Source organism: Pengzhenrongella phosphoraccumulans (genome assembly GCF_045689905.1).
Taxonomy (GTDB): domain Bacteria; phylum Actinomycetota; class Actinomycetes; order Actinomycetales; family Cellulomonadaceae; genus Pengzhenrongella; species Pengzhenrongella phosphoraccumulans.
Genome location: NZ_CP144210.1, coordinates 1137257 through 1194329, shown reverse-complemented (window position 1 = coordinate 1194329; position 57073 = coordinate 1137257). Strand labels below are relative to the sequence as shown.

The window sequence follows — 57073 nt, the reverse complement described above, 5'->3', positions numbered from 1 at the left end:
CGGCGTCGGCGGCGGTTCCGGTGACGTATCCCGGGCCGAGCTATGCGGCGGTGGCGGGGGTGGCGCCGTCGGCGGACAAGCCGCAGAGCAAGCTCTGGTACGCGCAGGGTGCGTGGTGGGCGGTGATGCGCACGCCGGCGGGGCCGATCACGGTGCACAAGCTCGCGGCTAATCACACGTGGTCGGACACCGGGGTCGTGGTCGATGATCGGGCGGCCAGCACGGCGGACGTGCTTCTTGATGGCGGGAAGATCTATCTCACGAGCCGGGTCGCCACGGGGGCGATGGAGGTCGTGCGGATGTCGTTCGTGCCGGCCTCGGGGTTGTGGCAGATCGATGCTGGGTTCCCGGTGTCGCCGACCACGGCGGGCTCGGAGTCGGCGTCGATCGCGCGGGACTCGTTGGGGCACCTGTGGGTGACGTGGACGTCGTTGTCGAAGGTGTGGGTCTCGAACAGCACGACGTCGGACCTGGTGTGGTCGACGCCGGTGCAGGTGCCGGTGCCGGACACGTCGGTGGCCGCCGATGACATCTCGGCGATCGTGGCCTTCGCGGGCAAGATCGGCATCATGTGGTCGGATCAGGCGAGCGTGGCGATGCGTTTCGCGGTGCACCCCGATGACCAGAGCGCGGATACGGGTTGGACGATGGAGACGCCGTTGTCGGGGTCGAGCCTGGCCGACGATCACATCAACCTCAAGTCGTTGGTGGACGACAACGGTCGGATCTTCGCTGCGGTCAAGACCTCGCGAGACGGCGCGGGCGGGCCGGCGAGCGATCCGTTGATCATGGTGCTGAGCCGGGCTGCGGACGGCACCTGGTCCTCGGCGGTGGCGGGCACGGTGGGGGACCGCATGACGCGCCCGCAGCTGGTGATCGACGCGACCAACCGCGAGCTGTACGTGTTGATGACGTCGCCCACGGCGGGTGGGGTCATCTACTACAAGCACGCGCCGTTGACGAACATCGCGTTCGGTCCGGGTCTGGGGCAGCCGTTCGTGTCGTGGCCCGGGGCGTTGCTGAACAACGTCTCGACGGCCAAGGACCCGGTCACCGCCGCGACCGGTCTGGTGGCGTTGGCCACCGATGAGGCGCGCGCGCACTACTACTTCGCCCAGCTGGACCTGGCCGCCACGCCGCCGCCGGATGCGGTGGCGCCGTCGGTGCCGGTGGGGGTGTCGGCGGTGGCGTCGGGGTCGACGTCGGTGGACGTGTCGTGGTCGGCCTCGACGGACAACGTGGGGGTGACGGGCTACCGGGTGCTGCGTGATGGTGGCCTGGTCGCCACGGTGGCCGGGACCTCGTTCGCGGACTCCGGGTTGAGCGGTGGGGTGACGTACGCGTACTCGGTGCTCGCCTTCGATGCGGCGGGGAACGCGTCGGCGCCTTCGGTGGCAGTGAGTGTGAGCACGCCGGTCCCGCCGGATGCGGTGGCGCCGTCGGTGCCGGTGGGGGTGTCGGCGGTGGCGTCGGGGTCGACGTCGGTGGACGTGTCGTGGTCGGCCTCGACGGACAACGTGGGGGTGACGGGGTATCGGGTGCTGCGTGAGGGTGTCGAGGTCGCCACGGTGACCGGCACGTCCTTCGCGGACTCGGGGTTGAGCGCGGGGGTCACGTACGCGTACTCGGTGGTCGCGGTGGACGCGGCCGGGAACGCGTCGGCGCCCTCGGTGGCGGTGAGTGTGACCACGACGCCGGTGACGGTCAGCGTGCCGGCGTTCCATGGTGCGGCGACGACGTCGACGGTGAGCGGGACGTCGGCGGCGGCGACGCTGCCGGTAGGGGCGGTGGCTGGTGATGTGCTGGTCGCGGTCGTCTCGATGCGGGGCCAGGTCGTGATCACGGCGCCCGCGGGGTGGACGTTGGTGCGCAGCGACGACAACCTGTCCACCACGATGCGCCAGGCGGTGTACACCACGACGGTGGGCGCTGGTGGGCCGGCGAGCTGGTCGTTCAAGGTGGCGCGGTCGATCTCGACGGTGGTGCAGGTGCTGGCCTATGGCGGGATCGACCCGGTCAACCCGGTGCTCGCCCACGCCGGGGTGGTTCGCGCGAGCGGGTCGACGTTGACGGCGCCCGCGGTCGTCGCGCCGGCGGGGTCGATGGTGGTGGGGGTGTTCGCCACGGCGCGGATCGCGACGTTCACGCAAGGGGCTGGTTTGGTCGAGCGGACGTTCGCGACCAACTCGGGGTCCTCGCAGATGACCACGCACACCCTGGAGACCCAGACGAGCACGGGGCCGTTCACCTCGATCGCGTCCGGGTCCGCAGCCAGCATCGTCGCCACCCTCGCCCTCAAGACCCAGGGCCCCGTGAGCCCGCCGCCGGATGCGGTGGCGCCGTCGGTGCCGGTGGGGGTGTCGGCGGTGGCGTCGGGGTCGACGTCGGTGGACGTGTCGTGGTCGGCCTCGACGGACAACGTGGGGGTGACGGGGTATCGGGTGCTGCGTGATGGTGGCGTGGTCGCCACGGTGGCCGGGACCTCGTTCGCGGACTCCGGGTTGAGCGGTGGGGTGACGTACGCGTACTCGGTGCTCGCCTTCGATGCGGCGGGGAACGCGTCGGCGCCTTCGGTGGCAGTGAGTGTGAGCACGCCGGTCCCGCCGGATGCGGTGGCGCCGTCGGTGCCGGTGGGGGTGTCGGCGGTGGCGTCGGGGTCGACGTCGGTGGACGTGTCGTGGTCGGCCTCGACGGACAACGTGGGGGTGACGGGGTATCGGGTGCTGCGTGAGGGTGTCGAGGTCGCCACGGTGACCGGCACGTCCTTCGCGGACTCGGGGTTGAGCGCGGGGGTCACGTACGCGTACTCGGTGGTCGCGGTGGACGCGGCCGGGAACGCGTCGGCGCCCTCGGTGGCGGTGAGTGTGACCACGACGCCGGTGACGGTCAGCGTGCCGGCGTTCCATGGTGCGGCGACGACGTCGACGGTGAGCGGGACGTCGGCGGCGGCGACGCTGCCGGTAGGGGCGGTGGCTGGTGATTTGCTGGTCGCGGTCGTCTCGATGCGGGGCCAGGTCGTGATCACGGCGCCCGCGGGGTGGACGTTGGTGCGCAGCGACGACAACCTGTCCACCACGATGCGCCAGGCGGTGTACACCACGACGGTGGGCGCTGGTGGGCCGGCGAGCTGGTCGTTCAAGGTGGCGCGGTCGATCTCGACGGTGGTGCAGGTGCTGGCCTATGGCGGGATCGACCCGGTCAACCCGGTGCTCGCCCACGCCGGGGTGGTTCGCGCGAGCGGGTCGACGTTGACGGCGCCCGCGGTCGTCGCGCCGGCGGGGTCGATGGTGGTGGGGGTGTTCGCCACGGCGCGGATCGCGACGTTCACGCAAGGGGCTGGTTTGGTCGAGCGGACGTTCGCGACCAACTCGGGGTCCTCGCAGATGACCACGCACACCCTGGAGACCCAGACGAGCACGGGGCCGTTCACCTCGATCGCGTCCGGGTCCGCAGCCAGCATCGTCGCCACCCTCGCCCTCAAGACCCAGGGGAGCTGATTCCTCGCCTCTCGCGAATGCTGGGCCATCCTGAAATTGTGTGGCTGACCTGCGCGGGACCGGGGATTGGCGTGCATTTTCGGCGCAAAGCACTGAGATCAGTTCGTAGTCACATTCCCCGTGACCTCACCAACCTCGCATCAGGCCTTTTTGCGACTTTCTGCCCTTGAGGTGACAGTCGACCCGACGCTGCTACGGGGTGGCTCGCTGGCCCGTCCGAGCGGGCGACCTGGGCATCGTCGAGCCGGCGAGCCACGTCCTGGCCCGGGTCCGCGCGGACGCGAAACGAACTGTCACAAACTGTTGCCGGTGTGACAACTCGGACATAAGTGGCCCTGACCTGCCCATCCCTGGCACAGCACCGACACAATTCGTCCGCATGAGTCCTGCAAAGTTGGAAGTGATCCCGTTACTCGGGCGTCACCCAATGGAGCCTCTCATGCACTTCGCCGTCAGCAACAAAGCAAAGCATTCTTCGCTGCCATTCGTGGCATTGTTGGTTTCCGTTACCTTCGGTGGGGGCCTGATGGGTATCGCGGCTGCGGGGAGTGCGGCAGCAGCCACACCACTCGCCGCTCTCTCTAACGCGGGCGTCGCCTATCCCGACGCGACCACGACCGGAGTACCGGCAGGAAAGGTGCTCACGAAGTCCGGTTCGATCACCATCACCAAGGCCGGCACCGTCATTGACGGGCTGCTGATCACCGGCACGGTCACCGTCTCGGCGGACAACGTGACGATCAAGAACTCCCGGATCATGAACACCGGGGCCATCCCGGTCCGGAACAACGGCGCGAACCTGGTGATCCAGGACACCGAGATCAACGGTCAGGGCAAGGGCAACCCCGCCGTGGCCTACAACAAGTACACGCTGCTGCGAGTCAACATCTGGAACGTCGCTGAGGGCCCGCGGATCTCCGGCGGAAGCGTCACGATCCAGGACTCCTACATCCACAACCTGGTGCAGGTCGGCTCGAACCACACCGACGTCATCCAGTCCACCGGTGGGTCGAACATCGTGCTCCGCCACAACACGCTCCTGGCCTACAACCCGACCTCGGGGATCAAGGGCAACGCGTCGTTCCAGTTCGGCGAGGAGAACGGCACGATCCGGAACTGCGTGGTCGAGAACAACTACATGAACGGTGGCAACTACACCGTCAACGGTGGCGGCGGCGGCACGACCGGTGCGGCCTGCGCGTTCTCCAACAACAAGTTCGGCCACGACTTCCGCTACGGGGTCAAGGCGCACATCGGCACGAACAGCTCGTGGGCCGGCACCAACGGCTACCTGTAGGTCGCGATCGCGTGCCAGTAGCGGGTAGCAGCGGACCACGGTTCGCCCACTCGGCGCTCCTGCGCTGAGCGACCCAGGACTCGCCGCCCACCAGAGCGTCTTGCGACGCTCCGGTGGGCGGCTTCCTGCGTCCTGGGGTACTCGCAAGGTGGGACGAGCGCCGAGGGTCGCCGCTCAGAGGCCGGGCAGAAGTATGAAATATCGCCATTTGCTGGAAGTTCCGCCCGGAAGCCTAGAGGGTGGGGTCCATGCGGATGCCCCAGACCCCCCACGTGCTGGTCATCGTCCAGAACCTGCCGGTGCCGCTGGACCGGCGTGTGTGGCTCGAGGCGCAGGCGCTGACCGCCGCGGGCTACGTCGTCACCGTGATCTGTCCGAAGGGCCCGGGCGACCCCGCGCGCGAGACGATCGACGGGATCGCGATCTACAAGTACCGGCCGGCGCCGCAGGCCGAGGGACTGCTCGGATTCGTCATCGAGTTCGTCTACTCGTGGATCCGCACGGCGTGGCTCTCGATCGTCGTGCGACGCGAGCGGGGGTTCGACGTCATCCAGGCGTGCAACCCGCCGGACACCTACTGGCTCCTCGCGGCGCTGTGGCGCCTGCGCGGCGTGCTCTTCATCTTCGACCAGCACGACCTGAATCCCGAGCTGTTCCGGTCGCGGTTCGGCGAGCCGAGCTCGCGCGGCCAGGTCGCGCAGTACCGGGGGCTCGTCTGGCTCGAACGGATGACCTACCGCTTCGCGCACCGCGTGATCTCGACCAACGAGTCCTACCGGCGGATCGCGATTCAGCGCGGGCGCCGCTCGCCGTCGGACGTGACCGTGGTGCGCAGCGGGCCCGACACCACCCGCATGCGGCCGGTGCACCCCCGAGGCGAGCCCGACCGCGGGCGGCACCTGCTCGTCTACCTCGGCATCATGGGTCCCCAGGACGGGGTCGACGCCGTGCTCGAGGTCATGGCCGAGCTGGTGCACCACCGCGGGCACACCGACGTGCGCGCCGCGCTGCTCGGGTTCGGCGACTGCCTCGAGGACCTCAAGGAGCAGGCGCACCGCCTGGGCCTGGACGAGTACGTCGAGTTCACGGGACGGGTCGGCCCGGACGTGATCGCGGACTACCTCAGCGCCGCGAGCGTCGGGCTGTGCCCGGACCGCAAGACGCCGCTCAACGACGTCTCCACGATGAACAAGACCATGGAGTACATGGCCTACGCCGTCCCGCCGGTCTCGTTCGACCTCACCGAGACGCGCGTGTCGGCCGCCGAGACCGGCCTGTACGTCCCGTCGGGAGACGTGCCCGGATTCGCCGACGCGGTCGAACGCCTGCTGAAGGACGCGGACCTGCGGACCGAGCTCTCGCTGGCGGCGCGGGTGCGGCTGGTCGAGAGCCTCGACTGGCGTCCGCAGGCCGACCGGTACGTGGGGGTCTTCGACGACCTGACCCGGCGACCCGCGCGCGAGACCCCGGAGGGCTGGCCGGCGCGGGAGCGACGGGCGCCGCTGGAGCCGGGCCCCGGCCGCGACCCGCAGGGACGGCAGTACGTCGACCTCCGGCTCCCCGGCGAGCTCGAGCGCTTCGTCCGGGCGCGAGGCCCGCACCCCATCGCCTGAGACCACGGGGTCGACACCCCCGCCGTACCATGGGACCTCCCCCGTACCGCGATGGCTACGGGGCGTTCTGTCTGCCGCTGTGCTGTGACTCGCGCTGGCGTCGTTGTCGCTCGAATCGTTGTCGCCCGAAGGAACCGTGATTCACCCGCATGAACCTCACCGGCCTGTTGTCCGCGATCCTTGCCGACCCCGCGGCCGCGGAGGCGGTCGACCTCGTCCGCTCGCGCGGCGCCGTCGACGTCGTCGGCCCGCCCGGGGTCCGTCCGCCGCTGCTCGCGGCGATGACCGGGGCGCGCGAGACCGGGCCGACGTCGTCGGGCAACCCGGTCGCGCTGCCGACGCCCGACGCCCGGGCCCGGTCGCTCGTCGTGGTGACCGCGACGGGTCGCGACGCCGACGACCTCGCCGCCGCGCTGCGCGGCTATCTCCCGGCCGACGACGTCGCCGTGCTGCCGGCCTGGGAGACGCTGCCCCACGAGCGGGTCTCGCCGCGCAGCGACACGGTCGCGCGCCGGCTCGCCGTCTTCCGACGCCTCGCCCACCCGTCGCCCGAGGCCGGTCAGACCGGACCGATCCGGGTGCTGGTGATGCCGGTACGCGCGCTGCTGCAGCCCGTGGTCGCCGGCCTCGGCGAGCTGGTCCCGGTCGAGCTGCACGTCGGGGAGCGCGCCGACCTGGCCGAGGTCGCCGACCGCCTCGTGGCCGCCGCATACGCGCGCGTCGACATGGTCGAGCGCCGCGGCGAGTTCGCGGTGCGCGGCGGCATCCTCGACGTGTTCCCCCCGATCGAGGACCACCCCCTGCGAGTCGAGTTCTGGGGCGACCAGGTCGAGGAGATCCGCTGGTTCGCGGTCGCCGACCAGCGCAGCCTCGAGGTCGCCGAGCGCGGGGTCTGGGCTCCGCCGTGCCGCGAGATTCTGCTCACGCCGCAGGTGCGCGCGCGGGCCGCGGCGCTCGTCGAGGAGTTCCCGGGTGCGGTCGAGATGCTGGGCCGGCTCGCCGAGGGCATCGTCGTGGAGGGCATGGAGTCCCTCGCACCGGTGCTCGCGGGCGGGATGGTGGCCGTGCTCGACCTGGTGCCCGCCGACGCGCTGCTCGTCGTCGCCGACCCCGAGCGGGTCCGGCGCCGCGCGCACGACCTCGTGGCCACGACGGAGGAGTTCCTCGCGGCGGCCTGGACGTCCGCCGCGGCCGGTGGCAGCACCCCGATCGACCTGCGGGCGGCCTCGTTCGCCACGTTCGCCGAGGTCCGCGACGTCGCCGCGCGCCGCGGCCTGGGCTGGTGGACGCTCAGCGCGTTCGGGCTCGACCCGGCCGCGGTCCCCGACCAGCCGGGTCCCGACCAGCCGGAACGCACGGACGACGGCGACGCGGCGTCCGTGACGCTGACCATCGCGGCCCGGGACGTCACCAGCTACCGCGGGGACGTCGAGCGGGCCATCGCCGACGTGCGCGCGCTGCAGCGGGACGGGTGGCGGCTCGTGCTGACCACCGAGGGCCACGGCCCGGCGCGGCGCATGGTCGAGCAGCTCGCCGCGGCGGACGTGCCGGCCCGCCTGGTCGGCGAGATCAGCGAGGAGCCCGACGGCGGCGTCGTGCTCGTGACGCCGGCGCCCGTGGGGCCGGGGTTCGTCGCCACCGAGCGGCACCTCGCCGTGTTCTCGGAGTCCGACCTCACCGGCCGGGCGGGGTCGTCCACGCGCGACATGCGGCGGATGCCGTCGCGCCGGCGCAACGTCGTCGACCCCCTCCAGCTGCGGCCGGGGGACAACGTGGTGCACGAGCAGCACGGCGTCGGGCGCTTCGTCGAGCTGGTCCAGCGGACCATCGGCCGCGGCGCGGGCGCGGCGACCCGTGAGTACCTCGTGATCGAGTACGCGCCCTCCAAGCGCGGGCACCCCGGCGACCGCCTGTACGTGCCCACCGACCAGCTCGACCAGGTCACCAAGTACACCGGCGGCGAGTCCCCGACCCTGAACAAGATGGGCGGCGGCGACTGGGCCAAGACCAAGGGCCGCGCGCGCAAGGCGATCAAGGAGATCGCGGCGCAGCTCATCCAGCTGTACTCGGCGCGCATGGCCACGGCCGGGCACGCCTTCAGCCCGGACACCCCGTGGCAGCGCGAGCTCGAGGACGCGTTCGCGTACGTCGAGACCCCCGACCAGCTCGCCACGATCGAGGAGGTCAAGGCGGACATGGAGAAGACGGTCCCCATGGACCGCCTCATCTCCGGCGACGTCGGCTACGGCAAGACCGAGATCGCGATCCGCGCCGCCTTCAAGGCCGTCCAGGACGGCAAGCAGGTCGCGGTGCTCGTGCCGACCACGCTGCTGGTCCAGCAGCACCTCGACACGTTCTCGGAGCGCTACGCGCCCTACCCGGTGCGGGTCAAGGCGTTGTCGCGGTTCCAGTCGCCGGCCGAGTCGCGCGAGGTGCTCGAGGGCCTGGCCGACGGCACGGTCGACGTCGTCATCGGCACCCACCGGTTGATCACCGGCGAGGTGCACTTCAAGGACCTCGGCCTCGTGATCGTGGACGAGGAGCAGCGGTTCGGCGTCGAGCACAAGGAGACGCTCAAGCAGCTGCGCACCAACGTCGACGTGCTCTCCATGAGCGCCACGCCCATCCCGCGCACGCTCGAGATGGCCATCACCGGGATCCGGGAGATGTCGACGCTCGCGACGCCGCCGGAGGAGCGCCACCCCGTGCTGACCTTCGTCGGGGCCTACGACGAGAAGCAGATCACCGCCGCGATCCGCCGCGAGCTGCTGCGCGAGGGGCAGGTGTTCTACGTGCACAACAAGGTCGCGTCGATCGACGCCGCCGCCGCCCGGCTGGCCGAGCTCGTGCCGGAGGCGCGGATCGCCGTCGGGCACGGGAAGATGCCCGAGCACACCCTGGAGCGCGTGATCGGGGACTTCTGGGAGAAGAAGTTCGACGTGCTCGTGTGCACCACGATCATCGAGACCGGGCTGGACATCTCGAACGCGAACACCCTCATCCTCGAGCGCGCGGACGTGCTCGGCCTGTCGCAGCTGCACCAGCTGCGCGGCCGGGTCGGGCGCGGGCGCGAGCGGGCCTACGCCTACCTGCTGTACCCGCCGGAGCGGCCGTTGACCGAGACGGCGCACGACCGGCTCGCGACCATGGCCGCCCACACCGACCTCGGCGCGGGCATCCAGATCGCGATGAAGGACCTCGAGATCCGTGGCGCGGGCAACCTGCTCGGGGGCGAGCAGTCCGGGCACATCGAGGGCGTCGGTTTCGACCTGTACATCCGGATGGTCGGCGAGGCGGTGGCGACGTTCCGCGGCGAGGTCGAGGAAGAGGCGCCCGAGGTCACGATCGAGCTGCCCGTCGACGCCCACATCCCGCACAGCTACATCGCGCACGAGCGGCTGCGGCTCGAGGCGTACCGCAAGCTCGCCGCGGGGGAGACCGAGGCGGCGCTCGCCGAGGTGCGTGCCGAGCTGGTCGACCGGTACGGGCCGATCCCGGAACAGGTCGAGAACCTGTTCGCCGTCGCGGACTTCCGCAACGTGGCGCGCGCGGCCGGGCTCGCCGACGTCACCGCCCAGGGCAAGGTCGTGCGGTTCGCGCCGGTCGACCTGCCCGAGTCCGCGCAGCTGCGGCTCAAGCGGCTGTACCCGGGCACGATCCTCAAGCCCGCGCTGCGCACGATCCTCGTGCCGTTCCCGACGACGGCGCGCCTCGGCGGGCGCCCGCTGCACGGTGGCGAGGTGCTCGCCTGGGCCCGTCAGCTGGTCGACGCGGTGATCCGTGGCGACGTCGGCGCGGCGGCGAAGGTCGGGACGAGAAACTGACCTACCGTCGGTGGCAGCCCGCATCCCACAGGTCAGTCCCGGTGCGGCTGTGACGCCGATCGGGGGCCGCGAGATGACGATGAACCTCAAGGCCGTGAACACCCGGCCGGTGAACGCCAGGACCCTGAACACCAGGACGCTGCACCTGCGGCCGGTGTCGGCGACGCCGCCGGCCCCGGCGCGCATCCCGTACCTTCCCGGGCTCGACGGGATCCGGGCGCTCGCGGTGCTGGCCGTCGTCCTGTACCACCTCGGTGCCGCCTCGGTGCCCGGTGGGTTTCTCGGCGTCGATGTCTTCTTCGTGCTCTCGGGCTTCCTCATCACGTCGTCCCTGGTCGCCGAGCACGCGCGCGCGGGTGGTGTCGACCTCGGCCGGTTCCTGTTGCGTCGCGCGCGCCGGCTGCTGCCCGCCCTGTGGCTCATGCTGCTCGCGGTGTGCACGACGGCGGCCCTCGCCTTCCGGGACGAGCTCAGCGAGCTGCGCACCGACGTCCCCGCGGCGCTGCTCTACGTGTCGAACTGGGCGAGCCTCGCCGGTCAGCAGTCCTACTTCGAGGCGGTGGGGAGACCCCCGCTGCTGCAGCACCTGTGGTCGCTCGCGATCGAGGGGCAGTTCTACGTCCTGTGGCCGATCGTCGTGGTCCTCCTGCTCCGGCTCGGCGGGCCCACCCGGGTGAGCCGGGTCGCGCGGGTCGCCCTCGTCGGGGCGGCGCTGTCCACCGCGCTGATGGCCGTGCTCGCGGTCGACGGCGGCCTCCCGATCCCCAACGACCCGAGCCCGGCGTACCTCGGGACGGCGTCGCACGCGATGGGGCTGCTGCTCGGCGCGGCGCTCGGCGCCGTGTGGGTGCCCTGGGCGAGGCCGACGACGACGACGCCGGGGTCGCCCCGGCAGGCGGGGTCGCCCGCACCGTCGCCCGCATCGTGGCAGCTCGAGCTCGTCGGGATCGCCGGGCTGGTCGGACTGGTGGTGGCGTTCTGGCAGGTCGACGCGCTGTCGGTGGCGTTGTACCGGGGCGGGTTCGCCGTCGTGAGCGTGCTCGCGGCAATGGCGGTCGCCGCGCTGGCGCACCCCGGTTCGCGGGTCGGCCAGCTGCTCGGGACCCAGCCGTGGCGGTACGTCGGCCAGCGGTCGTACGGGATCTACCTGTGGCACTGGCCGGTGTTCATGCTGCTGCGGCCCGGATTCGAGCTCGCGTTCGACGGCGTCGCGGCGGTGGGGCTGCGGGTCGGGCTGACGCTCGCGCTCGCCGAGGCCTCGTACCGGTGGTTCGAGGTGCCGGTCCGGTCTGGTGCCGTCGGACGATGGTTCGCGCGCTGTCGGGCCGAGGGCATCGGCGCACCCGGTCGGCGGCCCGTCCGGCTCCTCGCCGGACCCGTCGCGCTCGGCGTCCTCGTGCTCGCGCTGACGACCGTGCTCGTGGCACCCCCGGTCGTGGCGCGGGAGCCCGGTCGTCCGGTCTCCGTGATCGTCCGGCCGACCGTGCCGGACCTCGCCCGCAATCCGTTCGGGGCACAGCTCCTCCCGGCCCCCGCCGCGTCGGTCGCTCCGCCTGCCGACCCGGCGGCGGCCGCGCCGGCGCCCCCGGCCGCGCCGGCGCCCCCGGCCGCGCCGGCGCCCCCGGCCGAGCCGGCCCCGGCGCCCGCCGCGCCCGCGATCCCGCCGCCGACGACCGTCGTCGGCGACTCGGTCATGGCGGCGATCGCGCCCGCGCTCACCGCGCGGTTCCCGGCGCTGGAGGTCGACGCCGTCACGAGCCGGCAGCCCGCGGGCGTGCTGGACGCCCTCGCGGCGATCGCCGCCGCGGGCCGGCTCGGGCAGGTGGTCGTGATCGGGGCGGGGACGAACGGCGCGATCGCCGAGAGCCAGCTGCGCGCGATGCTCGACCTCGCGCGACCGGCTCGCCGGGTGATCGTGCTCAACGACTACGTCGCCCGGGACTGGGAGGCGCACAACAACGAGCTGATCGGCCGGGTCGTGCCGGAGTACCCCAACGCGATGGTCTTCGACTGGAAGTCGCTGGCGATGGCGCACCCCGAGTGGCTGTGGAACGACGGCATCCACCCGCGACCCGCGGGCGCCGAAGCGATCGCCGCGATGTTCCTCGACGAGGCGGTCCGAGCCGGGGCCTGAGCGGCTTAAGATGGCCAGCGATTCTTGATCACAACGGAGGTCTTCAGGTGACGGTCCGATCCTTGGCCGGGCGACGCGGTGCGTCGGCCCTGCTCGCTCTCGGTGTGCTCGTGGTGGGTCTCAGCGGCTGCTCGGGCCAACCGGGCGCGGCCGCCGTCGTCGACGGCTCGGAGATCTCGGTCGCCGAGCTGCAGACCGCGACGTCGGACCTGGCGCCATACCTCAAGAACGTGTCGCAGTCGAGCGTGCTCATGGTCCTCGTCGCGGCCCCCGTGTTCGACAAGGCGGCGTCGGCTGCCGGCGTCGGCGTCTCGACGCAGGAGGCCGAGGACCTGCTCGACCAGGCGGCGCAGGCCGCGGTGGATGCCGGGACGGTGCCCGCCCGGACGGACCCCTTCAGCGACGCCGCCGTCGAGGTCGCACGGTTCACGTTGCTGCAGCAGAACATCCAGGGCCTGGCCAACGGCCAGGAGGTGACGGCGCAGATCACCGACGAGCTGGCGAACCTTGATGCCCAGATCAACCCGCGGTATGGCGAGGCGGACTTCGCGACCGGTGCCATCACCCCGACGTCCTACCCGTGGCTCGTCACGCAGCCCGCGACCCCCGCGGCCGGCTGAGCCCACCGCTGGACGACGGCGACGGGCATGGGCGTTCCCGCGGCCTCCGGGCCAGCTGCGGCCCCGGGTGCACCTGACCCGGGTGCCGGCGTGCGCGAGCTCGTCGGCGTGATGGACCTGCTCCGCTCGCCCGGCGGTTGCCCGTGGGACGCCGCGCAGACCCACGAGAGCCTCGTGCCGTTCGCGCTCGAGGAGGCCCACGAGGTCGCCGAGGCGATCGAGACCGGCGACCGGGTGGGCATGCGCGAGGAGCTCGGCGACCTGCTCCTGCAGGTGGTGTTCCACGCCCGGGTCGCGCAGGAGCACGCCAGCGATGCGTTCGATCTGGACGACGTCGCGCGCGGGGTCGCCGCCAAGCTCGTCCGGCGCCACCCGCACGTCTTCGACCCAGCGGGTGTCGACGGTGACCCGACCGCGGAGCCGGACGAGGCCGCCGTCGCGCATGCGCGCTGGGACCGGATCAAGAAGATCGAGAAGCAGCGCACGTCCGTCCTCGAGGGGATCCCGCTCGCGCAGGGCGCCCTGGCCCGGGGGCAGAAGGTGATCGCTCGCGCGCGTCGGGGCGGGCTCGCGATCGAGGTCGAGGAAGTTGCCCGGGAGCACGCGGCCGGTTCACCGGCGGGGTCGCCCGAGGGTGCGGCGACGGCGTTCGGCGCGCGGTTGCTCGTGCTCGCTGCCCAGGCGGAGGCCGCCGGGGTGGACGCCGAGGCCGCGCTCCGGGGCGCGCTGCGGAGCCTCGAGGGCGCCGTGCGTGCGGCCGAAGCGGGCTGACCAGCCCGAACGCACGACGCACGGGCGTGTGCGGCGGTACCGCCGGGTGCGGACCGACCCCTCAACTGGGGTCGCCCGCGGACGATCAGGGAGTCGACGGGGCAGGTCGACCTTCGTCGCCCGCGATCGGAGAGCACCCATGCACCTGCGCCGTCCCGCCGAGGCACACCTTCCGTCCGAGCCGCACCGCGCCACGGATGCGAGCCGCCTGCTCGGCCCGGGCGCCGTCGCGCGCGCCGTCGTGGAGATGACCGCCCGGACGCGCATCCTGAGCGACTCGAACGCGGAGCTCGCGTCCCGGATCGACGCGATCGACCGGCTGCGAGCGGACCTGATCGAGCGGGCCGGGCGGGGCACCGCGCGGGTCTGACACGGGGCGTCGCGGGGCGCGCCGAGACCCGATCGGGTAGGTGCGGGGCGAAATGTCGCCACTCTTCCCCTGAGCTCCTCGGATCGGTGGTGGTGTCGATCAGCGGGCAAGTCGCAGTTCTCCCCGTATTTCGCCCTGATTAGCGTGGATTGCGGGGGCCGTCGGGCGGTTCGGGGCGAACGTCCTTGGTCGGAACGCCTTCACACGGGCAGAATCGTCCCCGCCACCCGTAGGGGGCGGCACCCGAGGAGGACTGATGACTGCGCGCGAAGATGCGAAGGTGCTCGTGATCGCTGCCCTGGCGGAGCGCGCGCCGGGCGAACGGCGCGTTGCGCTCGTTCCTGAGGTGGTCGAGAAGCTCGTCGCCCAGGGGTTCGAGGTGCTCCTCGAGGCAGGCGCCGGCGACGGTGCCCTGTTCTCCGACGATGTGTACATCCGGGCGGGCGCGAAGGTCGGCCCCCTCGACGAGGTCCTGGAACGGGCCGACGTGATCCTGGCCGTCCGGCGGCCGACGGCGGCCGTGCTCGCGCGGCTGCGGACCGGTCAGGTGCTCATCGGGCTGCTCGACGGTCGCGCGAAAGGTGCGGGCCGGCTCGACCTCGACGACGCCGCGGGGCGCGGGGTACGGCTGCTCAGCCTCGACCTGCTCCCGCGGACGTTGCCGCGGGCGCAGACGATGGATGCGCTCAGCTCGCAGGCGTCCGTCGCCGGCTACCGGGCCGCGATCGTGGCGGCCGACGCGTTCGCGCGGTACTTCCCGATGATGATCACGGCGGCCGGCACGGCGCGGCCGGCCACGGTGCTCGTGCTCGGCGCGGGGGTGGCGGGGCTGCAGGCGATCGGGACCGCGCGCCGGCTGGGTGCGCAGGTGACCGGGTACGACGTGCGCGCTGCGGCGCGCGGCGAGGTGACCTCGATGGGCGCGGCGTTCCTGACGACGTCGTCCGTGTCGGGCGAGGGTGGCGGCGGCTATGCCCGCGCGCTGACCGAGGACGAGGCGGTCGCGCAGCGCGCCGAGCTCGATGCGGCGATCCGCCGGTTCGACATCGTGATCACGACCGCGCAGGTGCCGGGCGGGATCCCGCCGGTGCTCGTCACCGCGGCCACGGTGGAGGGGATGAAGCCCGGGTCGGTCCTGGTCGACCTGGCGTCGGGGCCGCTCGGCGGCAACGTCGCGGGCTCGGTGCCCGACGAGACGGTCGTGACCCCGGGCGGCGTGAGCGTCATCGGTGCGGGGAACCTGCCGTCGGCGATGGCCACCGGCGCGTCGTCGGCCTACTCGCGCAACGCTACGGCGCTGCTGACCGCCATCGTGACCGACGGCGAGATCATGCTGGACCCGGCCGACGAACTCGTCGCGGCCGTGTGGATTCGAGCAGAGGGTGCGTCCGGTGACGAGTGAGCTGTTGAGCAACCTGGGACTATTTGTGCTGGCGGTGCTGGTCGGCTTCGAGGTGATCAGCAAGATCCCCGCGACCCTGCACACGCCGATGATGTCGGGCGCCAACGCGATCCACGGGGTCGTGGTGGTGGGAGCGGTGATCGTGGCCGGGCTCGCGGACGACCCGTTCGCGTACCTGTTGACCTTCGTGGCCGCGGCGTTCGCAGCGATGAACGTCGTGGGCGGGTACGTCGTCACCGACCGCATGCTCGGGATGTTCAAGGCACGGCCACGGCCGAAGCCGGCGGCCGAGGCGCCGTCGTCCGCCACCGGTACCGCAACTACTGAAGGTGGCGCGCGATGAGCGGGCTCGAGGTCGCCGTCCGGCTCGTCTACCTGGTCGCGGCCGTGTGCTTCGTGCTCGGCCTGCACCTCATGCGCTCGCCGGCGACGGCGCGGCGCGGCAACTGGCTCTCGGCGGCGGGCATGACCGCCGCGATCGTGGCCACCCTGACCCTGGTCGCCTCGGGCGGCCCGACGGCCGACGGCGGCTCCTACAACATCACCGGGTGGGGCTGGGGCATGCTCCTGGCCGGGCTCGCCGTGGGCTCGTTCGGCGGGCTCTACACAGCGCGCGCGGTGCAGATGACGGCCATGCCGCAGCTCGTGTCGATCTTCAACGCGGTCGGTGGTGGCGCGGCCGCCCTGGTCGGGATCATCGACTACGTCCGCATGTCCGGGGAGGGCGCGGTCACGGCCGGGTTCTCGGTCCCGGTCGTGCTCGACGTCATCATCGGGTCGGTCACGTTCTCCGGATCGCTGATCGCCGCCGGCAAGCTCCAGGGCTGGGTGTCCGGGGCGCCGATCACGTTCAAGGGCTCGCGTGCGCTGAACATCGCGGCGGCCGTCGTCGCCCTGGGGGGTGCGGCCTGGCTGGTCGCGACGCCGAGCGGGTGGCTCATGGCCGCCGTCGTGATCGCGGCGCTCGGGTTCGGGGTCCTCATGGTCCTGCCCATCGGTGGCGCCGACATGCCCGTGGTGATCTCGCTGCTCAACGCGTTCACGGGCCTCGCGGTCGCGATGGCCGGGTTCGTCATCGGCAACCAGATCCTCATCATCGCCGGGGCCCTGGTGGGGGCGTCCGGCACGATCCTCACCAAGCTCATGGCCGACGCCATGAACCGGTCCGTGATCGCCATCATGATCGGTGGCTTCGGCACGGGTGACACCGCGTCGGACGCCGGCGCGGGGGTCGCGGGGGCCGACGTGCGCAAGGTAGACGCCGAGGACGTCGCCGTCCAGCTCGCCTACGCGACCAAGGTCATCATCGTGCCCGGCTACGGCCTGGCAGCGGCGCAGGCCCAGCGTGAGTGCGGCGAGCTCGGCGCGCTGCTCACCGAGCGCGGCATCAACGTGATGTACGCGATCCACCCCGTGGCCGGGCGCATGCCCGGGCACATGAACGTGCTGCTCGCCGAGGCCGACGTGCCGTACACGCAGCTGCTCGAGATGGACGAGGTCAACCCCGAGTTCGCCACGTGCGACGTCGCCCTGGTCGTGGGCGCCAACGACGTGACCAACCCCGCGGCCCGCCGGCCGGGGAACGCGATCTCGGGGATGCCCATCCTCGACGTCGACCAGGCCCGCTCGGTGATCGTCATCAAGCGGTCGCTCGGGCACGGGTACGCCGGGCTCGACAACGAGCTGTACGGCCAGCCTCAGACGGGAATGCTCTTCGCCGACGCCAAGAAGGGGCTGCGCGAGATCCTCGCGGCGGTCAAGACCTTGGTCGCCTGACCTGGGGTTTGATCGGGGTTCGACCCCGCCACGACCGTCCGCCCGCGGCGCCTGTCCGCGGGCGGAAGGTCCTGACAGGCCGGGTGCTGATCGACGGTAGCCTGGCGATGCATACCTACTCGTCCGAAAAAGGAGCATCCATGGCTAGCATCGAGGCTGTAGGCGCACGCGAGATTCTTGACTCGCGCGGCAACCCGACCGTAGAGGTTGAGGTCGCCCTCGACGACGGCACGATCGCTCGCGCAGCGGTTCCGTCCGGCGCGTCGACCGGTGCCTTCGAGGCCGTCGAACGTCGTGACGGCGACAAGTCCCGTTACCTGGGCAAGGGCGTCGAGGACGCGGTCAACGCCGTCATCGACGAGATCGCCCCCGAGCTGATCGGGTTCGAGGCGAGCGAGCAGCGGCTCGTCGACGCCGCCCTGATCGACCTCGACGGCACCGCCAACAAGGGCAAGCTGGGCGCCAACGCGATCCTCGGCGTCTCGATCGCCGTCGCGAAGGCCGCGGCCGACTCGGCCGACCTGCCGCTCTTCCGCTACCTCGGCGGACCGAACGCGCACGTTCTGCCCGTCCCGATGATGAACATCCTCAACGGTGGCTCGCACGCCGACTCGAACGTCGACATCCAGGAGTTCATGGTCGCCCCCATCGGCGCCCCGACCTTCCGCGAGGCGCTGCGCATGGGCGCTGAGGTCTACCACTCCCTGAAGTCGGTGCTCAAGGCCCAGGGCCTGTCCACCGGTCTCGGCGACGAGGGCGGCTTCGCGCCGAACCTGTCGAGCAACCGCGCCGCGCTCGACCTCATCCTGGTCGCGATCGAGAAGGCCGGCTTCGTTCCCGGAAAGGACGTCGGCCTCGCGCTCGACGTCGCGGCGACGGAGTTCTTCAAGGAGGGCGCCTACCAGTTCGAGGGGAAGGCGACCACGTCGGACGAGATGATCGCGTACTACGAGCAGCTCGTGCGCGACTACCCGCTCGTCTCCATCGAGGACCCGCTGTCCGAAGATGAGTGGGCCGGTTGGTCCTCGCTCATGGCTCAGGTCGGCGACCGCGTGCAGATCGTCGGTGACGACCTGTTCGTCACGAACCCGATCCGCCTGGCCAAGGGCATCGAGCTCAAGAGCGCGAACTCGCTCCTGGTCAAGCTCAACCAGATCGGCACCCTGACCGAGACCCTCGACGCCGTGGACCTCGCGCAGCGCGCGGGCTTCACCGCGATGGTCTCGCACCGTTCGGGTGAGACCGAGGACGTCACGATCGCCGACCTGGCTGTGGCGATCAACGGTGGCCAGATCAAGACCGGCGCGCCCGCCCGTGGCGAGCGCATCGCCAAGTACAACCAGCTCCTCCGGATCGAAGAGGAGCTGGACGACGCCGCGCGTTACGCCGGCGCCTCGGCGTTCCCGCGTCACAAGCAGGCCTGACCCACAGGTCCGCCCAGGGGCGTGCGGCGAGTCCGTACGCGCTGATCTGCCGAAGCCCGGTGCCCCGACTCGGGGTGCCGGGCTTCGGTGCGCCGTGGACACGCGCCCGTGGCGCCTGCGCCACGAACGTGCCCGCACGGGAGAGAATCGATCCATGTCCGCCCGCCGTCCTGTCGCGCCGCACCCCGGTGACCGGGACTCGGGCGCGCGCGGACCGCGGGCCGGGGCACCGCGCCGTCCGACCGCGCCACGCAGCTCCGCGCCCGTCGACCACGCGGAACCTGTCCGTCCGAGCGCCGTCCGTCCGAGCGCGGTGCGGCCGAGCGCGGCCCGTCCCAGCGGGACGCGCCCGTCGACCCACCGCCCGGTCCCGAGCCGGCCCGCATCGCGCGCGACGGGACCGACGACGTCGTCGGCCGCGCGCGGCGCTGCGGGCAGCGAACGGGGAGCGGTTGCGACCTCGTGGCTGCCCCGGATGTTCAGCGTGCGGGCGCTGGTGCTCTTCGTCGTGGGACTGCTCGCATTCGTGCTGCTGTTCCCGACCGTGCGCGCCTATCTCGCGCAGCGCGCCGACAACGACCGACTGGTGCAGCACGTCGCCGCGGCGCGCGCGGACAACGAGCAGCTCACGGCCGAGCTGAACCGGTGGACCGACGACGCGTACGTGGCGGCCGAGGCGCGCGAGCGGTTGGCGTTCGTCCTGCCCGGCGAGACGGCGTTCCGGGTCGTGGACCCCGAGACGGTTCCCGACCCGACCGCGCCGGTCGTCGACGCCACCGGGAGCGGCCCAGCCCTGGTCGCGGCCGGCACGACGACGCCGTGGTACGCGACGATCTGGGAGTCCGTCAAGGCGGCCGGTGCCGCCGACGTGGCCGAGGCGAACGCCCCCGCGTCCACGAGTGCGCCGACCGGTTCGCCGTCGGGCGCCCCGGCGTCAGCGCCCGCGACACCGCCCACCGATCCCGCGACCCCCTGACCTCAACGGCGCCGCTCCGCCCTGCCTCCGCCCCGCACGAGCCCTGCCGGCACGTGCGGACCGACTGTGAATGGATCACCGTGATTGACACGCCCCGCCCGTACGCCACCGGCCCCGAGGTCGTCGAGCGCGACCTCGACACGCTGCGCGAGCAGCTCGGCCGCGTCCCGCGTGGCGTGGTCGGGATCGCTGCGCGGTGCGTGTGCGGGCGCCCGCTCGTGGTGCGCACAGCGCCCCGGCTCGACGACGGCACGCCGTTCCCGACCACGTTCTACCTCACCTGCCCGCCCGCGGTGCAGGCGGTGAGCACGCTCGAGGCGGGCGGTCTGATGAAGGAGTGGACCGCTCGGCTGGCGGTCGAGCCGGAGCTGGCGGCCGCGTACGCCCGCGCGCACGAGCACTATCTGGCGCAGCGCGAGGCGCTCGGTCACGTCGACGAGATCGCCGGGATCTCTGCGGGAGGCATGCCGACGCGGGTGAAGTGCCTGCACGTCCTGGTCGGGCACGCGCTGGCGGCCGGCCCGGGCGTGAACCCGTTGGGCGACGAGGCGCTAGCCCTGATCGCCGAGACCTGGACCCCCACCCGCTGCACCTGCTGAACTGGCTGCAGCGGCCGGCTGCCGCATCGAACCCGGAGTAGTGGTCGCAGGCAACGGCTCGCGAGCGACCACAACTCGTGGTTCGCGAACCCCGGGGGGCGGGGGAGCCGGGTCGGGAGCAGTCGGGCCGGGGTGGCAGGCTGTCGGGATGACTCGGGTGGCGGCAATTGACTGCGGGACCAACTCCATCCGGCTGCTGGTGGCCGACATCGATCTGGCCGCGGGGACGCTGGTCGACGTCGAGCGGCGGATGGAGGTCGTCCGGCTCGGGCAGGATGTCGACCGCACCGGTCGGATCGCGCCCGAGGCGCTCGAGCGCACGCTCGACGCCGCCCGCCGGTACGCCGAGATCTGCGCCGACCTCGAGGTCGAGCGGATCCGGTTCGTCGCCACCTCGGCCACGCGTGACGCCGAGAACCGCCAGGAGTTCGTCGACGGCGTCCACGCGGCGCTCGGCGTCCTGCCGGAGGTCATCGGCGGCGCGGAGGAGGCAGCCCTGTCGTTCCGCGGGGCGACCGCCGTCCTGGCGGGACACCACCGGGGACCGTTCCTCGTGGTCGACCTCGGCGGCGGTTCCACCGAGTTCGCCTTCGGCACGACGACGCCCGTGGCCGCGTCTTCGATCGACGTCGGGTGCGTGCGCCTCACCGAGCGGCACCTGCACGACGACCCGCCCACGCGTGAGCAGATCGCCGCGGCGAGCGCCGACGTGGCCGCGGGGCTCGACGCCGTGGCCGCCGTCGTCCCCTTCGGTCGGACGGCGACGCTGGTCGGGCTCGCCGGGACCGTCACCACGGTGACCGCGCACGTGCTCAAGCTCGGTGCCTACGACCCGGCGCGCATCGACGGTGCCGAGCTCCGGGTCGATGCGGTGCTCGCCTCGTGCGCGGACCTCCTCGGCCGGACGCGGGCCGAGCGGGCGGCGCTGCCGTTCATGCACCCGGGACGTGCGGACGTCATCGGCGCGGGTGCGCTGGTGTGGTCGGACATCGTGGCGCGGGTCCGGGCCGATGTCGCGATCGCGGGGGGCAAGCTCGCCTACGTCGTGACCTCCGAGCACGACATCCTCGACGGCATCGCGTGGAGCATCGCGCGCTGATTCCTCGCCCGCCCGACGACGTCGTGCGGCCCCCGTTCGCGGTACTCGTCAGGCCGTGCATAATTGTCCTGCGCACACTTGTGACCGTTCACAACGACGAGGTTGTTCTCCGTGTCAGCTCAGCTCCCTCCCGGCCGTACGCCGAGCATCCGGGATGTCGCGCGCCTCGCCGGGGTGTCCTACCAGACCGTCTCGCGCGTCCTGAACCATCACCCGAGCGTGCGCGACGACACCAAGGCCCGCGTGCTGCAGGTCATGGAGGAGACGCAATACCGGCCGAACCAGGCGGCGCGCGCTCTCGCGACCCGGCACTCGCGCACGATCGGCGTGCTGTCGGCGTCGAATGCGCAGTACGGCCCGGCGCGCAGCATCGCCGCGATCGAGGACGCCGCACGCGAGGCGGGGTACTACGTCAACACGGCCAACCTTTCCGCGGTGGACCCCGAGTCGATCGCCGGCGCGATCGGGCACCTGATGGAGCAGGCGATCGAGGGGCTGGTGGTGATCGCCCCCCAGACGCGCGTGTTCGACGTCCTCGCCCAGATGGCGATCGACGTGCCCTACGTGAGCCTGCAGTCCACCGCGACGAGCGAGCACCGCGCGCTGTCGGTCGACCAGATCGCCGGCGCCCGGATGGCCACCCGCCACCTGATCGACCTGGGGCACCGCGAGATCATCCACCTCGCCGGGCCCCAGGACTGGATCGAGGCGGAGGCTCGGATGCGTGGCTTCCTTGACGAGATCGACGAGGCCGACCTTTCGACCAACCCGCCGGTGCTCGGCGACTGGACGGCGAAGTTCGGCTACTTCGCCGGCCATGAGCTGCTCCGGACCCGCGAGTTCACGGCGGTCTTCGCCGCGAACGATCAGATGGCGCTGGGCCTGCTGCACGCGTTCCGCGACGCGGGCCGCGACATCCCGCGCGACATCAGCGTGGTGGGGTTCGACGACATCCCGGACGCCGAGCACTACTGCCCGCCGCTGACCACCGTGCGTCAGGACCATGCCGAGCTCGGGCGGCGCGCGGTCGCTCTGCTGCTCGGTGAGGTCACGGTGGCCGACGCCGCGCGGGACGCCCGGATCATGCCGGCGCTCGTCGTGCGCGCGTCCACAGGTCGCGCCCGGGGGCGCGCACAGCCGTTACATAAGCGTGACCCGAACGTCCTTGACACCGTGATGATGTCAGGTAAAACTATTCGTGTGACCGGTCACATCCGACGGCCACAATCCACGTCAGCATGACATCGAGGTCAAGCTTGTGAGTTTTTGCAAGGGGACGGTCGGCGCTGCTGCCGATTTCTCGAAGAATGTCGACGCGTTGCTCTATCTCTCGCACCCTGTCGTTGTTGCGCAGGATGCCCCCACCGGACACGGGTGCAAGGACTACATCGATGTCGATTGACCACACCATCCTCGAGATGCGCTCGATCACCAAGGAATTCCCTGGGGTCAAGGCCCTCTCCGACGTCTCGATCGTCGTCGCAGCGGGCGAGATCCACGCGATCTGCGGTGAGAACGGCGCCGGCAAGTCGACCTTGATGAACGTGCTCTCGGGGGTCTACCCCGCGGGGACCTACAGCGGCGAGATCATCTTCCAGGGCGAGCCGGTCCACTTCAAGGACATCGGCGCCAGCGAAGCGGCCGGGATCGTGATCATCCACCAGGAGCTCGCGCTCATCCCCGAGCTGTCGATCACCGAGAACATCTTCCTCGGCAACGAGCCGACGCGGTTCGGGGCGATCGACTGGCAGAGCGCCAAGCGCCGGGCCCTCGAGCTCCTCGCGCGGGTCGGCCTCAAGGACGACCCCGACACCCAGATCAAGCACATCGGCGTCGGCAAGCAGCAGCTGGTCGAGATCGCCAAGGCCCTGAGCAAGTCGGTCAAGCTCCTCATCCTCGACGAGCCGACGGCGGCCCTGAACGAGGCGGACTCCCAGCACCTGCTCGACCTCATCCGGGGCCTGAAGGGCAAGGGCATCAGCTCGATCATGATCTCGCACAAGCTCAACGAGATCGAGCAGATCGCCGACTCGATCACGATCCTGCGCGACGGCCGGACGATCGAGACGCTGAACATCAAGAACGACGGCGTCAACGAGGATCGGATCATCCGCGGCATGGTCGGCCGGAGCCTCGAGAGCCGCTTCCCGGACCGGACGCCGCACATCGGAGAGGTGTTCTTCGAGGTGCGCGACTGGACCGTGCAGCACCCGCAGATCTCGGAGCGTCTGGTCTGCAAGAGCTCGAACTTCACGGTGCGCCGCGGCGAGATCGTCGGCTTCGCCGGACTCATGGGTGCCGGCCGCACCGAGCTCGCGATGAGCATCTTCGGCCGGTCGTACGGCAACTTCATCTCCGGGGAGATCTACAAGGACGGCGACCAGATCCAGCTGCGCAGCGTCTCCGAGGCGATCGACCACGGGCTGGCGTACGTCAGCGAGGACCGCAAGGCGCTCGGACTGAACCTGATCGACGACATCAAGCGCTCGATCGTGAGCGCGAAGCTCTCCAAGATCTCGGTCGGGCAGGTCGTCAGCGGCGCGAAGGAGTTCCAGCAGAGCGACGCGTACCGCAAGAGCCTGCGGATCAAGACCGGCAGCGTCGACGACGGCGTCCGCAAGCTCTCGGGCGGCAACCAGCAGAAGGTCGTCCTCGCGAAGTGGATGTTCTCCGACCCTGACCTGCTGATCCTCGACGAGCCGACGCGCGGCATCGACGTCGGTGCCAAGTACGAGATCTACGGGATCATCCAGGCGCTCGCCGCCCAGGGCAAGGGCGTGATCATGATCTCGTCCGAGCTCCCCGAGCTGCTCGGGCTGGCCGACCGGATCTACACGATCTTCGAGGGCGCCATCACCGACTGCATCGCGGCCGCGGACGCCGATCCCGAATCCCTCATGAGAAGCATGACCTCAGCGAAGAAGAAAGTCGACAGCAAATGAGCGCACCGACGAGCTCCGACACGTCCGGCTTCAAGGATCTCAAGAAGATCTTCGGTGGCGGAAAATCCGATCTGCGACAGTTCGGGATCCTGTTCAGCCTCATCGCCATCGTGGCCCTTTTTCAGTGGTCCACGAACGGCCTGACGCTTTCGTCCGGAAACCTGATCAACCTGGTCGGCCAGTATTCCTACATCCTGATTCTCGCCATCGGGATGGTCATGGTGATCATCGCCGGGCACATCGACCTGTCGGTCGGGTCGGTCGCGGCTTTCACCGGGATCGTGGTGGCGATCTCGATGGACTCCTGGCACCTCCCGTGGCCGCTCGCGGTTCTGCTCGGGCTGGTCGTCGGCGTCCTGATCGGGGCCTGGCAGGGGTTCTGGGTCGCCTACATCGGCGTGCCCGCCTTCATCGTCACCCTCGCGGGGATGCTGATCTTCCGCGGTGGCAACCAGCTCATCGGCAACGCCCGGACCGTGCCGGTCCCTGAGGGCTTCACCTCGATCGGGGCCGGGTACCTCCCGGAGATCGGCCCGAACACGGGCTACAACAACCTCACCCTCGTGCTCGGCCTCCTCGTCGTCGTCGCCGTCGTGCTCAAGGAGTGGCGCGCCCGCCGCGTCCAGCAGTCCATGGGGTCGGCGACGGTCCCCGCGTGGGTCAGCATCGTCAAGCTCGTGCTGATCGGCTCCGTCGTCGTGTATCTCACGCTGCAGTTCGCGAGCGGCCGCACCGGCACGAGCTTCCCGATCTCGGGCATCATCCTCGGCGTCCTGGTGATCTTCTACGCGTTCGTCACCCGCAACACGATCTTCGGCCGGCACGTCTACGCGGTCGGCGGCAACAAGCTCGCGGCCGAGCTCTCCGGGGTCAAGTCCAAGCGGGTCAACTTCATGGTCATGATGAACATGGCGATCCTGTCGGCGCTCGCCGGCATGATCTTCGTCGCCCGGTCGGTCGCCTCCGGCCCGCAGGACGGGATCGGCTGGGAGCTGGACGCGATCGCGGCGGTCTTCATCGGTGGCGCGGCGGTAGCCGGCGGTATCGGCACCGTGACCGGGTCGATCATCGGTGGCCTCGTGATGGCCGTGCTCAACAACGGCCTCCAGCTCGAGGGTGTCGGCTCCGACAAGGTGCAGATCATCAAGGGCATGGTGCTTCTCATCGCCGTGGGCGTGGACGTCTGGAACAAGAGCCAGGGGCGCCCGTCGATCATCGGACTGCTGACGGGTGGCGGGAAGAAGCTGCCGGTCGCTCGGGCCGTCGACGGCCCGCTGGGCAGTGCCGCTCCGGACCCCGTCATCCCGGCGCTCCCCGTGCCGTAGGGCGGGCCGCGGGCCGGAGCCTCGACGGGGCCCGGCCCCCACCCCCGCGATGTGTTCGCCGACACCAACGCTCCGCCCGCGCGCGACAGGCGCGCAATCACTCTCCTGCTGCGCCCGAACCTAGGCGTTGCTGACCCCCAGATCCGCCTTGGATCAACTCACCGAAGAGAAATGGATCGAGATGCGCAAGAGTCTCATCACGACGGCAGCCCTGGCTGCGGTCGGCCTCCTGGCACTGTCCGGCTGCTCGAGCCGTACGGACGCCACCACCGACCCCAGTGCCGCAGCCGGCTTCGCCGCCGACTCGGTCATCGGGATCGCCCTGCCGTCGAAGACCTCGGAGAACTGGGTCCTCGCGGGCCAGCTGTTCGAGGACGGCCTCAAGGCTGCCGGCTTCAAGGGTGACGTGCAGTACGCGGGTGCCTCGACCACGGTCAAGGACCAGCAGGACCAGATCTCGGCGATGGTCACCAACGGTGCCAAGGTCATCATCATCGGTGCGGCCGACGGCGGCCAGCTCGCCACCCAGGCCAAGGCGGCCCACGACGCGGGCGCCATCGTCATCGCGTACGACCGCATGATCCTCAACACGGCCGACGTCGACTACTACGTCGCCTACGACAACTTCAAGGTCGGCCAGCTTCAGGGCCAGGCCCTGCTCGACGGCCTCAAGGCCAAGAAGGCCGAGGGCCCGTACAACATCGAGCTCTTCTCGGGCTCCTCGGACGACGCCAACTCCTCCGTCTTCTTCGGTGGTGCCATGGACGTCCTGCAGCCGAAGATCGATGACGGCACGCTCGTCGTCGCCTCCGGCCAGACCGACATCAAGCAGACGGCGACCGCCGGCTGGAAGGCCGAGAACGCCCAGAGCCGCGCCGATGCGCTCCTCACGAGCACGTACGGCACCCTCTCGCTCGATGGCGTCCTGTCCCCGAACGACACCCTCGCCCGCGCGATCCTGACGTCGGTCGAGAGCCAGGGCAAGCCCCTGCCGGTCGTCACCGGTCAGGACTCCGAGGTTGAGTCCGTGAAGTCGATCATGGCGGGCAAGCAGTACTCGACGATCAACAAGGACACCCGCGTGCTCGTGGCCAAGGCCATCGACATGGCGAAGGTCCTGCAGACCGGCAAGACCCCCGAGGTCAACGACACCAAGTCCTACGACAACGGCGTCAAGATCGTCCCCGCCTACCTGCTTCCCCCGGTCATCGTGACCAAGGCGAACGCGGCCGAGGCCTACGCGAACGACCCGGTTCTCTCCCCGCTCACCAAGTAGTCGGTCCGCAGGAAGAGTCACCACGCACGAAGGTCAGGCCGGTCCCCGCTGCCGCGGGGGCCGGCCTTTCGCGTGGGCGGTGTCACCGCTCTCTTTGTGGGCGGTATCACCGCGATATCTGTGGGCGGTATCACCGCTCTAACGGGTTCCCTGGTGAGGGTAGGCATCGATAACCTGGGGATATGTCTGATTCTGTCCCGACCTCCGCCTCGCCGGCGCCCCGCCCGCGCAAGGTGCCCCGCATCGTGGTCCTTGGCGGTGGCACCGTCGGGCTGTACTCCGCCCGCCGGCTGCGCCGCCGGCTCGGCAAGCACGAGGCCGCGATCGTCGTCGTCGACCCCCGGCCGTACATGACCTACGCGCCGTTCCTGCCCGAGGCCGCCGCGGGGTCGATCGACCCCCGCAACGCCGTCGCGCCGCACCGCCGCGCGCTCAAGGGCGTCGACGTCCTGTACGGCAAGGTCAGCGCGATCCGGCACGCCGACCGCAAGGTCGAGATCACGCCCGAGGAGGGCGACCCCTACGAGATCACGTACGACCACCTGATCGTCGGGCTCGGCTCGGTCGCGCGGACGCTGCCGATCCCCGGGCTGGCCGAGGAGGGCATCGGCTTCAAGAACATCGAAGAGGCCATCGCCGTCCGTAACCACGTGCTCAACCGGATCGACGTCGCGTCGTCGATCTGGGACCCGGAGCTGCGCCGCAAGATGCTGACGTTCGTCTTCGTCGGTGGCGGCTTCGCCGGGGTCGAGGCGCTCGCGGAGGTCGAGGACATGGCGCGCGCGTCGGCGAAGTACTACGACTCGCTCGACCTGTCCGAGCTGCGGTTCGTGCTCGTGGAGGGGTCGGCCCGCATCCTGCCCGAGGTGAGCGAGGAGCTCGGCGGCTACACGCTCGACGAGCTGCGCAAACGGAACATCGAGATCCACCTGTCGACGTTCCTCACCTCGTGCGTCGGCGGTCACGTCGTGCTCTCCAGCGGGGTCGAGTTCGACGCCGAGACGCTGGTGTGGACCGCCGGCGTGATGGCGAACCCGGTGCTCAAGAACTCGGACCTCCCGCTCGACAAGCTGGGCCGCGTGATCTGCCTGCCGACCCTGCAGATCGCCACGGCCGACGGCGTCGTCGTGGCGGACGCCTGGGCCGCGGGGGACTGCGCCGCCGTCCCGGACCTGTACAACCCCGGTCAGACCTGCCCGCCGAACGCGCAGCACGCGCTGCGCGAGGGCAACCACCTGGGCGACAACGTGGCCCGGATCCTGCGCAGCGACGCCCCGACCGAGTACAAGCACCGCAACGTCGGCGCGGTCGCCTCGCTCGGCATGTACAAGGGCGTCGCGCAGATGTTCGGCCGGATCAAGGTGCGCGGGTTCCTCGCATGGGTGCTGCACCGCACGTACCACGTGTTCGCGATGCCGACCCTGAACCGCAAGGTCCGGATCATGGCCGACTGGACCAGCTCGCTGATCTTCCGGCGCGAGGTCGTGGCCCTCGGGTCGCTGCACGACCCGCGCGCGGAGTTCCGCGCGGCGTCGGTCCGGATCCCGCTCCCGCCGGTGGAGCCGGCGGCCTGAGTCGTCAGGCCCGGATCTGCGGCAGGATGGGCGCCGGCCCCCGTAGCCCAATTGGCAGAGGCAACCGGCTTAAACCCGGTCCAGTGCGGGTTCAAACCCCGTCGGGGGCACACCGATCATCACTTGGCGCGAAACCAGTCGTTCAGGCGACCACGCTGATGGACAGGGCCAGCTCGTCGAGGACCGGCAGCAGCTCGTCGACGAGCACCAGGTTGAAGTCCGCGGCGATGACGACGATGTCGAGGCCGCCGCTCTTCCAGGCGTACTGGACGATCGCGGCGAGGTCGTGGTCCGGGCCGCCGGTGTCCACATACCGCATCGACCGGATCCCGGCGCCGAGCTGGGGGGCGACGAACGGGCGCGACTCGGGTGTCCGGGTAGCCGCCGGGTCATTGACCGCGGCCAGGTCCTCGAGCGTGAGCTCGTCGGAGGCGGCGTTGTACAGGACGCTCACGAAGAACAGGAACCGGTCGGGTGCGGCCAGGTAGATGAACCGGGACTCGTCGTCCGGCCGCTCCGCGGCGATCGCCTGCAGCGAGGTCCCGAGCCAGGCGGTCGTGGCGGCGTCGAGCTGGTGAGCCGGTCCGAGCAGGTCGCAGACGGTGGCGACCCAGTGGTCGAGGTTCTCGAAGCCGTTCCAGGGCCAGCTCTCGGGCACGTACAGCCAGCTGTCCTGGTCGAAGTCCACCCGGATCGTCGTCATCGAGATACCTCCGTCGGGCCTGGGACGGTCTTTCGGCGGCGCCGGGGGGTGGGTGCGGTCTCGCGCCAGCTGCGGGGGAGGAGGTGCAGCGCGCCGAGCAGCAGGCGAAGGAAGAAGAGCGCGGCGGCCGCCGCGAAGAGGAACGAGGCCCAGATTCCCTCGTTGGCGATCCCCGGGGCGCCGTGGAACGCGGCGCCCATCTGCGCGGTCAGCAAGACCGCGCCCGCGGACGTCCACATCAGCATGGCGCGGCTGGTGCCGGGGAAGGTACGCAGGGGGAGAGGGAAGGTCCACACCGACAGGAACAGGGCTGCGAGGGCGGGCAGGAAGAACAGCCACGACTGCGGGTCGAAGGCCGGGTACCCCGGCGCCCAGCCCCACATGCCCCCGTCGGATTCGAGGGGAGACGTCCCGGCGACGAGCCCAATGATCATGATGATGATCACGGGGAAGAAGCCTGTGACCACGTAGAAGACGCCCGCGATCCAGAACACCACGTCGGTGAGGTCCTCGGCCCACGCTTGCCGGCCCGGCTTCGCAATGCGTCGTGGTCGACTGCGATCACGTGTCATGGACCGTTTTCCCCCCAGGGTTCGAACGAAACCCTAGCGTGGTGCGTCACGGAAGATCACGGCTCACCTGGGTCGATGCCGGGGTGCAGACCCGATCGCGTGGGCGTGGGCGGAATGTGCGTCGCTCGGGTCGCGTTGTCTGACACAGCGCACGATCACGCACCCCGCTGGTCACGCACGATGATTCACGACGAGTGGAGAGCACTGATGGGCGAGGTCGCACTGATCGAGGGGGTCCGGCTCCGGGTCGGCGCGGCACTGTTCGCGCGGGTCGCGGGCGAACGGGGGCCCGCGCAGCGCGACCGGATCCACAACCGCCCGGGCGACCGCTGGTTCGCACCCGACTCCGCCATCCATCAGGTGCACGGCGACGCGTCGATGTTCGTCGGGGGGTTGCGAGCCCTCCTGCTCCAGTCCCTGCATCCCGGCGCCATGGCCGCGGTGGCGGCCCACTCGGGCTACCTGGGCGACCCGTGGGGTCGGCTCGAGCGCACCAGCACCTTCCTCGCGATGACTACCTTCGGGGCGGCCGACGACGCCGCCGCGATCGTCGCGCACGTGCGTTCCGTGCACGAGCGGATCAGCGGCGTCACACCGGAGGGCCTGGCCTACGCGGCCTCCGACCCGCACCTGCTGCGGTGGGTGCACGTCGCCGAGGCCGACAGCTTCCTGGCCGCGCACCAGCGCTACGGCGACAAGCCCCTCGACCGCGCAGGCTGCGACCGGTACGTGGCCGACGTCGCCGTCGTCGGCGAGCATCTCGGGGTGATCGATCCGCCGCGGACCTATGCGCAGCTCAAGGCCGAGATCGAGGCCTACCGCCCCGAGCTCGCCGAGACGCCGGCCGCTCGCGAGGCCGCCCGCTTCATCCTGCTGCGCCCCCCCGTGCCGTGGGTCGCGCTGCCGCCGTACACGGCACTGACCGGAGCTGCCGTCGGGCTTCTCCCACGGTGGGCCCGCAAGCCGTTGGGCCTGCCCTACCTGCCCCCGTCGAGGCGACCGTCGTGCGGGCGAGCGGGCACGCGATCACGTCGATCATTCGTTGGGCGATGGCGCCCGCAGCATGATCTGACGGGTCCGTACAGGACGTTCGTCCGTTCAGGCCCGCGATTCAGCATGCCGTCGTAGTCTGCGAGGACACCTCTCAAAGGACGTACCAATGAAGCTACACGCCGTACGCACGCATCCCTCCGCCGACCAGCTGCCGCGTCAGGAGCAGCTCGCCTGGCGCTTCGCGGCGCTCGCGGTCGACCCGGTCGAGGTCGAGCCCGCCGTCGTGGAGATGATCGGCAACCGGATCATCGACAACGCGTCCGTGGCTGCCGCGTCCATCGCGCGCCACCCGGCCGTCTCCGCCCGTGCCCAGGCCGTGGCCCACCCCGCCGCGCCCGGCAGCACGGTGTTCGGCCTCGCCGCCGATCGCGGGTTCTCGCCCGAGTGGGCCGCCTGGGCGAACGGCGTCGCCGTGCGGGAGCTCGACTACCACGACACGTTCCTGGCCGCGGAGTACTCCCACCCCGGCGACAACATCCCGCCGATCCTCGCGGTCGCCCAGCACCTGGGCCGCAGCGGACGCGACCTCGTGCGCGGCATCGCAACCGGTTACGAGATCCAGGTCGACCTGGTCAAGGGCATGTGCCTGCACGAGCACAAGATCGACCACGTCGCCCACCTCGGCCCGAGCGCCGCAGCCGGGATCGGCACCGCGCTCGGCCTCGACGCCGAGACCATCTTCCAGGCCGTCGGGCAGGCGCTGCACACCACGACCGCGACGCGGCAGTCGCGCAAGGGCGAGATCTCGTCCTGGAAGGCCTACGCCCCCGCGTTCGCCGGGAAGATGGCCATCGAGGCCGTCGACCGCGCGATGCGCGGCGAGACGTCGCCGACGCCGATCTACGAGGGCGAGGACGGCTTCATCGCCTGGCTCCTGTCCGGCCCCGAGCACGTCTACCAGATCCCGCTGCCCGGACCGGGCGAGTCCAAGCGCGCGATCCTCGACACGTACACCAAGGAGCACTCGGCGGAGTACCAGTCGCAGGCGCTCATCGACCTCGCCCGCCGCATGGGGCCGCTGGTCGGGGACACCGCACGCGTGCGCAGCATCGTGATCCACACGAGCCACCACACGCACTACGTGATCGGCACCGGGGCGAACGACCCGCAGAAGATGGACCCGACGGCGTCGCGCGAGACGCTCGACCACTCGATCATGTACATCTTCGCGGTCGCGCTGCAGGACGGCGCCTGGCACCACGAGCGGTCCTACGCCCCCGAGCGGGCCGCGCGCCCCGACACCGTGGCCCTCTGGCACAAGATCTCCACCGCCGAGGACCCGGAGTGGACCCGCCGCTACCACGCCATCGACCCCGCCGAGAAGGCGTTCGGGGGTCGCGTGGTCATCACGCTCGACGACGGGACCGTGCTCGAGGACGAGCTCGCCGTCGCCGACGCGCACCCGCTGGGGGTCCGGCCGTTCGCCCGCCCGCAGTACATCGAGAAGTTCCGGACCCTGGCGACGGGCGTCATCGACGACGACGAGCAGGACCGGTTCCTCGCCGCGGTCGCCGAGCTGCCCGACCTGCCGGCCGGTGAGCTGCACCGGCTGTCGTTCACGGTCGCCGCCGACCGGCTGGGAGACACCGCCGCCACGAGCAAGGGGATCTTCTGATGTTGGGCTCGAGCATCTCGGCTGCCGCCAAGAGGGAGACCTTCCGGGCCGGGCTGGCCTCGGGCAGCCTGCTGCGGATGCCGGGGGCGTTCTCCCCGCTCGTCGCGCGGATCGTCCAGGAGACCGGGTTCGACGGCGTCTACGTGTCCGGGGCCGCGCTCTCGGCCGACCTCGCGCTGCCCGACATCGGCCTGACCACGCTCACCGAGGTGGCCGCCCGGGGTGGTGCCATCGCGCAGGGCACCGACCTGCCGACCCTCATCGACGCCGACACCGGCTTCGGTGAGCCGCTCAACGCCGCCCGGACCGTCCGGGTGCTGGAGCAGGCCGGGCTCGCCGGGCTGCACCTCGAGGACCAGGTCAACCCCAAGCGGTGCGGGCACCTGGACAACAAGGCAGTGGTGTCCGTCGCGGAGATGATCGGCCGGATCCGGGCCGCCGTCGATGCGCGGACCGACCCGAACTTCGTCATCTGCGCGCGCACCGATGCGCGCAGCGTCGAGGGTCTCGCGGCCGCGATCGACCGGTCCAAGGCGTATGCGGACGCCGGCGCGGACATGATCTTCGCCGAGGCGCTCGCGGACGAGTCCGAGTTCGAGGCGTTCCGCGCCGGGGTCGACATCCCGCTGCTCGCGAACATGACGGAGTTCGGCAAGTCCAAGCTGCTCGACGCGGCGACGCTCGAGAAGCTCGGCTTCAACGTCGTCATCTACCCGGTCACGACCCTGCGGATCGCCATGGGCGCCGTCGAGGCCGGACTGCGCACCATCGCCGCCACCGGCACGCAGGAGTCCGTCGTCCCGGTCATGCAGACGCGGGCGCGGCTCTACGAGCTGCTCGACTACGCCGAGTACAACCAGTTCGACTCGACAGTTTTCAACTTCACCTTGGGGGGTGCTGATCAGTGACGACAGCAACGGACAACATGGCAACCACTGGCGCAGCACCGGAGCCGGCACCGCCGGTGATCCACCGCGGTCTCGCGGGCGTGGTCGCCGACACCACGAAGGTCTCGAACGTCATGAAGGAGACCAACTCCCTGACGTACCGCGGCTACTCGGTCCAGGACCTCACCGCGCACTGCAGCTTCGAGCAGGTCTGCTACCTCATGTGGCACGGCGAGCTGCCGACGCCGGAGCAGCTCGAGGAGTTCGAGACCAAGCAGCGCTCGCGCCGGGCGCTGTCGCCGGGCCTCATGCTCGCCCTGCGGCTGCTCCCGACGGTCTGTCACCCGATGGACACGCTGCGCACCGCGGTCAGCTGGATCGGTTCCGAGGACCCGGACGCGGAGACGAACGACCCGGAGAAGAACCAGATCAAGAGCGAGTGGCTGCTCGCCCAGATCGCGACCGTCGTCGCGATCGACCACCGCCGTCGGCTCGGCCTCGAGCCGATCCCGCCGGACGAGTCGCTGAACTACGTGGACAACTTCTTCCACATGACGTTTGGCTCGGTGCCCTCCAAGGAGATCACGCACGCCTTCGAGACCTCGCTGATCTTGTACATGGAGCACTCGTTCAACGCCTCGACGTTCACGGCGCGCGTGGTCACGTCGACCATGTCCGACCAGTACAGCGCCGTCACTGCCGCCATCGGCGCCCTCAAGGGCCCGCTGCACGGTGGCGCGAACGAGGCCGTCATGCACACGATGCTCGAGATCGGTGACCCGGACAAGGCCGAGGCCTGGATGCTCAACGAGCTGGCCGAGCACCGCAAGGTCATGGGGTTCGGTCACCGGGTCTACAAGAACGAGGACTCGCGGGTCCCGACGATGAAGGCCGCGTTCTGGAACACGGCCGCGGTCGTCGAGGGCGGCGAGCGCTGGACCACGATGTACACCGAGCTGGAGCAGACCATGCTCAAGGCGCGGGGGATCTGGCCGAACCTGGACTTCCCGACCGGGCCAACGTACTACCTCATGGGCTTCAACATCGAGATGTTCACGCCGATGTTCGTGATGTCCCGCATCGTGGGTTGGACCGCCCACATCGCCGAGCAGCGCGCGCACAACTCGCTGATCCGTCCGTTGAGCAGCTACGACGGCGTCGCGCAGCGGGACGTCCCGGCCGAGCTGGCCACGCGCGGCCTGACCGCGTAGGTCGTCGCTGACGCGCCCGGGGGGCGCGGTCGAAAGGGCTCGGCACACCGGTGCCGGGCCCTTTCGGCGTTTCTGCGCGGTCTCGCTCTGTCCAGTGCCGTCCAGCGCCCGACGGCGATCAGCCCGGCTTGACGAGGCCCGACTCGTAGGCGAGCACGACGGCCTGCACCCGGTCGCGGAGCTGAAGCTTGCCGAGGATCCGCCCGACGTGCGTCTTCACGGTGGCCTCCGACAGCACGAAGTGCTCGGCGATCTCCGCGTTGCTCATCCCCTCGGCGATCGTCCCGAGCACCTCGAGCTCGCGCGGGGTCAGCAGGCGCAGGCGCGGGTCCAGCCCGTCGCCCCCGGGCGGGACGTCGCCCGTCGCCGGCAGGTACCCGGAGAACATCTCGAGCATGCGTCGAGTCACGCGGGGTGAGATGACCGCGTCGCCGGCGGCCACCGTGCGAATCGCCGCCGTCAGCTCGGCCGGTCGGGCGTCCTTGAGCAGGAACCCGCTCGCGCCGGCGCGCAGCCCGGCGAACGCGTACTCGTCGAGGTCGAACGTCGTCAGGATGATGACGCGGCACTCGGGCAACGCGGCGACGATGCGCTCGGTCGCGTCGATCCCGTTCATCCCGGGCATCCGAACGTCCATGAGCACGACGTCGGGGCGCAGCGCGATGGCCTGCGTGACGGCGAGCGCGCCGTCGCCCGCCTCGCCCAGCACCACCAGGTCGTCCTCCGCCTCGAGCACGAGCCGGAAGCCCATCCGCAGCAACGCCTGGTCGTCGACCAGCAGCAGCCCGATCGGGTGCGCGGGGGAGGGGCCGGACCGGGTCTGAGGATTCTCCACGGGAGCAGTCTCCACCAGGGCGGGTGCGGGTTCGGTCACCGCCGCCCGATCGCCGTCCGTCCGTTCGTCGCTCACCCCGGGGTGTCGTCCCACGTCAGGACCGCGTGGGTCCGCCAGCCGCCCGCATGGGGCCCGGCCTCCACGACCCCGCCGTAGACGGCCGCCCGCTCGCGCATCCCGATGATGCCCTTGCCGCCCGCGGTCACGAGACCGCCGCTCCCCGGACGTGTCGGCGCGCTCATCCCGGCGCCGCCCGCGGCCGGCGGGGGCACCGCGGAGGCTCGCGCGCGCAGGCCGCCGTCGTCGGTCACGGTGATCTCGACCCGGCCGACGGCGTAGCTGAGCACGAGGTCGACGAGGCCGGCGCCGCGCGCGTGGCGCAGGGAGTTCGTGAGGGACTCCTGGATGATGCGGTAGACCGCGAGCTGCAGACCGGGGTCGGTGGGCAGCGGTTCGCCGGCGAACGTCGTGCGGACGGGGAGCCCGGCGTTGCGGAAACCCTCGACGAGCTCGGCGAGGTCGGTGACGCCCGGCTGCGGACCGAGCGGCGCCTCGGGGTCGCGCAGCACCCCGAGCACGCGGCGCATGTCGGCGAGCGCGGTCCGCCCGGTTTCGGAGAGCTCGGTCACCGCGTCGCGGGCGCGCTCGGGGGAGCGGTCGAGCGCGGCGCTCGCGCCGTCGGCCAGGGCGATCATGACCGAGAGGCTGTGTGCGACGACGTCGTGCATCTCGCGCGCGATGCGGGTGCGCTCCTGCGCCGCTGCGAGCTTGATCTGGTGGTCGCGCTCGACCGCGAGCCGGTTCGCGCGGTCCACGAGCGCGGCGAGGTGCAGCCGGCGGTTGCGTACGTTGGTGCCGATCGCGATTGCGGCGAGGGAGACGATCAGCAGGCTCGTGATCGAGGAGACGCGCGCGTCGGTGAGGGACTCTCCGTCGGCCGGGCCGAAGAACAGGCCCGACCCGTCGGGGCCGGGAACCGGGTGCTGCCAGAGCCAGACCGCTCCGGACGTCGTGATCCCGAGCACGAGCGACGTCAGCCACGTGGTGCGCAGCGGCCGGGCGACGGCGACCGCGTAGATCGCGAACGCGATGGCCAGGTCGTACCCGTTGAGGTTTCCCGTCACCCCGACCGTGATCGCGGCGAGGCTGCCGATCGCCGTCGCGGTCCAGACCGGGTAGAGCCGGCGCCACATCAGCGCGACGGAGCCGACGACGGCGAGCACCCCGAGCGAGATCTGCGACTGGTCGGAGAAGATTCCCGCGAGCAGTGCGGGCACGCCGAACAGCGCGGCCACCAGCACATCCATCGCCCGCGGATGCCGCAGGAAGTACCGCCGCACCGGCCCGAGCCGCCGAGTGTTCAGCTCGGTGAAGACGGGCTCAACCCCACTCACGACCCCACCCCTCTCCCTCTCCCGATCCCTCTCCCGGACCAAACGGCCCCGCGAACTCGGAGGTTTGACGCGAACTCGCACACCACAGTGTGCGAGTTCGACGCAAACCTCCGAGTTCGCGGGGGGTGGGGCATGGGGGGGAGGGAGGGGAGGTGGTGGGTTGGTGGGGGTTACGCGTTGCGGCGCTTGAGGAGGACCGCTGCCGCGGTGAGGAGGACGACGACCCAGGCGACCAGGACCGCGAAGCCCTCCCAGGGGCTGAGGACGGCGCCGGTGGCGGTCGTGGCCATGAGGTCGATCTGGGCCTGCGGCATCATCAGCTGCGCGCCCGCCGTGGACGGCAGGAACGGGCTGACCTTCTCGAAGAATGTCAGCGGGATGAGCAGGAAGACGTTCTCGACGACCAGGAGGAGGCCGAGCACCGCCGCGAGGGCGGCAGCGGAGTGCCGTAGCAGCGCACCGAACGCGTACGCGAGCAGGGCGATCGTGGTCAGGTAGAGCGCCGCGCCGAGCAGGATCCGGACCTGCTCCGGGTCACCGAGGTCGACGGCGAGGTCGAGCGGGGCGAGCATCGCGCGGGTGGCGAGGACGGAGATCCCGATCGCGATGCAGCTGACCACGAAGGAGGTGACGCCGAGCACGAGGGCCTTGGCCCACAGTGCGGGCAGCCGGGTCGGGACCGCAGCCAGCGTCGAGCGGATCATGCCGGTGGAGTACTCCCCGCTGATCACCAGGACGCCGAGCACCGCGAGGGTGAGCTGGCCGAAGAAGTACCCGCCGGTCGCGACGTTGGCGCCGGTCAGCCCCCCGAAGTCGTTCGGGTTGCCACCCTGGCCGGTGGAGCTGGTCACGCCCCACGCGAACAGCAGGGAGATGCCGACCATGAGCACGACGGTCGTGGCGAGCGTCCAGATCGTGGAGCGTAGCGTGCGGAACTTGATCCACTCGGACCGGACGATGCGCGGGAACGTGAGGTGGATGCGGCTGTCTTCCCGGCGAGCGCCCGGGAGCGCGTCGGTCGAGGTGGTGAGGGTCTGCGTGCTCATCGGTTCGCGCCTTCCGGGCTGACGTGGGCTGCGTGGGTGCCGGGCTCGCCGGTGAGGTGGTCGAATCCTGGACCGGTCGGGGCCGAGTGGTACTCGACCGAGTCCTGCGTGAGGGACATGTATGCGTCCTCGAGCGAACCCACCACCGGGGTGAGCTCGTGCAGCACGAGCTGCGCGGCGGCGGCGGCCTCGCCGATCGCCTCCGCGGTGCTGCCGGTGATCTCGACGGCCTGCGGGGCGGTGGACGTGAAGGACACGCCCGGGCCGGCGAGCAGCTCGACGAGCTGCGAGGCCTGGGGGCTGCGCACGCGCACCGTGGTCCCGGCGGCCCGCGCGACGATGTCGGCGACCGGGGCGTCCGCGAGCACGCGTCCGCGGCCGACGACGATGATGTGGTCCGCGGTGAGGGCCATCTCGCTCATGAGGTGCGAGGACAGGAAGACCGTCCGACCCTCGCTCGCGAGGTAGCGCACGAGGTTGCGAACCCAGACGACGCCCTCGGGGTCGAGACCGTTGACCGGCTCGTCGAGGATCAGGGTGTGCGGGTTGCCGAGCAGCGCGGACGCGATGCCCAGGCGCTGGCCCATGCCGAGCGAGAAGCCGCCGACGCGCTTCTTGGCGACCGACTCGAGCCCGGTCATCTCGATGACCTCGTTGATCCGGGTCTTGCCGATGCCGTGCGTGGCGCCCATCGCGAGCAGGTGGTTGTACGCGCTGCGGCCGGTGTGGACCGCCTTGGCGTCGAGCAGCGCGCCGACCTGCCGCAGCGGGTCGCGGTGCTGGGCGTACGGGCGACCGTTGACGGTCACCGTGCCGTGCGTGGGGCGGTCCAGGCCGACGATCATCCGCATCGTGGTCGACTTGCCGGCACCGTTCGGGCCGAGGAAGCCGGTGACCAGGCCGGGTTGGACGGTGAACGAGATGTCGTCGACCGCGGTCTTCTTTCCGTATCGCTTGGTCAGGCCGTGGGCCTCGATCATGGGAGATTCCTTCGGGTCGATGGCGGTTCGGGTACGGGTTCGACGGTAGGGCCGCCACCTCCCTCGGCGAGACCCCCGGGGGAGGGATCTCGCTGTGAGCACGCTGTACGCCGCAAGGAGGATGCGTGCGTCGCAGGGATGAACTCCGCGCTCGCGGCGCGATCGGCGCGGCGGGCGGGAACGCCGGCGTCATGTGGGGCGTTGCGTACAGTAATGATCGGCCAGTCAACTTGCGCCGATCTGCGCCCCAGCGCGGGGCGGGCACCGCGCGACCAGGAGGAATCGATGAGCAACCCCGTCTTCGACAACAACCCGGTGTTCCGGGACCCGAAGAAGGCCGGCAAGCCCAACCAGGCCGGTCGGCAGTCCGGCACCGTCGTGCAGGACACCACCGCAACGACGGCGGGCTACACCGCCGCCCAGCTCGACCAGATGTACGGCTCGCCGTCCGCCACCTCGGCGCAGACCGGCCGGATGACGTATGACGACGTGATCATGAAGAGCGGGTTCCTGCTCACGATCGTGGTCGTCGCCGCCGCGGTGACGTGGTTCGTGGCGCCCGAGGCGGTGCGGATGCCGCTCGCGATCGGTGGCGCGCTCATCGGCTTCGTGCTCGGCATGGTCAACTCGTTCAAGAAGAGCCCCAGCCCTGCGCTGATCATGCTGTACGGCGTGGCCGAGGGCGTGTTCCTCGGTGGGATCTCCTGGTACTTCGAGGCCCAGTGGCCCGGCATCGTGGTGCAGGCCGTCCTCGCCACCATGTCGACGTTCGCCGCCTGCCTTGTGCTCTTCCGCTCGGGCAAGGTGCGCGTCACCCCTAAGTTCACCAGGTGGCTGCTGATCGCGATGGTCGGCTACCTCGTGTTCTCGCTGGTCAACGTAGTTCTGATCTGGTTCAACGTCGGCGGCGGCGACTTCGGGCCGCTGCGCAGCGGCCCCATGGGCATCGTCGTCGGGCTGTTTGCGGTCGGCCTGGCCGCCGCGATGCTGATCGTCGACTTCGACTCCATCAAGCGCGGCGTGGAGATGGGCGTCCCGGCGAAGCTCGCCTGGACCGCCGCCTTCGGCCTGGTCGTCACCCTCGTGTGGATGTACCTGGAGTTCCTGCGGCTGATCGCGATCTTCCGCAACTAGCCTCGGCTCGACCCACCCACCACGCCGCAACGTCCGAGCGCTGACGTCCGACAGGACGTCAGCGCTCGCCCGTTGACGGCCTTCGATCGGAGCGCTCACCCGCAATGAAGTACGCCCAGCACATCACCGAGCTCGTCGGGCACACCCCGCTCGTCCGGCTCTCGTCCGTGACCGACGGGCTCACCTCGACCGTGCTGGCGAAGGTCGAGTACCTCAACCCCGGCGGGTCGGTCAAGGACCGCATCGCGCTGAAGATGGTCGAGGCGGCCGAGGCCAGCGGCGAGCTGCGCCCGGGCGGCACGATCGTCGAGCCCACCAGCGGCAACACCGGCGTCGGGCTCGCGCTCGTCGCCCAGCGCAAGGGCTACCGCTGCGTGTTCGTGTGCCCCGACAAGGTGTCGCAGGACAAGCGGGATGTGCTCACCGCGTACGGCGCGCAGGTCGTGGTCACCCCGACCGCCGTCGCCCCGACCCACCCGGACTCCTACTACTCGGTCTCCGACCGGCTCGTCACCGAGATCCCGGGCGCCTGGAAGCCGAACCAGTACGCGAACCCCAACGGTCCCGCGAGCCACTACGCGACGACCGGCCCCGAGATCTGGGCGGACACCGACGAGCGCGTGACGCACTTCGTCGCCGGCGTCGGCACCGGCGGCACCATCACCGGCACCGGCCGGTTCCTCAAGGACGCGAGCGCGTCCCGGGCCGACGGCGCGGTCGTCGTCGTCGGCGCCGATCCCGAGGGCTCGGTGTACTCGGGGGGCGACGGGCGCCCCTACCTCGTCGAGGGCGTCGGCGAGGACTTCTGGCCGACGGCGTACGACCCGTCCGTCCCCGACGAGATCATCGCGGTGTCCGACGCCGACTCGTTCGCCATGACCCGACGCCTCGCCCGCGAGGAGGGGCTGCTCGTGGGCGGCTCGTCCGGCATGGCCGTGGTCGCCGCGCTGCGGCTCGCGGCCCGGCTCGAGCGCGAGGGCACGGCAGACGCCGTCGTCGTCGTGCTCCTGCCCGACGGCGGTCGCGGGTACCTGTCGAAGATCTTCAGCGATCCGTGGATGCGGTCCTACGGGTTCCTCAGCGCTGGTGACGGGGCGAGCGTCGCCGACGTGCTGCGCACGAAGTCCGGCGCCCTGCCCGAGCTGGTGCACACGCACCCGACCGAGACCGTCCGCGACGCGATCGAGATCCTGCAGAAGTACGGCGTGTCGCAGATGCCCGTGGTCAAGGCCGAGCCGCCCGTGATGATCGGCGAGGTCGCGGGATCCGTCAGCGAACGTGACCTCACCGACGCGGTGTTCTCGGGCGCCGCGGCGCTGGCCGACCGGGTCGACAAGCACATGTCCGCGCCGCTGCCGCTGATCGGCACGGGCGACAGTGTCGAGACCGCCCGCAAAGCCCTCAAGGAGCACGACGCCCTGCTCGTGGTCGACGACGGCAACCCGATCGGGGTGCTCACCCGCCACGACCTGCTGGGCTACCTGACGCGCTGACCAAGCCCTGGATCACCGTGGTGATGAGGTAGTCGAAACTGACGTCGACGTCGTCGGGCAGTCCGAACCCGCCCTCGAGCTCGAGCACGACGAAGCCGTGCACTGCCGCCCGCACCGCGCGGACCGCGTCGATAGTGCGCTCCGGTGGCACGTCGAGCGGTTGCAGCGCCCCGGCGATCACGGCCACCGTCCGGGCGGCCGCGGCGCGGATCTCGGCAGCCGCGGGGTCCACGGCCCACTCCGCCCGCTGCGTCGCGGCGTACCGCCCGGGTGTCGTCCGCGCGAAGGTCCGCACGGCCCCGGCGGCCGCGTGGACCGCCCGCGCCCCGGCGAGCCCCGCCGTGGCCGCCGTGAGCGCGTCGGCGAGGTCCACCACGCAGACCTGGACGACGCCCCGGCGCAGGTCCGGGAGCCCGTGGACGTGCTTGTACAGGCTGGGCACGGCGACGCCGACCCGGGCGGCCACGGCGGCGAGGGTCAGGTCGGCGAACCCGGTCGGTCCACCGGCGTCGACGACGGCCAGTGCCGCCTCGACGACCGCGGTCCGGTTCAACCCCGCCCGAGGCACCTACAGGTCCCAGCGGGCTGCGGGGCCGGTGGTCCGGCGGAGGCCGGCGAGGTGCTCGAGGACGATGGGCAGCACGAGGGCGGGCGCCTGGTGCTGGGGGTAGTGCGCGGCGTCGGGAACCGCGACGCCCCGCGCGTCGAGCGCCTCGACGATCCAGGCGAGCTCAGCAGCGGGGTCCGCGAAGTCCGGGTCGAGCTCGCCGACGAACGCGACCGCCGGCGCCCGGACCTCGGCGAGCCGCTCCTCGACCGGCTTGTGGGTGAGCTGGAGGGTAAGGCGGCGGAACGCTCGCAGGTAACCGGCTCGGCGCAGGCTCGTCCGCAGGTCGGCGACGTGCTCGTCGAGCCAGGGAGCCGTGGCGCCCTTCGACAGCACCCGGCGGTAGTACGACGCCCAGGCGGACGCGCCCCACGGGCGAGCGAACAGGAGGCGGTAGACCAGCCGGAGCAGGCCCGCCATCCCCGGGACCTGCTTCGGTTCGCGCAGGAACGGGGACACCAGCACGAGGCCCGCGACGCGGTCGGGACGCTCGGCGGCCGCCCAGATCGCCGCCGAGGCGCCCATCGAGTTGCCGATCAGGACGGCGGGCTCGTCACCGAGCTCGCGGACCAGCGCGATCAGGTCCTCGCCGGTGGCGATGTCGCCGTAGCGGCTGAAGGTCGTGTCGGAGTCGCCGTGGCCGCGCAGGTCGGTCACCGCGACGCGGTATCCGGCCGTGACGAGCGGTCCGACGAGCTCTCGCCAGGTCGAGCGCAGGTCCCCCATCCCGGGGACGAGGACGACGACCGGGCCGGCGCCCTGGACGGTGTAGGAGATGCGGCCCTCCGGCCGGGACAGGTACTGCGGTGCGGGCTGCGTGGTGGGGCCGGCATCGGCGGAGCCCACGCGATCGGGGGTGCGTGAAGTGTCCATGTTCGTCAGGCTAATGCCATTAGCCAAAGATCGTCAACCCCTACGAAACCTGCCCGGAGCGTGGTCGCGCGCGCCGGGCGCACCAGCGGCCGGGAAAAACCTGCAAGATGTCTCTACCCGCAACCGAGGAGAGTTCCCCATGTCTGCTGTTCTGCCCGAGGCCACCGGAACGTTCGGCGAGAAGCCCGTGCTCACCTTCCCGCAAGGACCCGCGCCGGCCGAGCTCGAGGTCGCGGTGCTCGAGCCCGGCGACGGCGACGTCGTCGTGGCCGGGGACGACCTCGTCGTCAACTACCTCGGCCAGTGCTGGGGCGGGGCCATCTTCGACAACTCGTACGACCGCGGCACCCCGATCAGCTTCCCGATCGGCCTCGGCGCCGTCATCGCGGGCTGGGACGAGGGCCTGGTCGGCCGCCAGATCGGCTCCCGCCTGATCCTGTCGATCCCGCCGCACCTGGGCTACGGCCCGCGCGGCATGCCCGCGGCCGGCATCAAGGGCACCGACACGCTCGTGTTCGTCGTCGACATCGTGGGCGTGAACTGACGATGGCGATCAGCCGCCCCGCCCTGCTGGTCATCCGGTTGCACGCACTCGTCTTCCGGTGGACCGGCGGGCGGGTCGGCGGCCGGTTCGGGCACCTGGAGCAGGTCCTGTTCACGACGACGGGCCGCACCACGGGCGAGCCCCGCACCACGCCGCTCGCCGTGACGGTGGTGCGTGACAAGCTCGTGGTCATCGCCTCCGCGGGCGGCGCCGACAAGGACCCGGGGTGGTACCGCAACCTCGTGGCGCACCCCGACGTCCTCGTGCAGCGCGGCTCCGTCACGAAGCCGATGCGGGCCCGCACGGCCGAAGGGGCCGAGCGGGCCGAGCTGTGGGACGCGGCCGTGGCCAACAACCCCGGCTACGCGGGCTACCAGGAGAAGACCTCCCGGCAGATCCCGGTCGTGGTCTGCGAACCGCGCCCCTAGCTCACCGCGCCCCTAGCCCCCAGCGGGCCCGATCAGGCCTTACGTGAGCCCGATCGGGCAGGAGACCCCGGTGCCGCCCAGGCCGCAGTAGCCGTTCGGGTTCTTCGCGAGGTACTGCTGGTGGTAGTCCTCGGCGTAGAAGAACTCGCCGACCTCGGACGCCGGTCGCAGCTCGGTGGTGATCGCCTTGAACCCCGCGCGGGAGAGCTCGACCTGGTACGCCGCGCGCGTCGCGGCCGCCGCAGCCTCCTGCTCCGGGGTCGTGAAGTACAGCGCCGAGCGGTACTGCGTCCCCGCGTCGTTGCCCTGCCGGAAGCCCTGCGTCGGGTCGTGCGACGTCCAGAACGCCCGCAGCAGCTCCTCGTGCGTGAGGACCTCCGGGTCGTACGCGACCATGACGGCCTCGGTGTGCCCGGTCAGCCCGGTGCACACCTCCTCGTAGGACGGGAACGGCGTGAACCCGCCCTGGTAGCCCACCGCCGTGGTGACCACGCCGGGCAGCTTCCACATGGCCTTCTCGGCACCCCAGAAGCACCCCATCGCGAGGTAGAGCTGAGCCGTCCCGACCGGCCAGGGTCCGCGCAGCGGCGTGCCGAGCACGGCATGGGTCGCGGGGATCTCGTAGCCGTACGCCGGCCGGCCGCGCAGCGCGCGCTCGGGGGCCACCATCGTCGTCTTGAGCACCGATCCGAACATGTGGGTCACCTTTCTTATCCTCGAGGGGTGCAACGCCCGCCGACCCGGTGGGTGTTCCCGCCAGGTCCACCCCGTAGCCTGGCGTGCGTGACCACCACGCCTCAGCACCTGCAGCCCGAACCCGACTGGTCCGACGCCGGGTTCGCCACCCGCGCGATCCACGCCGGGCAGGCCCCGGACGCCGCCACCGGCGCCGTGGTCACCCCGATCTATCAGGTCTCCACGTACAAGCAGGACGGCGTCGGCGGGCTGCGCGGCGGGTACGAGTACTCGCGGTCGGCGAACCCGACCCGGGCCGCGCTCGAGGAGGCGCTGGCCGCGGTCGAGGGAGGGGCGCACGGGTACGCGTTCGCCTCGGGGCTCGCCGCGGAGGACACCCTGCTGCGCGCGATCCTGCGCCCCGGTGACCACGTCGTGATGGGCGACGACGCCTACGGCGGCACGTACCGGTTGATCGCGCGGGTCTTCGGTCCGTGGGGCATCGACCACACCCCGGTCGACCTCACCGACCTCGACGCGGTGCTCGCCGCGATCGAGCCCGGTCGAACCAAGGCGGTCTGGGTCGAGACGCCCACCAACCCGCTCCTCGGCGTGAGCGACATCGCCGCGATCGCCGCGATGTGCCGCGCCGCGGGCGCGCTGCTCATCGTCGACAACACGTTCGCCACGCCGTACCTGCAGCAACCGTTGGCGCTCGGCGCGGACGTCGTCGTGCACTCGACGACCAAGTACATCGGCGGCCACAGCGACGTCGTCGGCGGGGCCCTGATCGTGGCCGACGGCGCGCAGCTGCCCGTGGGCCTCGACGGCCCCACCGGCACGACGGCGCTCGCGGACGCCGTCGCGTTCCACCAGAACGCCTCGGGCGCGGTCGCCGGGCCGTTCGACTCGTGGCTCACGCTGCGCGGGCTCAAGACGCTCGCGGTCCGGGTGGACCGGCACTGCGCGAACGCGGCCGCCGTCGCGGCGTTCCTCGAGGGGCACGCGCGCGTCACCGAGGTCATCTACCCCGGGCTCGCCTCGCACGCCGGGCACGACGTCGCATCGCGCCAGATGAGCGGCTTCGGCGGCATGGTGTCGTTCCGCACGGGCAGCGTCGAGACCTCGCTCGAGGTGTGCGCCCGCACGCGCGTGTTCACGCTCGCGGAGTCGCTCGGCGGCGTCGAGTCGCTCATCGAGCTCCCCGGCCAGATGACCCACGGCGCGCTGGTCGGCACGGCGCTCGAGGTTCCCGCCGACCTGATCCGGCTCTCGGTCGGCATCGAGGACATCGCCGACCTGATCGCGGACCTCACCCAGGCGCTCGCGTGATCGACGCAGCCGAGCCGGGCCCGGCGTCCGCGCCGGATTCAGCCCCCGCGACAACGACGCCCGCGCAGTCGGACCCCGCACGCAGCGTGCTCGACGCCGCCCTGCCGCGGTCCGTGCAGCTGTCGGCGGCCTGGTCGTGGCGACTGCTCGTGATCGCGGCCGCGACCGCCGCCGGGCTCTGGCTGCTGTCCTACTTCAAGGTGATCGCGGTCGCCGTCGCGGTCGCGCTGCTGCTCAGCGTGCTGCTGACCCCGGTCTCCCGGTGGCTGCGCACGCGGGCCCGGTTCTCGCGCGTGGCGGCGGCGGCCACCTCGGTGGTCGGGCTGCTGGTCGTGATCGGCGGGCTGCTCACGCTCGCGGGGAACTCGATAGTCAACGGGTTCGCCGACCTGGCGAACGAGGCCACGGCCGGGCTGGACAAGCTCATCGGCTGGCTTTCGACCGGCCCGTTGCAGATCAGCGCCAGCCAGATCGAGGCGTACCGGCAGCAGGCGTCGGCCTCGATCAGCGACAACGCGACCTCGCTGCTGTCCGGCGCGCTGTCCGTGACGACCGCGCTCGGGCACGTCGGCACCGGGGCGCTCATCGCACTGTTCTGCACCCTGTTCTTCCTGATCGACGGCCGCCGGATCTGGTTCTGGGTCGTCGGTCTGCTGCCGCGCTCGGCCCGCGAGCGCACGCACGAGGCCGGTCGGCGCGGGCTGGTCGCGCTCGGCGCGTACACGCGCACGCAGATCCTCGTGGCGCTCGTGGACGCGATCGGCATCGGGATCGGGGCCGCGATCCTGCAGGTCCCGCTCGCCCTGCCGCTCGCGACACTGGTGTTCCTCGGCTCGTTCATCCCGATCGTCGGTGCACTGATCTCCGGGTCGGTCGCGATCCTCGTCGCGCTCGTCGCGCACGGTCCCGTGGTCGCGCTGGCCATGCTCGCCGTCGTGCTCCTGGTGCAGCAGATCGAGGGCCACCTGCTGCAGCCGCTGCTGATGGGACACGCCGTCTCGCTGCACCCCGTCGCGGTGCTGCTCGCGGTCGCCGCGGGTTCCATGGCCGCGGGGATCGTCGGCGCGCTGTTCGCGGTACCGATCGCGGCCGTGGTCAACACGGTGCTGCTCTACCTCAACGGGCACGACAAGTACCCCGATCTCGGCACCGACCCGTACATCTCGACGCGATCGGCGGCGTGACGATGACCCTGCCCCAGGTGTCCGACGGCGTTGCGCCTGACGACGCCGTCTCCGACGGCGTTGTGGCCGTCACCCTCGAGGACGTGCAGGCCGCGGCCCGCCTGCTCGACGGCGTCGCGACGTTCACCCCGGTCGAGGAGAGTCGCGGGCTCTCGTCGCTGGCGGGCACGCACGTGGTCCTCAAGTGCGAGAACCTCCAGCGCGCGGGCTCGTTCAAGATCCGCGGGGCGTACGTCCGGATGGCGCGGCTGACGCCCGCCGAGCAGGCGCGCGGCGTCGTGGCGGCGAGCGCGGGCAACCACGCGCAGGGGGTCGCCCTGGCGGCCCAGCTGCTCGGGATCGACGCCGTGGTGTACATGCCCACCGACGCCGCGCTGCCGAAGATCGCCGCGACCCGGGACTACGGGGCGCAGGTGCGGCTGGTGGGGAGCTCGGTCGACGAGGCGCTCGTGGCGGCCCACGCGGAGGCGGCCCGGACCGGCGCCGTGCTGATCCACCCCTTCGACCACGTCGACATCATCGCCGGGCAGGGCACCGTCGGGCTCGAGATCCTCGAGCAGGTCCCCGACGTGAAGACGATCTTCGTGCCCATCGGCGGCGGCGGGCTCGCCGCGGGCATCGCGACCGCGGTGCGGGCGTTGCGACCCGACGTGCGTGTGATCGGCGTGCAGGCCGCGAGCGCGGCCGCGTACCCCGCGTCGATCGCCGCGGGCCACCCGGTGACCGCCACCCGTCTGGCGACCATGGCCGACGGCATCGCCGTCGGCACGCCCGGGCTCGTGCCGTTCACGCTGCTGCGCCAGGCCGAGGTCGAGGTCCGCACGGTCAGCGAGGAGTCCATCTCGCGGGCGCTGCTGCTCGTGGCCGAGCGCGGCAAGCTGCTGGTCGAGCCGTCGGGGGCGGCCGGCGTCGCGGCCCTGATGGATGCCGCCGGCGAGTTCGAGGGCACCGCGGTCGCGGTCCTGTCGGGGGGGAACATCGACCCGCTGGTGCTGCTGCGCGTGCTGCGGCACGGGCTCGCCTCCGCCGGGCGGTACCTGCAGTTCCGGGTGCGGATCGACGACCGGCCCGGTTCGCTCGCCGCGCTCCTGGCCCAACTGGCGGCCAGCGGCGGGAACGTCGAGCACGTCGGCCACGTGCGCACGCGCGGGGACCTGGCGATCGCCGAGGTCGAGATCGACGTCCAGCTCGAGACAAAGGGGCCCGAGCACTGCGCGCAGGTCCTGGATCAGCTCACCACGGCCGGCTTCCGCATCGTCCCGGGCTGACGCCCGCCCAGACAAAGAACGAACCGGGAGCTCTGGTCGCTTGACCTCGGGTCAGGGCGACCAGAGCTCCCGGTTCGTCGACCGCCCCGGCGTGCGGGGCGGGACAACTCAGGACTGGAAGGGCTTCGCGGCGACGATCACGACCTGGACCTGCTTGCCGCTCGGGGTGGCGTAGCTGACCTTGTCGCCGACGGCGCTGCCGTTGATCGCGGTGCCGAGCGGCGAGGTCGGCGAGTACACCTCGATCTGTGCCGAGCCGGCGATCTCGCGCGAGCCGAGCAGGAAGGTCATCTCGTCGCCGGCCACAACCGCGGTGACGACCATGCCGGGCTCCACGACGCCGTCGTCGGGCGGGGTGCCGATCTCGACGTGGCGGAGCTTGACGGTCAGCGCGCGGATGCGGGCTTCCATCTTGGCCTGCTCGTCGCGGGCTGCGTGGTAGCCACCGTTCTCCTTGAGGTCACCCTCGTCGCGGGCGGTGGCGATCTTCTCGGTGATGTCGGTCCGACCCGGCCCGGACAGCTGGTCGAGCTCGGCCTTGAGCCGGTCGTAGGCCTCCTGGGTCAGCCAAGTGACGGCGGCAGTCTCGGTCACGATCGCTCCTTCGCACATGCAGATCGACACGGTGGTCGAACGTCGGGCGCACCACGGCGAGCGGGTGCGCTGGTTGTCCACGCTGAAACTCTCCCGACGGCGTCGACCTCGGTCCACGCCGCGTCGGGGCGGCGTGTGAATCGCTCAGTCTAGCAACCGTGGGCCGCAGGCGGCAGATGCGGTGACCGGAACGGGCTAGCGGGTCGCGTCCGGCGTCACCTGGCAGGACTTGACGATCCCGGTCACCGCGAGCTCCTGCGTGGGCACGGTCACGGTGTGGCGCTGGATCTGGGCGGGGGCAGGGCCGAGGGTCACGCGGACGAGTCCGACCTCGCCGAAGCTCTTGTTGAGGGCGTGCACCGTGCACTCGACCGTCACAGCCGGATCCTTGATCACGTCGAAGGTCACGTCGATGCGTTCGGGGCCCTGGACCGAGTAGCCGACGTCCTTGAACTGCACGGGGTCCTGCAGCACCCCGATCCCGATCCAGACCACCAGCCCGAGTGCGACGGCGCCGACGGTCGCGAGTGCGAGGACGACGGCCCGACGGCGACCCGCCGTCGGCTCCGGTCCGTACCGACCCGCCGGGGCGTGCGGGGTGCTCGACTCGCTCATCGGGGTCCTCTCGGAACCAATCAGGCGCAGTGAGGTGCGCGGATGCGAGAACATTGTCTCTCGACCCGCTGCCCCGCAGGGGTGGCCGACGCAGGAGGATCGCGGTGTCAACAGATCGACTTCGCCTCATGGCGGTGCACGCCCACCCCGACGACGAGTCGAGCAAGGGGGCGGCCACGACGGCCCGGTACGTCTCCGAGGGCGTCGAGGTGCTCGTGGTGACCTGCACGGGCGGCGAGCGCGGCGACCTGCTCAACCCGAACTACCCGCCGGTCGAGGGCGGGATCGATGCCATGCGCGAGATCCGGCGCGCCGAGATGGCCGACGCGGCCCGGGCGCTCGGGGTCCGCCAGCAGTGGCTCGGCTTCGAGGACTCGGGCCTGCCCGACGGCGACCCGATGCCCCCGCTGCCGCCGGGCTGCTTCGCGCTGACTCCCCTCGAGGAGGCCGCGGCGCCGCTCGTGGAGCTGATCCGGGAGTTCCGTCCGCACGTCGTGACGACCTACGACCCGAGCGGCGGCTACCCGCACCCGGACCACATCATGTGCCACCGCGTCTCGGTCGAGGCGTTCGAGACGGCGGGCAACGCGGAGCGGTACCGCGGGCGGGGCGAGCCGTGGCAGCCGCTCAAGCTGTACTACAACCACGGCTTCTCGATGGTGCGCATGCGCGCGATGCACGAGGCGCTGCTCGCCGCCGGGCGGGAGTCGCCGTTCGGGGACTGGATCGAGTCGCGGCAGGCGCGCGAGATCCCCGAGCGCTCGGTGACCACCCGGATCGCGTGCGCCCCCTGGTTCGGGGCCCGCGACGACGCGCTGCGCGCGCACGCCACGCAGATCGACCCGGACGGGTTCTTCTTCGCGATCCCGCGCGCGATCGAGGCTGAGACCTGGCCGTTCGAGGACTACGAGCTGGCCGTCTCGCACGTCCCCACCACCCTGCCGGAGGACGACCTGTTCGCCGGGATCCACCTGGAAGGTTCGTCATGACCGCCGTCCCGCTCGACTGTGCCGCGCTGCAGGTCACCGGACTCGCGTCCGGGTCCGGGTCCGTTGCCTGGACGACGGCGACCGCCACGCCGGCCCCGTCGCCCAGCCCGTCCCTGTCGGGCAACCTCGAGCCAGGCGACGTCTCGCCGGGGCTCATCGGGTTCCTGCCCGTGTTCCTTATCGCGCTGGCCTGCATCGGGCTGTTCCTGTCCTTGACGAACAAGCTGCGCGGCGTGAACCGCCGCCAGGCCCAGATCGACGCCGAGGAGGCCGCCGCGGCGGCATCGGGTGCCTCCGCCGACGACGCCCCGGACGACGCCGGGCGATGACCACGCCGACTCCGGGCGTGCGGGAACCGGGCCCGGTACGGCCCGCGGTCCGGGTCACGGTCGGCCAGCTGACCGTCGGTGCGGACCACGCCGCGAACCTGCGTCAGGTGCTGGCGGCGCTGGCCGCCGCCGCCGCGGCCGGTTCGGACCTGCTCGTCCTGCCGGAGTACGCCTCGGGCTTCGACCCGCGCGGCGTCGGCCCGTCGCACGCCGAACCGCTCGCGGGACCGTTCGTGCGCGAGCTCGGCGCGCAGGCGGCGGCCGCCGGGGTCGCCGTGATCGCGGGCACGACCCTGCCCGGTGCGGGCCCGGACCGCGCGGTGAACGCGGTCGTGGCGATCGACGCCGACGGCGCCGTGGCCGGGGTCTACCGCAAGGTCCACCTCTACGACGCGTTCGGCCAGCGGGAGTCGGACCGGCTCGAGGCGGGCGCGCCGGATGCCCCGCCGGTCGTCCTGGACGTCGCGGGGCTGCGGTTCGGGATCATGACCTGCTACGACCTGCGTTTCCCCGAGATGGCTCGCCGGCTCGTGGACGCCGGCGCGCAGGTGCTCGTGGTGCCGGCGGCGTGGGCAGCCGGGCCGCACAAGGCGGCGCACTGGCGTGCGCTCGCGGTGGCTCGCGCGATCGAGAACACGGCCGTGGTGGTCGCCGTCGGGCAGGCGGGGCTCGGTGTGAGCGGCCGGTCGCTCGTCATCGGGGCCGACGGCGTCGTCCAGCTCGAGCTGGGCACGGCCGCGGAGGTCGCCACCGCCGATCTCGATCCGGCGGCGCTGGCCGAGGTCCGCGCGCACAACCCGTCGCTCGCGAACCGGCGCTACGCCGTGGTGCCGCGCGAGACCGCCGTCGGGCCGGAGACCGCCGTCGGGCCGGAGACCGCCGTCGGGCAGGAGACCGCCGTCGGGCAGGAGACGGACTAGGCCGAGCCGTACGACGCGATCGACACCGCGATGTAGTTGCAGGTGAAGCCGACGACGGTGAGCGCGTGGAACACCTCGTGGAACCCGAACCAGCGCGGGCTCGGGTTCGGCCGCTTGAGCGCGTAGACGACCGCGCCGGCGATGTAGGCCGCCCCGCCGGCGACGATCAGCCAGACGATGGCGGGTCCGCCCTCGCGCCAGAAGTCGGGCACGAAGAACAGGTTCACGCAGCCGAGCGCGACGTAGACCGGCGTGTAGACCCACCGCGGCGCGCCGAGCCAGATGACCCGGCCGAGCAGACCCAGGAGGGCTCCGGACCAGACGACCCAGAGCATGATCTTGGCCGTGGTCGGCGGCAGGAGGACCACGGCGAGCGGGGTGCAGGTGCCCGCGATGATGAGGAAGATGTTCGAGTGGTCCATCCGGCGCAGCACCCCGGTCACCCGGGGTGACCAGGTGCCCAGGTGGTAGACGGCGCTGACGCCGAACAGGAGCACCGACGTGAACGCGAACACGGCGGTCGAGATCTTGGCCGCGGGCGTGGGGGACAGGACGACGAGCACGATCCCCGCCGCGACGACGAGCGGGAACATCCCGGCATGGATCCAACCGCGCAGCTTTGGCTTGACGGCGTCGGCCATCTGCGTGGCGCCGGAGCGCACCGCGTCACCCATGGCCGCGCCCCGACTTGCGGTTCGACTGCGTTCCATCGGTGATCGCTCCTTGGAGTGTGCGGGCCTTGCAGACATTCTTGCGGATGTCGCACTTACGCATACGTAGGTTACTGCACCGTAGGTACGCGTCGGTGAGGACTCGCGCGGGCTGGCGCCCCGCGCGCGCGGTAGCGTGACCTCACTTGTTCCCCCGTTTGGAAGGTCACCCGCGTGCACCTGCCCCATCCGCTGTACGGGCTCTACGAGCGCCGTCTGGCGGCGTCGCTGCCGCGCGAGGTGATCCCCCGGCACGTCGGGGTCATCCTGGACGGGAACCGGCGGTGGGCGCGGTCCTTCGGTGAACCGGCCTCGACCGGGCACAAGCGCGGTGCGGACAAGATCACCGAGCTGCTGGCCTGGTCCGAAGAGGTCGGGGTCGAGGTCGTCACGCTGTGGATGCTGTCCACCGACAACCTGGGCCGCAACCCGGAAGAGCTCGCGGAGCTCGTCTCGATCATCACCGATGCGGTGTGCCATCTGGCCGACACGGGTCGCTGGCGTCTCCAGGTCATGGGTGACCTCGATCTGCTCCCCGCGGTCGCTGCCGAGCAGCTGCGCGCCGCCGAGAAGCGCACCGGCGACGTCACGGGGCTGCACGTCAACGTCGCCATCGGCTACGGCGGGCGGCACGAGATCGCGGACGCCTTCCGGTCGCTGCTGCGGGAGGAGGTCGACAAGGGCACCTCGCTCGAGGCCCTCGCCGAGTCGTTCGACGTCGACCAGATCGCCGACCACCTCTACACCAAGGGTCAGCCCGACCCCGAGCTCGTCATCCGGACCTCCGGCGAGCAGCGCCTGGGCGGCTTCCTGCTGTGGCAGAGCGCGCACTCGGAGTTCTACTTCTGCGAGGCCTACTGGCCCGACTTCCGGCGGGTCGACTTCCTCCGGGCGCTGCGCGCGTTCGCCGAGCGCGAGCGACGCCTCGGCCGCTGATTTCTCCTCGCCAGGGGTCGCATTCGGCAAACGCCGCGCCAACGAATCTCCTGCCCGGATGAACATCAGAATTCCCGCCTGCGTGTCGCTTCTCCCGGAACCGACCCCGGCGTAACCTCCCGCGGTAACGGACGGCACCAGCCGCCCCGCGGGAGGTCAGCCCATGGAGCACCTGCTCCCGGGGGAGGGCCGGATCCGGCCCTCATGGCCGACCGACCCCCACCCAGTCGCCGACGAACGGCACAACGCCGGTCCGAGGTAGCGAGAACGGCGCGCAGGCGCCGGAGGGAGCACGTCGTGGTCACTGACGCACCGAGCCAGGACACCACCCGTACCGCGGACGCCCAGGGCGTCGCGAACGGTTTTGACGGCCGCAGGACGTACGTCCTCGACACCTCCGTGCTGTTGTCCGACCCGCGCGCGATCCTGCGGTTCAAGGAGCATGACGTCGTCCTGCCGGTCGTGGTCATCACCGAGCTCGAGGCCAAGCGGCACCATGCCGAGCTGGGGTACTTCGCCCGCTCGGCGCTGCGCCTGCTGGACGACCTGCGGATCGAGCACGGCCGGCTCGACGAGCCCCTGCCGATCGGCGACGAGGGCGGCACGCTGCACGTCGAGCTGAACCACACCAGTGCCGATCAGCTCCCCGTCGGCTTCCGGCTCGGCGAGAACGACAACCGGATCCTCGCCGTCGCCAAGAACCTCGCCCTCGAGGGACGCGACGTGACCCTGGTGTCCAAGGACCTGCCGATGCGGGTCAAGGCGTCCGCCGTCGGGCTGCGGGCCGAGGAGTACCGGGCCGAGCTCGCGGTGGACTCCGGCTGGACCGGGATGGACGAGCTGGCCATCTCCGAGGCGCAGATGGCCGCTACGTGGGAGCACGAGGCGATCGATCTCGCGGAGGTCGAGGGTGCCTCGGCGCGGGGGCTGCTGTGCCACACGGGGCTGGTGCTGCGCTCGCCCCGCGGGTCGGCGCTCGGGCGGGTCACCGCGGACAAGCACGTGCAGCTCGTGCGCGGGGACCAGGACGTGTTCGGGCTGCACGGGCGCAGCGCCGAGCAGCGGATCGCCATCGACCTGCTGCTCGACCCGGAGATCGGCATCGTGTCGCTCGGTGGCCGGGCCGGGACCGGCAAGTCGGCGCTCGCCCTGTGCGCCGGCCTCGAGGCTGTGCTCGAGCGGCGACAGCACCGCAAGGTGATGGTCTTCCGCCCGCTGTATGCGGTGGGCGGTCAGGACCTCGGCTACCTGCCCGGCGATGCGTCGGACAAGATGGGGCCGTGGGCCCAGGCGGTCTTCGACACGCTCGAGGCCGTCGTCTCCAAGGAGGTCGTCGAGGAGGTCATGGACCGCGAGCTGCTCGAGGTCCTGCCGCTCACCCACATCCGCGGCCGCTCGCTCCACGACGCGTTCGTGATCGTCGACGAGGCGCAGTCGCTCGAGCGGAACGTGCTGCTCACGGTCCTGTCCCGGATCGGGCAGAGCTCGCGCGTGGTCCTCACGCACGACGTCGCGCAGCGCGACAACCTGCGCGTCGGCCGGCACGACGGCGTCGCGGCTGTCATCGAGGCGCTCAAGGGTCACCCGCTGTTCGCCCACGTCACCCTGACCCGCTCGGAACGCTCGCCGGTGGCCGCCCTGGTCACCGAGATGCTGGAGGGCATAGAGGTCTAGAGCCGGTCAAGAACTACTAAATGGGAAGTAGTGACGGCCGATAAGGCAGGCATCAGAGTCGGCGGGTACAGGGGGCCCGCCGGCTCTTGCTGCACCTTGGCCACAATGACTCGACCCAGGAGTTCTCATGCGATCCAGCGACCCCGCCCGGCGTTCGGCACGAAAGGGGTTGCGGGCGCAGCTCGTGGCCATGGGAGCCGGCGCGGTCGTGGTGACGGCGGTGCTCCTGACCGCGGTCGGCGGGGTGCAGACCGGGAGCCTGGCGCAGCGGGCGCGGTCCCAGGTCGACACCCTCAACGACGCGTCCGTGACCCAGACCCTCGCGCAGTCGGTTGACCTCGTGCAGACGCAGGTCGCGACCGTGACGGACCGCATGGAGGCGTCGCTGCGCGTGGCCGAGCAGGTCGTCGCTGCGCGCGGCGCCGTCGCCTTCGGGGTGCCGTCCCGTGGACCGCGGTCGATCAGACCACCCAGGAGTCGCACCCGGTCGAGCTTCCTCGGTTGACCATCGGCGGCGAGTGGCTCGGCCAGAACGCTGACCTTGCCGTGCCGACGCCCGTGGTCGACGAGGTCGCAGGGCTGCTCGGGACCGCCGTGACCATCTTCCAGCGCATCGGCGGCTCGGACGACCTGCTCCGCGTCGCGACGAGCGTGCCGAGCGCGAAGGGCACCCGAGCGATCGGTACCTATATCCCCGCGACGGCGGCGGACGGCACGCCGAACCCGGTCGTGGCCGCCGTGCTCGCGGGTTCGGTGTTCTACGGGACCGCGCAGGTCGTCGGCCAGACCTACGTCACCGGCTACGCCCCCCTGGTCGTGGCCGGGGACGTCGTCGGGGCGCTCTTCGTCGGGATCCCCCAGCAGGATGTCGACGCCCCGCTTCGCGCCGCCCTGGGGCGGATCACGGTGGGCAGCGAGGGCTACCTCACGGTCGTCGACGCCAAGGGGGCGTACATCGTGGCTCCACCCGGCGGCACCGAGGGCTCGTCGGCGCTGGACGCCGTCGACGCGGCGGGGAACGCGTACGCGCAGGGCCTCATCGACGCCTCTGCTGGTCTGGCCGCCGACGCGACCGCGAAGGTCCGGGTCCGGCTCGGCGAGGGTGACGGCGGCGCGGCCACGGTGCGCCTGAGCCGCTACGCACCGTGGGGCTGGACGTTGGCCGCCTGGGGTTTCGACGCGGACCTCAACGCCGTCCCGGACAGCCTCTCGGCGGGTTCGAGCGCCCTCGTGCGCAATCTGCTGCTGATCGGCCTCGCCGTGACCGTCGTGGCGGGCGCCGTCGTCGTCTGGTTGTCGGGTCGGATCGTGGCCCGGGTGGGACAGCTGACCCGGGCGCTGCGACAGGTCGCAGACCGGGACCTGTCGGTCGAGCTGACGGCTCAGGGCGCGGACGAGATCGGCACGATGAGCGTCGCGCTGCAGGACGCGATCGGCGGCATGCACTCCGCCGTCGTGCGGATGCAGACCAGCGCGGAAGAGGTCCGGGCCACCGCGGACGGGATCGACTCCTCCAGCGGGAAGCTCGAGGCGATGGCGGGCGAGGCGTCGTTGCGGGCAGGCAGCGCGGCGCAGAGCGCGTCCGTGGTGAGCGAGGAGCTGCAGGCCGTCACCGTGGCGATGACCGAGATGCGGGCCTCGATCGAGTCGGTCGCGCAGGACGTCGCGGCGGCCTCCGGGCAGGCGGCCACCGCCGTCGTCGTGACGGCTGAGGCGGCGGTCGCGGCCACCCGGCTCGGGAGGTCGTCCGCCCAGATCGCCGAGGTGCTCGCGACGGTGACGCAGATCGCGGGGCAGACGAACCTGCTCGCGCTGAATGCCGCGATCGAGGCGGCCCGCGCGGGGGAGGCGGGCCGGGGCTTCGCGGTGGTCGCGGGGGAGGTCAAGGGGCTCGCCCAGAAGACCGCGGGAGCCATCGACACCATCGGCCCGGTGCTCGCGGCTGTCGAGCGC

At 71.3% G+C, this 57073-nt stretch carries 50 protein-coding genes and 1 tRNA gene (2 of these 51 cut by a window edge); 39 read left to right on the top strand and 12 right to left on the bottom strand.

All coding sequences use genetic code 11. From position 1 onward, the window contains the following. From VTA80_RS05585 to VTA80_RS05485, 21 genes are all read left to right on the top strand, one after another. Positions 1–3497 carry the 3' portion of a fibronectin type III domain-containing protein gene (locus tag VTA80_RS05585; protein WP_407344408.1) on the top strand. It extends 106 nt beyond the left edge of the window, so the window shows 3497 of its 3603 coding nt (coding positions 107–3603); its start codon lies off the left edge, out of view; the stop codon is at positions 3495–3497. A 526-nt stretch (positions 3498–4023) separates the two neighbouring features. Then, positions 4024–4794 (top strand): hypothetical protein, encoded by a 771-nt coding sequence (locus tag VTA80_RS05580; RefSeq protein WP_407344407.1) that lies wholly within the window; start codon positions 4024–4026, stop codon positions 4792–4794. A gap of 248 nt (positions 4795–5042) precedes the next feature. Continuing rightward, positions 5043–6407, top strand: coding sequence for a glycosyltransferase family 4 protein (locus VTA80_RS05575; protein WP_407344406.1), 1365 nt, complete (start codon positions 5043–5045; stop codon positions 6405–6407). A gap of 149 nt (positions 6408–6556) precedes the next feature. After that, positions 6557–10231: a transcription-repair coupling factor gene (gene mfd, locus VTA80_RS05570; RefSeq protein WP_407344405.1), complete on the top strand. Its 3675-nt coding sequence runs from the start codon at positions 6557–6559 to the stop codon at positions 10229–10231. Between the two features lie 49 nt (positions 10232–10280). Continuing rightward, positions 10281–12365, top strand: a complete 2085-nt coding sequence (locus tag VTA80_RS05565; protein ID WP_407344404.1) for an acyltransferase family protein — start codon at positions 10281–10283, stop codon at positions 12363–12365. A 47-nt stretch (positions 12366–12412) separates the two neighbouring features. Next, complete coding sequence (locus VTA80_RS05560; RefSeq protein WP_407344403.1) at positions 12413–12985, top strand: hypothetical protein; 573 nt, start codon at positions 12413–12415, stop codon at positions 12983–12985. 27 nt (positions 12986–13012) lie between these two features. Continuing rightward, entirely contained in the window at positions 13013–13756 is a 744-nt protein-coding gene (locus VTA80_RS05555) for a MazG nucleotide pyrophosphohydrolase domain-containing protein (protein ID WP_407344402.1), read from the top strand. 139 nt (positions 13757–13895) lie between these two features. Beyond that, the gene (locus tag VTA80_RS05550; RefSeq protein WP_407344401.1) at positions 13896–14126 is read left to right on the top strand and encodes a hypothetical protein; all 231 of its coding nucleotides are present in this window, start codon (positions 13896–13898) and stop codon (positions 14124–14126) included. 256 nt (positions 14127–14382) lie between these two features. After that, positions 14383–15528 carry an NAD(P) transhydrogenase subunit alpha gene (locus VTA80_RS05545; RefSeq protein ID WP_407344400.1) on the top strand — a complete coding sequence of 382 codons (1146 nt, stop codon included), beginning with the start codon at positions 14383–14385 and terminating at the stop codon, positions 15526–15528. Continuing rightward, positions 15518–15871, top strand: coding sequence for an NAD(P) transhydrogenase subunit alpha (locus VTA80_RS05540; protein WP_407344399.1), 354 nt, complete (start codon positions 15518–15520; stop codon positions 15869–15871). Before VTA80_RS05545 ends, VTA80_RS05540 begins: the two co-directional genes overlap by 11 nt. Continuing rightward, positions 15868–17304, top strand: a complete 1437-nt coding sequence (locus VTA80_RS05535) for an NAD(P)(+) transhydrogenase (Re/Si-specific) subunit beta (protein ID WP_407344398.1) — start codon at positions 15868–15870, stop codon at positions 17302–17304. The genes VTA80_RS05540 and VTA80_RS05535 overlap by 4 nt, the downstream gene beginning before the upstream one ends. 140 nt (positions 17305–17444) lie before the next feature. Continuing rightward, positions 17445–18728, top strand: coding sequence for a phosphopyruvate hydratase (gene eno / locus VTA80_RS05530; protein ID WP_407344397.1), 1284 nt, complete (start codon positions 17445–17447; stop codon positions 18726–18728). Positions 18729–18882: 154 nt separating this feature from the next. Beyond that, positions 18883–19704, top strand: coding sequence for a septum formation initiator family protein (locus VTA80_RS05525; protein ID WP_407344396.1), 822 nt, complete (start codon positions 18883–18885; stop codon positions 19702–19704). A gap of 83 nt (positions 19705–19787) precedes the next feature. Then, positions 19788–20303, top strand: coding sequence for a DUF501 domain-containing protein (locus VTA80_RS05520; protein ID WP_407345702.1), 516 nt, complete (start codon positions 19788–19790; stop codon positions 20301–20303). A 148-nt stretch (positions 20304–20451) separates the two neighbouring features. Next, positions 20452–21402 carry an exopolyphosphatase gene (locus VTA80_RS05515; RefSeq protein WP_407344395.1) on the top strand — a complete coding sequence of 317 codons (951 nt, stop codon included), beginning with the start codon at positions 20452–20454 and terminating at the stop codon, positions 21400–21402. Between the two features lie 111 nt (positions 21403–21513). Then, on the top strand, positions 21514–22644 hold the full coding sequence (locus tag VTA80_RS05510) for a LacI family DNA-binding transcriptional regulator (RefSeq protein ID WP_407344394.1): 1131 nt from the start codon (positions 21514–21516) through the stop codon (positions 22642–22644). A 149-nt stretch (positions 22645–22793) separates the two neighbouring features. Then, a complete protein-coding gene (mmsA, locus tag VTA80_RS05505; protein ID WP_407344393.1) occupies positions 22794–24344 on the top strand; it encodes a multiple monosaccharide ABC transporter ATP-binding protein in 1551 nt (516 codons plus the stop codon). Beyond that, positions 24341–25669, top strand: a complete 1329-nt coding sequence (gene mmsB, locus VTA80_RS05500; protein ID WP_407344392.1) for a multiple monosaccharide ABC transporter permease — start codon at positions 24341–24343, stop codon at positions 25667–25669. The genes mmsA and mmsB overlap by 4 nt, the downstream gene beginning before the upstream one ends. A gap of 181 nt (positions 25670–25850) precedes the next feature. Beyond that, entirely contained in the window at positions 25851–26945 is a 1095-nt protein-coding gene (locus VTA80_RS05495) for a substrate-binding domain-containing protein (RefSeq protein WP_407344391.1), read from the top strand. Between the two features lie 182 nt (positions 26946–27127). After that, the gene (locus tag VTA80_RS05490) at positions 27128–28519 is read left to right on the top strand and encodes an NAD(P)/FAD-dependent oxidoreductase (protein ID WP_407344390.1); all 1392 of its coding nucleotides are present in this window, start codon (positions 27128–27130) and stop codon (positions 28517–28519) included. Between the two features lie 36 nt (positions 28520–28555). Beyond that, positions 28556–28629, top strand: a tRNA-Leu gene (locus VTA80_RS05485). Between the two features lie 32 nt (positions 28630–28661). Here VTA80_RS05485 and VTA80_RS05480 read toward each other — a convergent pair. Together VTA80_RS05480 and VTA80_RS05475 are read right to left on the bottom strand one after the other, a co-directional pair. Continuing rightward, a complete protein-coding gene (locus tag VTA80_RS05480) occupies positions 28662–29222 on the bottom strand; it encodes a hypothetical protein (protein ID WP_407344389.1) in 561 nt (186 codons plus the stop codon). Continuing rightward, positions 29219–29794 (bottom strand): hypothetical protein, encoded by a 576-nt coding sequence (locus VTA80_RS05475; protein WP_407344388.1) that lies wholly within the window; start codon positions 29792–29794, stop codon positions 29219–29221. The genes VTA80_RS05480 and VTA80_RS05475 overlap by 4 nt, the downstream gene beginning before the upstream one ends. 207 nt (positions 29795–30001) lie before the next feature. On the opposite strand from VTA80_RS05475, the gene VTA80_RS05470 reads away from it, so the two are divergent. The 4 genes from VTA80_RS05470 to VTA80_RS05455 are packed head-to-tail and all read left to right on the top strand — an operon-like array spanning position 30002 to position 34560. Continuing rightward, a complete protein-coding gene (locus VTA80_RS05470; protein ID WP_407344387.1) occupies positions 30002–30922 on the top strand; it encodes an oxygenase MpaB family protein in 921 nt (306 codons plus the stop codon). Between the two features lie 31 nt (positions 30923–30953). Then, positions 30954–32462, top strand: coding sequence for an MmgE/PrpD family protein (locus tag VTA80_RS05465; protein ID WP_407344386.1), 1509 nt, complete (start codon positions 30954–30956; stop codon positions 32460–32462). Beyond that, positions 32462–33370, top strand: a complete 909-nt coding sequence (prpB, locus tag VTA80_RS05460) for a methylisocitrate lyase (protein ID WP_407344385.1) — start codon at positions 32462–32464, stop codon at positions 33368–33370. The genes VTA80_RS05465 and prpB overlap by 1 nt, the downstream gene beginning before the upstream one ends. A 17-nt stretch (positions 33371–33387) precedes the next feature. Beyond that, a complete protein-coding gene (locus tag VTA80_RS05455; protein WP_407344384.1) occupies positions 33388–34560 on the top strand; it encodes a bifunctional 2-methylcitrate synthase/citrate synthase in 1173 nt (390 codons plus the stop codon). Between the two features lie 118 nt (positions 34561–34678). Here the strand turns inward: VTA80_RS05455 and VTA80_RS05450 are convergent, their stop codons facing one another. From VTA80_RS05450 to VTA80_RS05435, 4 genes are all read right to left on the bottom strand, one after another. After that, on the bottom strand, positions 34679–35395 hold the full coding sequence (locus VTA80_RS05450) for a response regulator (RefSeq protein ID WP_407344383.1): 717 nt from the start codon (positions 35393–35395) through the stop codon (positions 34679–34681). 71 nt (positions 35396–35466) lie between these two features. Next, a complete protein-coding gene (locus tag VTA80_RS05445; protein WP_407344382.1) occupies positions 35467–36789 on the bottom strand; it encodes a sensor histidine kinase in 1323 nt (440 codons plus the stop codon). Between the two features lie 170 nt (positions 36790–36959). Beyond that, positions 36960–37835 carry an ABC transporter permease subunit gene (locus tag VTA80_RS05440; RefSeq protein WP_407344381.1) on the bottom strand — a complete coding sequence of 292 codons (876 nt, stop codon included), beginning with the start codon at positions 37833–37835 and terminating at the stop codon, positions 36960–36962. Continuing rightward, positions 37832–38815, bottom strand: coding sequence for an ABC transporter ATP-binding protein (locus VTA80_RS05435; RefSeq protein WP_407344380.1), 984 nt, complete (start codon positions 38813–38815; stop codon positions 37832–37834). The genes VTA80_RS05440 and VTA80_RS05435 overlap by 4 nt, the downstream gene beginning before the upstream one ends. A gap of 285 nt (positions 38816–39100) precedes the next feature. On the opposite strand from VTA80_RS05435, the gene VTA80_RS05430 reads away from it, so the two are divergent. Together VTA80_RS05430 and VTA80_RS05425 are read left to right on the top strand one after the other, a co-directional pair. Beyond that, the gene (locus VTA80_RS05430) at positions 39101–39949 is read left to right on the top strand and encodes a Bax inhibitor-1/YccA family protein (RefSeq protein ID WP_407344379.1); all 849 of its coding nucleotides are present in this window, start codon (positions 39101–39103) and stop codon (positions 39947–39949) included. A gap of 104 nt (positions 39950–40053) precedes the next feature. Beyond that, the gene (locus VTA80_RS05425) at positions 40054–41442 is read left to right on the top strand and encodes a cystathionine beta-synthase (protein WP_407344378.1); all 1389 of its coding nucleotides are present in this window, start codon (positions 40054–40056) and stop codon (positions 41440–41442) included. Here VTA80_RS05425 and VTA80_RS05420 read toward each other — a convergent pair. Both VTA80_RS05420 and VTA80_RS05415 read right to left on the bottom strand, forming a co-directional pair. Continuing rightward, positions 41405–41995: a TetR-like C-terminal domain-containing protein gene (locus VTA80_RS05420; protein ID WP_407344377.1), complete on the bottom strand. Its 591-nt coding sequence runs from the start codon at positions 41993–41995 to the stop codon at positions 41405–41407. The genes VTA80_RS05425 and VTA80_RS05420 overlap by 38 nt on opposite strands. 15 nt (positions 41996–42010) lie before the next feature. Next, complete coding sequence (locus tag VTA80_RS05415; protein WP_407344376.1) at positions 42011–42922, bottom strand: alpha/beta fold hydrolase; 912 nt, start codon at positions 42920–42922, stop codon at positions 42011–42013. Between the two features lie 139 nt (positions 42923–43061). Between VTA80_RS05415 and VTA80_RS05410 the strand changes: the two genes are divergently transcribed. Together VTA80_RS05410 and VTA80_RS05405 are read left to right on the top strand one after the other, a co-directional pair. Beyond that, complete coding sequence (locus tag VTA80_RS05410; protein WP_407344375.1) at positions 43062–43466, top strand: FKBP-type peptidyl-prolyl cis-trans isomerase; 405 nt, start codon at positions 43062–43064, stop codon at positions 43464–43466. 2 nt (positions 43467–43468) lie between these two features. After that, entirely contained in the window at positions 43469–43894 is a 426-nt protein-coding gene (locus tag VTA80_RS05405; protein WP_407344374.1) for a nitroreductase family deazaflavin-dependent oxidoreductase, read from the top strand. A 39-nt stretch (positions 43895–43933) separates the two neighbouring features. Here VTA80_RS05405 and msrA read toward each other — a convergent pair whose 3' ends face one another. Next, a complete protein-coding gene (msrA, locus tag VTA80_RS05400; RefSeq protein WP_407344373.1) occupies positions 43934–44590 on the bottom strand; it encodes a peptide-methionine (S)-S-oxide reductase MsrA in 657 nt (218 codons plus the stop codon). Between the two features lie 78 nt (positions 44591–44668). Here msrA and VTA80_RS05395 point away from each other — a divergent pair, with 78 nt between their 5' ends. The 3 genes from VTA80_RS05395 to ilvA are packed head-to-tail and all read left to right on the top strand — an operon-like array spanning position 44669 to position 48353. Then, positions 44669–45901 carry a cystathionine gamma-synthase gene (locus VTA80_RS05395; protein ID WP_407345700.1) on the top strand — a complete coding sequence of 411 codons (1233 nt, stop codon included), beginning with the start codon at positions 44669–44671 and terminating at the stop codon, positions 45899–45901. Then, positions 45898–47085, top strand: a complete 1188-nt coding sequence (locus VTA80_RS05390) for an AI-2E family transporter (RefSeq protein WP_407344372.1) — start codon at positions 45898–45900, stop codon at positions 47083–47085. The genes VTA80_RS05395 and VTA80_RS05390 overlap by 4 nt, the downstream gene beginning before the upstream one ends. Before the next feature lie 2 nt (positions 47086–47087). Next, a complete protein-coding gene (gene ilvA / locus VTA80_RS05385) occupies positions 47088–48353 on the top strand; it encodes a threonine ammonia-lyase (protein ID WP_407345699.1) in 1266 nt (421 codons plus the stop codon). Positions 48354–48461: 108 nt separating this feature from the next. Here ilvA and greA read toward each other — a convergent pair whose 3' ends face one another. Beyond that, the gene (gene greA, locus VTA80_RS05380; RefSeq protein ID WP_407345698.1) at positions 48462–48965 is read right to left on the bottom strand and encodes a transcription elongation factor GreA; all 504 of its coding nucleotides are present in this window, start codon (positions 48963–48965) and stop codon (positions 48462–48464) included. Positions 48966–49142: 177 nt separating this feature from the next. After that, positions 49143–49562, bottom strand: a complete 420-nt coding sequence (locus VTA80_RS05375; RefSeq protein ID WP_407344371.1) for a DUF4307 domain-containing protein — start codon at positions 49560–49562, stop codon at positions 49143–49145. 128 nt (positions 49563–49690) lie between these two features. Between VTA80_RS05375 and mca the strand changes: the two genes are divergently transcribed. From mca to VTA80_RS05360, 3 genes are read left to right on the top strand one after another with little or no spacing between them, the layout of a single operon-like run. Further along, the gene (gene mca, locus VTA80_RS05370) at positions 49691–50551 is read left to right on the top strand and encodes a mycothiol conjugate amidase Mca (RefSeq protein WP_407344370.1); all 861 of its coding nucleotides are present in this window, start codon (positions 49691–49693) and stop codon (positions 50549–50551) included. Continuing rightward, positions 50548–50880: a hypothetical protein gene (locus tag VTA80_RS05365; protein ID WP_407344369.1), complete on the top strand. Its 333-nt coding sequence runs from the start codon at positions 50548–50550 to the stop codon at positions 50878–50880. Before mca ends, VTA80_RS05365 begins: the two co-directional genes overlap by 4 nt. Next, on the top strand, positions 50877–51800 hold the full coding sequence (locus VTA80_RS05360) for a nitrilase-related carbon-nitrogen hydrolase (RefSeq protein WP_407344368.1): 924 nt from the start codon (positions 50877–50879) through the stop codon (positions 51798–51800). The genes VTA80_RS05365 and VTA80_RS05360 overlap by 4 nt, the downstream gene beginning before the upstream one ends. Here VTA80_RS05360 and VTA80_RS05355 read toward each other — a convergent pair. Next, entirely contained in the window at positions 51797–52510 is a 714-nt protein-coding gene (locus tag VTA80_RS05355) for a hemolysin III family protein (protein WP_407344367.1), read from the bottom strand. The genes VTA80_RS05360 and VTA80_RS05355 overlap by 4 nt on opposite strands. Before the next feature lie 174 nt (positions 52511–52684). On the opposite strand from VTA80_RS05355, the gene VTA80_RS05350 reads away from it, so the two are divergent. The 4 genes from VTA80_RS05350 to VTA80_RS05335 all read left to right on the top strand — a co-directional run. After that, positions 52685–53446 carry an isoprenyl transferase gene (locus VTA80_RS05350; RefSeq protein ID WP_407344366.1) on the top strand — a complete coding sequence of 254 codons (762 nt, stop codon included), beginning with the start codon at positions 52685–52687 and terminating at the stop codon, positions 53444–53446. Between the two features lie 399 nt (positions 53447–53845). Then, positions 53846–55120 carry a PhoH family protein gene (locus VTA80_RS05345; RefSeq protein ID WP_407345697.1) on the top strand — a complete coding sequence of 425 codons (1275 nt, stop codon included), beginning with the start codon at positions 53846–53848 and terminating at the stop codon, positions 55118–55120. 127 nt (positions 55121–55247) lie between these two features. Next, positions 55248–55625, top strand: coding sequence for a hypothetical protein (locus VTA80_RS05340; RefSeq protein ID WP_407344365.1), 378 nt, complete (start codon positions 55248–55250; stop codon positions 55623–55625). Then, a protein-coding gene (locus VTA80_RS05335) for a methyl-accepting chemotaxis protein (RefSeq protein ID WP_407344364.1) crosses the window boundary here: on the top strand, positions 55622–57073 show its 5' portion. 306 nt of this gene lie beyond the right edge of the window; only the first 1452 of its 1758 coding nucleotides appear in the window; the start codon lies at positions 55622–55624; the stop codon falls past the right edge of the window. Before VTA80_RS05340 ends, VTA80_RS05335 begins: the two co-directional genes overlap by 4 nt.

Excerpts from the sequence above, each read along its gene's own strand:
- VTA80_RS05425 (WP_407344378.1), top strand. The coding sequence starts at position 40,054 with ATGAAGTACGCCCAGCACATCACCGAGCTCGTCGGGCACACCCCGCTC.
- VTA80_RS05340 (WP_407344365.1), top strand. The coding sequence starts at position 55,248 with ATGCGATCCAGCGACCCCGCCCGGCGTTCGGCACGAAAGGGGTTGCGG.
- VTA80_RS05375 (WP_407344371.1), bottom strand. The coding sequence starts at position 49,562 with ATGAGCGAGTCGAGCACCCCGCACGCCCCGGCGGGTCGGTACGGACCG.
- greA (WP_407345698.1), bottom strand. The coding sequence starts at position 48,965 with ATGTGCGAAGGAGCGATCGTGACCGAGACTGCCGCCGTCACTTGGCTG.
- VTA80_RS05490 (WP_407344390.1), top strand. The coding sequence starts at position 27,128 with ATGTCTGATTCTGTCCCGACCTCCGCCTCGCCGGCGCCCCGCCCGCGC.
- VTA80_RS05355 (WP_407344367.1), bottom strand. The coding sequence starts at position 52,510 with ATGGAACGCAGTCGAACCGCAAGTCGGGGCGCGGCCATGGGTGACGCG.
- VTA80_RS05435 (WP_407344380.1), bottom strand. The coding sequence starts at position 38,815 with ATGATCGAGGCCCACGGCCTGACCAAGCGATACGGAAAGAAGACCGCG.
- ilvA (WP_407345699.1), top strand. The coding sequence starts at position 47,088 with ATGACCCTGCCCCAGGTGTCCGACGGCGTTGCGCCTGACGACGCCGTC.
- VTA80_RS05360 (WP_407344368.1), top strand. The coding sequence starts at position 50,877 with ATGACCACGCCGACTCCGGGCGTGCGGGAACCGGGCCCGGTACGGCCC.
- VTA80_RS05440 (WP_407344381.1), bottom strand. The coding sequence starts at position 37,835 with ATGAGCACGCAGACCCTCACCACCTCGACCGACGCGCTCCCGGGCGCT.
- eno (WP_407344397.1), top strand. The coding sequence starts at position 17,445 with ATGGCTAGCATCGAGGCTGTAGGCGCACGCGAGATTCTTGACTCGCGC.
- VTA80_RS05430 (WP_407344379.1), top strand. The coding sequence starts at position 39,101 with ATGAGCAACCCCGTCTTCGACAACAACCCGGTGTTCCGGGACCCGAAG.
- mfd (WP_407344405.1), top strand. The coding sequence starts at position 6,557 with ATGAACCTCACCGGCCTGTTGTCCGCGATCCTTGCCGACCCCGCGGCC.
- mmsB (WP_407344392.1), top strand. The coding sequence starts at position 24,341 with ATGAGCGCACCGACGAGCTCCGACACGTCCGGCTTCAAGGATCTCAAG.
- VTA80_RS05365 (WP_407344369.1), top strand. The coding sequence starts at position 50,548 with ATGACCGCCGTCCCGCTCGACTGTGCCGCGCTGCAGGTCACCGGACTC.
- mca (WP_407344370.1), top strand. The coding sequence starts at position 49,691 with ATGGCGGTGCACGCCCACCCCGACGACGAGTCGAGCAAGGGGGCGGCC.
- VTA80_RS05545 (WP_407344400.1), top strand. The coding sequence starts at position 14,383 with ATGACTGCGCGCGAAGATGCGAAGGTGCTCGTGATCGCTGCCCTGGCG.
- VTA80_RS05515 (WP_407344395.1), top strand. The coding sequence starts at position 20,452 with ATGACTCGGGTGGCGGCAATTGACTGCGGGACCAACTCCATCCGGCTG.
- VTA80_RS05555 (WP_407344402.1), top strand. The coding sequence starts at position 13,013 with ATGGGCGTTCCCGCGGCCTCCGGGCCAGCTGCGGCCCCGGGTGCACCT.
- VTA80_RS05405 (WP_407344374.1), top strand. The coding sequence starts at position 43,469 with ATGGCGATCAGCCGCCCCGCCCTGCTGGTCATCCGGTTGCACGCACTC.
- VTA80_RS05495 (WP_407344391.1), top strand. The coding sequence starts at position 25,851 with ATGCGCAAGAGTCTCATCACGACGGCAGCCCTGGCTGCGGTCGGCCTC.
- VTA80_RS05575 (WP_407344406.1), top strand. The coding sequence starts at position 5,043 with ATGCGGATGCCCCAGACCCCCCACGTGCTGGTCATCGTCCAGAACCTG.
- prpB (WP_407344385.1), top strand. The coding sequence starts at position 32,462 with ATGTTGGGCTCGAGCATCTCGGCTGCCGCCAAGAGGGAGACCTTCCGG.
- VTA80_RS05580 (WP_407344407.1), top strand. The coding sequence starts at position 4,024 with ATGGGTATCGCGGCTGCGGGGAGTGCGGCAGCAGCCACACCACTCGCC.
- msrA (WP_407344373.1), bottom strand. The coding sequence starts at position 44,590 with ATGTTCGGATCGGTGCTCAAGACGACGATGGTGGCCCCCGAGCGCGCG.
- VTA80_RS05550 (WP_407344401.1), top strand. The coding sequence starts at position 13,896 with ATGCACCTGCGCCGTCCCGCCGAGGCACACCTTCCGTCCGAGCCGCAC.
- VTA80_RS05535 (WP_407344398.1), top strand. The coding sequence starts at position 15,868 with ATGAGCGGGCTCGAGGTCGCCGTCCGGCTCGTCTACCTGGTCGCGGCC.
- VTA80_RS05465 (WP_407344386.1), top strand. The coding sequence starts at position 30,954 with ATGAAGCTACACGCCGTACGCACGCATCCCTCCGCCGACCAGCTGCCG.
- VTA80_RS05480 (WP_407344389.1), bottom strand. The coding sequence starts at position 29,222 with ATGACGACGATCCGGGTGGACTTCGACCAGGACAGCTGGCTGTACGTG.
- VTA80_RS05455 (WP_407344384.1), top strand. The coding sequence starts at position 33,388 with ATGGCAACCACTGGCGCAGCACCGGAGCCGGCACCGCCGGTGATCCAC.
- VTA80_RS05470 (WP_407344387.1), top strand. The coding sequence starts at position 30,002 with ATGGGCGAGGTCGCACTGATCGAGGGGGTCCGGCTCCGGGTCGGCGCG.
- VTA80_RS05410 (WP_407344375.1), top strand. The coding sequence starts at position 43,062 with ATGTCTGCTGTTCTGCCCGAGGCCACCGGAACGTTCGGCGAGAAGCCC.
- mmsA (WP_407344393.1), top strand. The coding sequence starts at position 22,794 with ATGTCGATTGACCACACCATCCTCGAGATGCGCTCGATCACCAAGGAA.
- VTA80_RS05475 (WP_407344388.1), bottom strand. The coding sequence starts at position 29,794 with ATGACACGTGATCGCAGTCGACCACGACGCATTGCGAAGCCGGGCCGG.
- VTA80_RS05525 (WP_407344396.1), top strand. The coding sequence starts at position 18,883 with ATGTCCGCCCGCCGTCCTGTCGCGCCGCACCCCGGTGACCGGGACTCG.
- VTA80_RS05415 (WP_407344376.1), bottom strand. The coding sequence starts at position 42,922 with ATGGACACTTCACGCACCCCCGATCGCGTGGGCTCCGCCGATGCCGGC.